General features: G+C 46.5%; 49 protein-coding genes, 2 tRNA genes and 2 pseudogenes. 7 read left to right on the top strand and 46 right to left on the bottom strand.

Annotated features, from left to right (window positions below; translation table 11 throughout):
- From Q0620_RS10440 to rplU, 19 genes are all read right to left on the bottom strand, one after another.
- A partial coding sequence (locus Q0620_RS10440) for a TonB C-terminal domain-containing protein (RefSeq protein ID WP_298785058.1) occupies positions 1-340 on the bottom strand: 340 nt, incomplete at its 3' end.
- Between the two features lie 18 nt (positions 341-358).
- On the bottom strand, positions 359-1,339 hold the full coding sequence (locus tag Q0620_RS10435) for a TonB C-terminal domain-containing protein (RefSeq protein WP_298785056.1): 981 nt from the start codon (positions 1,337-1,339) through the stop codon (positions 359-361).
- Positions 1,332-1,730: a biopolymer transporter ExbD gene (locus Q0620_RS10430; RefSeq protein ID WP_005869629.1), complete on the bottom strand. Its 399-nt coding sequence runs from the start codon at positions 1,728-1,730 to the stop codon at positions 1,332-1,334. Before Q0620_RS10430 ends, Q0620_RS10435 begins: the two co-directional genes overlap by 8 nt.
- Positions 1,730-2,305 (bottom strand): MotA/TolQ/ExbB proton channel family protein, encoded by a 576-nt coding sequence (locus Q0620_RS10425; protein WP_291938301.1) that lies wholly within the window; start codon positions 2,303-2,305, stop codon positions 1,730-1,732. Before Q0620_RS10425 ends, Q0620_RS10430 begins: the two co-directional genes overlap by 1 nt.
- Positions 2,306-2,307: 2 nt before the next feature.
- Positions 2,308-2,712, bottom strand: a complete 405-nt coding sequence (gene atpC, locus Q0620_RS10420) for an ATP synthase F1 subunit epsilon (protein WP_291938303.1) — start codon at positions 2,710-2,712, stop codon at positions 2,308-2,310.
- Between the two features lie 10 nt (positions 2,713-2,722).
- Positions 2,723-4,120, bottom strand: coding sequence for a F0F1 ATP synthase subunit beta (gene atpD / locus Q0620_RS10415; RefSeq protein WP_297894469.1), 1,398 nt, complete (start codon positions 4,118-4,120; stop codon positions 2,723-2,725).
- Positions 4,121-4,131: 11 nt separating this feature from the next.
- Complete coding sequence (gene atpG, locus Q0620_RS10410) at positions 4,132-5,040, bottom strand: ATP synthase F1 subunit gamma (protein WP_298785054.1); 909 nt, start codon at positions 5,038-5,040, stop codon at positions 4,132-4,134.
- 12 nt (positions 5,041-5,052) lie between these two features.
- Positions 5,053-6,567, bottom strand: a complete 1,515-nt coding sequence (gene atpA / locus Q0620_RS10405; RefSeq protein WP_298785052.1) for a F0F1 ATP synthase subunit alpha — start codon at positions 6,565-6,567, stop codon at positions 5,053-5,055.
- Positions 6,568-6,578: 11 nt separating this feature from the next.
- Positions 6,579-7,109 (bottom strand): F0F1 ATP synthase subunit delta, encoded by a 531-nt coding sequence (locus Q0620_RS10400; protein ID WP_297950556.1) that lies wholly within the window; start codon positions 7,107-7,109, stop codon positions 6,579-6,581.
- Positions 7,109-7,624, bottom strand: coding sequence for a F0F1 ATP synthase subunit B (locus Q0620_RS10395; protein ID WP_298785050.1), 516 nt, complete (start codon positions 7,622-7,624; stop codon positions 7,109-7,111). Before Q0620_RS10395 ends, Q0620_RS10400 begins: the two co-directional genes overlap by 1 nt.
- A 10-nt stretch (positions 7,625-7,634) precedes the next feature.
- Positions 7,635-8,057, bottom strand: a complete 423-nt coding sequence (locus Q0620_RS10390; RefSeq protein WP_297894462.1) for a F0F1 ATP synthase subunit B' — start codon at positions 8,055-8,057, stop codon at positions 7,635-7,637.
- Positions 8,058-8,131: 74 nt separating this feature from the next.
- A complete protein-coding gene (locus Q0620_RS10385) occupies positions 8,132-8,995 on the bottom strand; it encodes a ParB/RepB/Spo0J family partition protein (RefSeq protein ID WP_298785048.1) in 864 nt (287 codons plus the stop codon).
- Complete coding sequence (locus Q0620_RS10380) at positions 8,983-9,774, bottom strand: AAA family ATPase (RefSeq protein ID WP_177389424.1); 792 nt, start codon at positions 9,772-9,774, stop codon at positions 8,983-8,985. The genes Q0620_RS10385 and Q0620_RS10380 overlap by 13 nt, the downstream gene beginning before the upstream one ends.
- Positions 9,771-10,406 carry a biotin--[acetyl-CoA-carboxylase] ligase gene (locus Q0620_RS10375; protein WP_298785046.1) on the bottom strand — a complete coding sequence of 212 codons (636 nt, stop codon included), beginning with the start codon at positions 10,404-10,406 and terminating at the stop codon, positions 9,771-9,773. Before Q0620_RS10375 ends, Q0620_RS10380 begins: the two co-directional genes overlap by 4 nt.
- Positions 10,407-10,938: 532 nt before the next feature.
- The gene (gene fmt / locus Q0620_RS10370; RefSeq protein ID WP_298785044.1) at positions 10,939-11,859 is read right to left on the bottom strand and encodes a methionyl-tRNA formyltransferase; all 921 of its coding nucleotides are present in this window, start codon (positions 11,857-11,859) and stop codon (positions 10,939-10,941) included.
- 187 nt (positions 11,860-12,046) lie between these two features.
- Positions 12,047-12,388: a hypothetical protein gene (locus Q0620_RS10365; RefSeq protein WP_298785042.1), complete on the bottom strand. Its 342-nt coding sequence runs from the start codon at positions 12,386-12,388 to the stop codon at positions 12,047-12,049.
- A gap of 131 nt (positions 12,389-12,519) precedes the next feature.
- Positions 12,520-13,575, bottom strand: a complete 1,056-nt coding sequence (gene obgE, locus Q0620_RS10360) for a GTPase ObgE (RefSeq protein ID WP_298785039.1) — start codon at positions 13,573-13,575, stop codon at positions 12,520-12,522.
- Between the two features lie 109 nt (positions 13,576-13,684).
- Positions 13,685-13,942 carry a 50S ribosomal protein L27 gene (rpmA, locus tag Q0620_RS10355; RefSeq protein ID WP_291938329.1) on the bottom strand — a complete coding sequence of 86 codons (258 nt, stop codon included), beginning with the start codon at positions 13,940-13,942 and terminating at the stop codon, positions 13,685-13,687.
- Positions 13,943-13,952: 10 nt separating this feature from the next.
- Positions 13,953-14,261 carry a 50S ribosomal protein L21 gene (gene rplU, locus Q0620_RS10350; RefSeq protein WP_298785037.1) on the bottom strand — a complete coding sequence of 103 codons (309 nt, stop codon included), beginning with the start codon at positions 14,259-14,261 and terminating at the stop codon, positions 13,953-13,955.
- A 220-nt stretch (positions 14,262-14,481) separates the two neighbouring features.
- On the opposite strand from rplU, the gene Q0620_RS10345 reads away from it, so the two are divergent.
- The gene (locus tag Q0620_RS10345; protein ID WP_040303372.1) at positions 14,482-14,910 is read left to right on the top strand and encodes a hypothetical protein; all 429 of its coding nucleotides are present in this window, start codon (positions 14,482-14,484) and stop codon (positions 14,908-14,910) included.
- Between the two features lie 158 nt (positions 14,911-15,068).
- Complete coding sequence (locus tag Q0620_RS10340) at positions 15,069-15,530, top strand: DUF411 domain-containing protein (protein WP_298785035.1); 462 nt, start codon at positions 15,069-15,071, stop codon at positions 15,528-15,530.
- A gap of 165 nt (positions 15,531-15,695) precedes the next feature.
- On the opposite strand, the gene Q0620_RS10335 is transcribed toward Q0620_RS10340, so the two are convergent.
- From Q0620_RS10335 to Q0620_RS10250, 18 genes are all read right to left on the bottom strand, one after another.
- Positions 15,696-15,769 (bottom strand) — tRNA-Gln (locus tag Q0620_RS10335).
- A gap of 928 nt (positions 15,770-16,697) precedes the next feature.
- Complete coding sequence (locus Q0620_RS10330) at positions 16,698-17,756, bottom strand: HAD family hydrolase (RefSeq protein ID WP_298785033.1); 1,059 nt, start codon at positions 17,754-17,756, stop codon at positions 16,698-16,700.
- A 66-nt stretch (positions 17,757-17,822) separates the two neighbouring features.
- Positions 17,823-18,845 (bottom strand): OmpA family protein, encoded by a 1,023-nt coding sequence (locus tag Q0620_RS10325; protein ID WP_298785032.1) that lies wholly within the window; start codon positions 18,843-18,845, stop codon positions 17,823-17,825.
- Positions 18,846-18,944: 99 nt separating this feature from the next.
- Positions 18,945-19,334, bottom strand: a complete 390-nt coding sequence (gene rpsI / locus Q0620_RS10320) for a 30S ribosomal protein S9 (protein WP_005869670.1) — start codon at positions 19,332-19,334, stop codon at positions 18,945-18,947.
- Positions 19,335-19,336: 2 nt separating this feature from the next.
- Entirely contained in the window at positions 19,337-19,762 is a 426-nt protein-coding gene (rplM, locus tag Q0620_RS10315) for a 50S ribosomal protein L13 (RefSeq protein WP_005869672.1), read from the bottom strand.
- A 115-nt stretch (positions 19,763-19,877) separates the two neighbouring features.
- Positions 19,878-22,796 (bottom strand): RecB-like helicase, encoded by a 2,919-nt coding sequence (locus Q0620_RS10310; protein WP_298785031.1) that lies wholly within the window; start codon positions 22,794-22,796, stop codon positions 19,878-19,880.
- On the bottom strand, positions 22,783-25,695 hold the full coding sequence (locus Q0620_RS10305; RefSeq protein ID WP_298785030.1) for a PD-(D/E)XK nuclease family protein: 2,913 nt from the start codon (positions 25,693-25,695) through the stop codon (positions 22,783-22,785). Before Q0620_RS10305 ends, Q0620_RS10310 begins: the two co-directional genes overlap by 14 nt.
- A 276-nt stretch (positions 25,696-25,971) precedes the next feature.
- A complete protein-coding gene (locus Q0620_RS10300) occupies positions 25,972-26,697 on the bottom strand; it encodes a response regulator transcription factor (protein ID WP_298785029.1) in 726 nt (241 codons plus the stop codon).
- 808 nt (positions 26,698-27,505) lie between these two features.
- Complete coding sequence (gene carA / locus Q0620_RS10295; RefSeq protein ID WP_298785028.1) at positions 27,506-28,624, bottom strand: glutamine-hydrolyzing carbamoyl-phosphate synthase small subunit; 1,119 nt, start codon at positions 28,622-28,624, stop codon at positions 27,506-27,508.
- Positions 28,624-29,175 (bottom strand): DUF507 family protein, encoded by a 552-nt coding sequence (locus Q0620_RS10290; protein ID WP_297905539.1) that lies wholly within the window; start codon positions 29,173-29,175, stop codon positions 28,624-28,626. Before Q0620_RS10290 ends, carA begins: the two co-directional genes overlap by 1 nt.
- A 73-nt stretch (positions 29,176-29,248) precedes the next feature.
- The gene (locus Q0620_RS10285; protein WP_298785027.1) at positions 29,249-30,499 is read right to left on the bottom strand and encodes an adenylosuccinate synthase; all 1,251 of its coding nucleotides are present in this window, start codon (positions 30,497-30,499) and stop codon (positions 29,249-29,251) included.
- A complete protein-coding gene (locus Q0620_RS10280; RefSeq protein ID WP_298785026.1) occupies positions 30,496-31,359 on the bottom strand; it encodes an ATP phosphoribosyltransferase regulatory subunit in 864 nt (287 codons plus the stop codon). Before Q0620_RS10280 ends, Q0620_RS10285 begins: the two co-directional genes overlap by 4 nt.
- A complete protein-coding gene (locus Q0620_RS10275) occupies positions 31,356-35,423 on the bottom strand; it encodes a diguanylate cyclase (RefSeq protein WP_298785024.1) in 4,068 nt (1,355 codons plus the stop codon). The genes Q0620_RS10280 and Q0620_RS10275 overlap by 4 nt, the downstream gene beginning before the upstream one ends.
- Before the next feature lie 51 nt (positions 35,424-35,474).
- Positions 35,475-36,164 carry a molybdate ABC transporter permease subunit gene (gene modB, locus Q0620_RS10270; RefSeq protein ID WP_297962615.1) on the bottom strand — a complete coding sequence of 230 codons (690 nt, stop codon included), beginning with the start codon at positions 36,162-36,164 and terminating at the stop codon, positions 35,475-35,477.
- Positions 36,165-37,154: 990 nt separating this feature from the next.
- Positions 37,155-38,003, bottom strand: a complete 849-nt coding sequence (locus tag Q0620_RS10265) for an ATP-binding cassette domain-containing protein (RefSeq protein ID WP_298785021.1) — start codon at positions 38,001-38,003, stop codon at positions 37,155-37,157.
- A complete protein-coding gene (locus tag Q0620_RS10260) occupies positions 37,990-38,382 on the bottom strand; it encodes a hypothetical protein (RefSeq protein ID WP_298785019.1) in 393 nt (130 codons plus the stop codon). The genes Q0620_RS10265 and Q0620_RS10260 overlap by 14 nt, the downstream gene beginning before the upstream one ends.
- Positions 38,382-39,149 (bottom strand): molybdate ABC transporter substrate-binding protein, encoded by a 768-nt coding sequence (modA, locus tag Q0620_RS10255; RefSeq protein WP_298785018.1) that lies wholly within the window; start codon positions 39,147-39,149, stop codon positions 38,382-38,384. The genes Q0620_RS10260 and modA overlap by 1 nt, the downstream gene beginning before the upstream one ends.
- A gap of 101 nt (positions 39,150-39,250) precedes the next feature.
- Positions 39,251-40,039, bottom strand: a complete 789-nt coding sequence (locus Q0620_RS10250; protein WP_298785016.1) for a TOBE domain-containing protein — start codon at positions 40,037-40,039, stop codon at positions 39,251-39,253.
- Positions 40,040-40,223: 184 nt separating this feature from the next.
- Between Q0620_RS10250 and Q0620_RS10245 the strand changes: the two genes are divergently transcribed.
- The 5 genes from Q0620_RS10245 to Q0620_RS10225 all read left to right on the top strand — a co-directional run bounded on the left by Q0620_RS10245 (position 40,224) and on the right by Q0620_RS10225 (position 45,413).
- Positions 40,224-40,943, top strand: a complete 720-nt coding sequence (locus Q0620_RS10245) for a VacJ family lipoprotein (RefSeq protein WP_298785014.1) — start codon at positions 40,224-40,226, stop codon at positions 40,941-40,943.
- 2 nt (positions 40,944-40,945) lie between these two features.
- Positions 40,946-41,530: an ABC transporter substrate-binding protein gene (locus Q0620_RS10240; RefSeq protein WP_298785012.1), complete on the top strand. Its 585-nt coding sequence runs from the start codon at positions 40,946-40,948 to the stop codon at positions 41,528-41,530.
- A 25-nt stretch (positions 41,531-41,555) separates the two neighbouring features.
- Positions 41,556-44,366 carry an MMPL family transporter gene (locus Q0620_RS10235; protein ID WP_298785010.1) on the top strand — a complete coding sequence of 937 codons (2,811 nt, stop codon included), beginning with the start codon at positions 41,556-41,558 and terminating at the stop codon, positions 44,364-44,366.
- 28 nt (positions 44,367-44,394) lie between these two features.
- A tRNA-Sec gene (locus Q0620_RS10230) sits at positions 44,395-44,492 on the top strand.
- Positions 44,493-44,633: 141 nt separating this feature from the next.
- Complete coding sequence (locus Q0620_RS10225; RefSeq protein WP_298785008.1) at positions 44,634-45,413, top strand: hypothetical protein; 780 nt, start codon at positions 44,634-44,636, stop codon at positions 45,411-45,413.
- A gap of 220 nt (positions 45,414-45,633) precedes the next feature.
- Here Q0620_RS10225 and trxB read toward each other — a convergent pair whose 3' ends face one another.
- The 9 genes and pseudogenes from trxB to Q0620_RS10180 all read right to left on the bottom strand — a co-directional run.
- Positions 45,634-46,578, bottom strand: a complete 945-nt coding sequence (gene trxB / locus Q0620_RS10220) for a thioredoxin-disulfide reductase (RefSeq protein WP_298785006.1) — start codon at positions 46,576-46,578, stop codon at positions 45,634-45,636.
- A 110-nt stretch (positions 46,579-46,688) separates the two neighbouring features.
- Positions 46,689-47,003: a thioredoxin gene (trxA, locus tag Q0620_RS10215; protein WP_297881795.1), complete on the bottom strand. Its 315-nt coding sequence runs from the start codon at positions 47,001-47,003 to the stop codon at positions 46,689-46,691.
- Between the two features lie 59 nt (positions 47,004-47,062).
- Positions 47,063-47,406 (bottom strand): annotated as a pseudogene (locus Q0620_RS10210) (YraN family protein).
- Position 47,407: 1 nt separating this feature from the next.
- Positions 47,408-48,676 (bottom strand): homoserine dehydrogenase, encoded by a 1,269-nt coding sequence (locus Q0620_RS10205; RefSeq protein ID WP_298785004.1) that lies wholly within the window; start codon positions 48,674-48,676, stop codon positions 47,408-47,410.
- Positions 48,676-49,881: an LL-diaminopimelate aminotransferase gene (locus Q0620_RS10200; protein ID WP_298785002.1), complete on the bottom strand. Its 1,206-nt coding sequence runs from the start codon at positions 49,879-49,881 to the stop codon at positions 48,676-48,678. Before Q0620_RS10200 ends, Q0620_RS10205 begins: the two co-directional genes overlap by 1 nt.
- A 239-nt stretch (positions 49,882-50,120) precedes the next feature.
- Positions 50,121-50,258 carry a hypothetical protein gene (locus Q0620_RS10195; RefSeq protein WP_298785000.1) on the bottom strand — a complete coding sequence of 46 codons (138 nt, stop codon included), beginning with the start codon at positions 50,256-50,258 and terminating at the stop codon, positions 50,121-50,123.
- Between the two features lie 117 nt (positions 50,259-50,375).
- A complete protein-coding gene (locus tag Q0620_RS10190) occupies positions 50,376-51,395 on the bottom strand; it encodes a hypothetical protein (RefSeq protein ID WP_298784998.1) in 1,020 nt (339 codons plus the stop codon).
- Entirely contained in the window at positions 51,367-52,068 is a 702-nt protein-coding gene (gene rlmB / locus Q0620_RS10185) for a 23S rRNA (guanosine(2251)-2'-O)-methyltransferase RlmB (protein WP_298784996.1), read from the bottom strand. The genes Q0620_RS10190 and rlmB overlap by 29 nt, the downstream gene beginning before the upstream one ends.
- Positions 52,069-52,103: 35 nt before the next feature.
- Positions 52,104-52,805: pseudogene (locus Q0620_RS10180) on the bottom strand (SAM-dependent methyltransferase); the annotation flags it as partial.
- Positions 52,806-52,844: the final 39 nt, after the last annotated feature.

The raw sequence follows: 52,844 nt of genomic DNA, 5'->3' as shown, positions 1-52,844 counted from the left end.
TATCCGGGGATTTTGAAAAATTTTGCTCCGAAAGCCCCTTTAAAAATCTGTCAAGCTTTTGGTTAAATTTTATATCGCGACCTAACTCGATAATTTTATAACCCACCACTCGTCCGTCCGCGCCGAAAGTAACCTCGACCGCTGCGTCATCGTTAGTGGTAGCATCTTGTTTTAGCCACAGATATTCTAGCTTCTTTACAATATCTCCATAATAAGCCCTAAATTCTTTAGAATTTTGAATTTCGGTGTTTAAATTTGAAGAGGTAGAATTTTTAGCAGAATCCACATCTTCTGCAAAAAGCATACAGCAAAAGGCAAAAATACAAAAAAGTCTCTTCACTTTTTTTCCTTACAAATTCTAATTTGTCTTCATTACGTCGGACATCCTAGTATCAATCTCGTGCGACGCTCCGTCGGGAGACTTCGGGAAAGTCTGAGTCGATAGATTATCCAAAAAATCTCGCAACTTCTGGTTAAATTCAGTCTCTCGCCCCAACTCTATAATAGTATAATCCGCCACTCGCCCATCTGCGCTAAAGACTATTTTAATCCTTGCGTCGTCCTTCGCGGTCGCAACATATCTGCTCCATAGAACTTGAAGCTTTTTCTCGATAGCGCCGTAATAAGCGTTATACTCGCCCGTCCTTTGCGTCCTGCCACCAAGCTTATCGGATTTGACGACAGCATTTTTAGATGCCGCTTTATCCTTAGCACTAGAGGTGGCGGTTTCTTTATCGGACTTTTTGTTACTCTGAACGGCGTCGCTAGCTTTAGCGCTCTCCTCAAGCTTCTTATTGTCCTTAGTCGTATCCGAAAAAAGATCGCTCAAGCTCGGTTTTTCCTCTTTTTTCGGCTCCGGCTTAGCTTCCTCTTTTTTCTCTACTACTTTTTCGGAAGGTTTATCTTCCAACTTAGGCTCAGGCTTGGGCTCCTCTTTTTTGGGCTCAGCTTTAGGCTCGTCCTTTTTAGGTTCCGGCTTCGGCTCTTCCTTCGGCTTTTCGGGCTCTTTCGGCTTTGCCTGCACCGGAGGAGGCGGGACTACTTGCGCCGTAGTCTTAATTTTATCCTCCGGCACATCCTTCACATTCTTATTGTCAAACTCGCCTTGCTTTGTTTCTTTAGCGATTTCAGGCGCGGACGGAAGTTTATCATCTATTTCGAAATCAAAAGTAACATCCATATAATCGTTGGGATTGTCGGTATATTTTTTAAATTTTTCCTGCGGCTTTGAAATTTGATATAAAAGAACAAAAATCACCAGCAGATAGGCAAAAAGGGCGATTAAAAACGATTTAAAATTATCGTATTTAACCCCCGTAAAATTTGAATAATTAGCCATTTGTTTGAAGCGCGACTTTAGTAAAACCCGCTTGCTTTAAACTCTTTAAGACAAACATTACATCGTCATAAACGAGTCTCTTATCGGCTTGGATATAGACAGGTTTTTCCAAGCTATACTTGCCGGTGCCTTTAAGCAGCACGAGATTATCCGGGAATTCAGCTAGGCTCATCGAGCTTTTGTCGATATAAACCTTGCGATCTTCACCGATACGCACAAGCAAGAATTCTGCGGTATTTTCCGAAACCTGTGCTTTTGAGCCACTAGGCAGTTCGATCTTCTCATCGTAGATAATCGCCGTTTGCGCGACCATTAAAATCGCTAGCAAAACAAGCATAATATCGACGAGCGGAGTGATATTTAACTCTGGATTTTCGTCGAAATTATACATTAAATAGCTTTTCCAGTGTTTGCTTTAAATAGCAAAATATCTGCCGTACGATTTATGATGCTCATAACTTCGTATGCTTTGCGTTTTATAAGTAAGCTGAAGGTGTATGCGGGGATCGCTACAAAAATTCCACATCCTGTAGCAACCAGCGCCTCACTGATCGCAGGAGCGATAGTATCGATGCCGGAATTCCCGCCGCCAAGCTTGGAAAATGTGTGAAGTATGCTAACGACTGTACCAAATAGCCCGATAAACGGCGAAGTAGAGGCGACGATAGATAGCCAGGTAAGTCCGCTAGTGGAGTCGCGTTCAGCTTTGCCTTTATAAATTTCCAAGGCTTCTTTTGAAATTTTATCGGTATTTACTTTTTGAAAAATAGAGCCCGAAAGCGAAATCCTACCACCCATTAGTAAGGATTCGAGTGCCTTTGCTTCGCGGTGTTGCCACGCACTAAGCCCTACAAATCTGGAGATCAAAATCGTAAAAGTGACGATAAAATAGACGGATAACCAAGAAAGCACGAATATCGTAATAAACGTGCTTCTCGTAAAATAACTTAAAATTAGATCTAGCATATTTAACTTTGCCTTGCGAATTCGTCGACTCTAGCCATAATCGCTGCGGAATTTGCCGCATCGGAGCTAATGGACGCAAGCATATCTTTAGCGCGCTGCAAAGACTTCGCTACGGCGCTTTCGCTATCACCTCCGATAGCTACGGCTTGAGTGGCTAGAATAGTAGTTTTTTCTTCGGTAACTTCCAAAAATCCGTCGTTTACCAAAACAAGCTGCTTTTTGCCATCTTTATCTACGATCTCAACGACTCCGCCTTCGCTTTTATCTTTAAGCCCCGTTAGCAAGCTCGCATGCCCTGGCAAAATACCCATTTCGCCAGTAATGCCGGGGAGTTGGACGGATTTGACTTCGCCCGAAAAGACCATCCCTTCGGGTGTAACGATATCTAAAAGCAAAAATTCTTTCATCTTAAAATTCCTATGCTTTCATCTTTTCGGCTTTTGCTACTACCTCGTCGATATTTCCTACCATATAAAAGGCATTCTCCGGCAGATCGTCGTATTTGCCCTCTAAAATTCCCTTAAAGCCGGCGATAGTCTCCTCTAACGAGATATATTTGCCCGGACTTCCGGTAAATACCTCGGCTACGAAAAACGGCTGAGATAGATAGCGCTCGATCTTTCTAGCGCGCTCGACTACGAGTTTATCCTCTTCGCTAAGCTCGTCCATACCTAAAATCGCGATAATGTCTTGCAAATCTTTATATTTTTGAAGTACCGCTTGAACGCCGCGAGCGACCTTGTAATGCTCCTCACCGATGATTTGCGGATCAAGCATTCTTGAGGTCGAATCAAGTGGGTCAACGGCAGGATAAATTCCTTTTTCGGCAATCGCTCTGTTTAAAACGGTCGTCGCATCAAGGTGCGCAAAAACGGTCGCAGGCGCAGGGTCGGTAAGGTCGTCCGCGGGCACGTAAACGGCCTGAACGGAGGTGATGGAGCCCTTTTTAGTAGAAGTAATTCGCTCTTGCAGTTTACCCATTTCGCTAGCAAGTGTAGGCTGATAGCCGACCGCAGATGGAATTCGTCCTAAAAGCGCGGACATCTCCGAACCCGACTGCGAGAAGCGGAAGATATTGTCAATAAACATCAAAACGTCAAGCCCAAGCTCGTCGCGGAAATACTCGGCCATCGTAAGACCGGTTAGCGCGATACGATTTCTCGCCCCCGGTGGCTCGTTCATCTGACCGTAGGTTAAGGCGACTTTATCCAAAACGCCCGATTCTTTCATCTCGTTATAAAGGTCGTTTCCCTCTCTCGTTCGTTCGCCGACGCCCGCAAATACGGAGTAACCGCTGTGTTTGAAAGCGACGTTGTGGATTAGCTCCATGATGATGACGGTCTTGCCGACACCAGCACCGCCGAATAATCCTACCTTACCGCCCTTTGCGTAAGGGGCTAGCAGATCGACTACCTTAATGCCGGTTTCAAAAATTTCACTCTTCGTGCTTTGATTTTCAAAGCTAGGCGGATCTCTGTGGATCGACCAGCGGGTTTCAAATTTTTCATCCTCGCCTTCGTCGATCAGATCGCCCGTGACGTTAAAAATTCTACCCAAGACCTTCTCGCCCACTGGCACCGTAATAGGCGCGCCAAGAGCCATAGCCTCAAGTCCTCGCCTAAGTCCATCACTCATATCCATAGCAATCGTGCGGACGCGGTTGTCTCCAAGGTGCGCGGCTACCTCTAGGATCAGCCTACGATGAGCGCCCTCGACGTCAAATTTAACCTCGATAGCTTCATTAATCTTCGGCAAGTAGTCCTTGAAATCGACATCGACCACAGGACCCATTACCTGAGAAATTATTCCTTTCATCCGTTTTCCTTTCATTTCATTGATTCGACGCCGCTTATGATCTCGATAAGCTCAGTCGTGATAGAGCCTTGTCTGGCTTTGTTGTATGCTAAATTTAACTGCGATACGCGTTCTTTGGCGTTATTTGTCGCATTCTCCATCGCATTCATTCTCGAGCAGTGCTCCGCCGCCAAAGAGTCGATCAGCGCGTAATACATGCTGTAGCTAAGATAGCTCTGGATTAAATTTAACATCAATGTTTCTTCATCCTCAGGGCTTTCAACTTCTACTTCCAATGTAGATGTTTTTAAAGTGTCCTCGTTAATCGCAGGTTCACCGATCGGCACCAGCGTATTTACGCGCATCTCTTGGGTAATCATATTTAAATAGCCGTTGTGGATAAGTATGACTTCGTCAGTTTTACCTTCGTTAAAATCCTTAACTGCGGCTTGCACGATTTCGTTAGCTTTCTCGGACGATGGAGATGAGCTCACGCCGATATATCGCTCCAAAAGCTCAATGCCTTGAAAATCAAAATACTCTATCCCCTTTTTGCCGACGGCGCGAAGGCGAACCTTGATCTTTTTAGCCTTAAGCTCCTCGATCAAAGCTTTGATCTTTTTGATGGTGTTGATATTAAAACCGCCGCAAAGCCCTTTATCTGCGGTGATAAACAGCAAATCAACCACCTTTACTTCTCGCGTGGTATCGAAAATTTTAAGCTTTTCGTCGTTGCCCGAATTATTGCCTACGTAATTTTTAACGCGCGCAGAAATTTCACCCAAGACCTCGTTAATCTTCACCGCATAAGCTCGCGAGCGCATCGCCGCCTCTTTGGTGTTTTTGAGCTTGACGTTGGAGACCAGCTTCATAGCCTTGGTGGTCTTCTCCGTATTTTTAACGCTCTTGATCTGTAGCTTTATATCTTTTAAATTTGCCATAATTTAGCCTTTTTAAGCGGCAAAGGTCGCTTTAAAGTCATTTAATGCTTTGATCAAATTATCTTCCAAATTCTTCTCGATGGTCTTTTTGCTTCTGATCTCTTCAAAAATTTCAGGATATTTTGCCTCGATATACGGATAGAGCTCAGCTTCGAATTTGCCAATTGAGCTCGTAGGTACGTCGTCTAAAAATCCGCGACTTCCCGCAAAGATGATGACCACTTGATTTTCGACCGGAAGCGGCGAATAAGGAGGTTGCTTTAAAATTTCGACCATTCTTTGTCCGCGATCCAGCTGCTTGCGGCTACTCTCGTCCAGATCGCTCGCAAACTGCGCAAACGCCTGAAGTTCGCGGTATTGAGCAAGATCTAGGCGCAAGGTTCCCGAGACCTTTTTGATCGCTTTAATCTGCGCGGAACCGCCGACGCGGCTAACCGAAAGACCCACGTTGATCGCAGGACGAATTCCAGAGTTAAATAGACCAGACTCTAGGAAAATTTGACCGTCAGTGATAGAGATAACGTTTGTAGGGATATACGCCGAAACGTCGCCTGCCTGCGTCTCGATGATAGGAAGCGCCGTTAGGCTACCTGCACCGAGTGCATCGCTTAGTTTGCTAGCGCGCTCAAGCAAACGGGAATGTAGATAAAATACGTCGCCAGGATACGCCTCGCGTCCTGGCGGACGGCGCAAGATAAGTGACATTTCGCGATACGCAACCGCATGCTTGCTCAAATCATCGTAGATGATAAGCGCGTGGCGGGAGTTATCTCTGAAATACTCACCCATGGTGCAGCCCGAATACGGTGCCAAATACTGAAGCGCGGCTGCCTCGCTAGCACCGGCTGCAACTACGATCGTATAGTCCATCGCACCGTATTCTTCAAGCTTTTTAACGACTTGTGCGACGGTGGATTGCTTCTGGCCGATTGCTACATATATGCAGATGACATCCTGACCCTTTTGATTGATGATGGTATCAACAGCAACGGTAGTTTTTCCCGTTTGGCGGTCGCCGATGATGAGCTCGCGCTGTCCGCGACCAATCGGCACTAGCGCGTCGATCGCCTTAAGGCCAGTTTGAAGTGGCTCATGGACGGATTTACGAGCCATGATGCCTTTAGCCTTTTCTTCGACAAATCTAGTATCGCTGGTCTCTATCGCGCCTTTGCCGTCGATTGGCTCGCCTAGAGCGTTTACCACGCGACCGATTAATGCATCACCTACCGGAACGCGCAAAAGCTTACCCAGTCTTTTAACGCTACTACTTTCGTTAATACCGCTAGTATCGCCTAAAATAACGATGCCGACACTGCTCTCCTCTAAATTTAACGCGATACCACGAGCTCCGTTTTCGAATTCGACCATCTCGTTAGCCATTACGTTTTTTAAGCCGTAAACATTAGCAACACCGTCTGCGACCGAAACGACCTTGCCGGTTTCTTCGATATCAACGCTAAGATCGAAATTTTCAATTCGCTCTTTGATTATGCTGCTGATTTCGTCTGCCTTAATTTTCGCACCCACGCTTTACTCCTTTAAATTGCTTTTAAAATATATTCGCTCATTTTTTGTTTCAATCTATCAACTGAAAAACTAATCTCAAATCCAAGATCCTCTACTTCGATCTTAATGCCCTCAAGCTCACTTTTAACGGGTTGTAGGGTAATATCTGCATTAAATTTCTTTGAAATTTTAGCCTCTAGCTCTTTTATTTTCGCGACGTCTATTTCGGTAGCGGAATAAATTTTACCTAAGTATTTATTATCCAGCGCCGCAATATTCTTGCGCAGCTCCTCGACTATCTGTGGAATTAGCGCAATACGCCTATTCTTAGCTAAAAGTTTAATAAAATTTACGATTTTTTCGCTTGGATTTTTTATAAACGACGCAATAAGTTCCACTTTGGATTCCTCTTTTAGCGTCGGAGATTTTACAATATCTTGGAATTTTGGAATTCTAAATGCGCTTGCGACGCTCTCGAGCGTCTGCAAAACAGAGCCTAGTTCATCTTTTTTATAGCTCAGTATTAGGGCGTTTACATATCTTTTTGAGGTGTTATTTATCATCATCCGACCTTTTTCTCTACGATTTTAACCAGTTTGTCTTGACCAAATTTGATGTCATCCGATGCAAAAACGTCATCCAGTATCTCGCTTACGACCTCTTTTTTGATCTTGCGCGCCTCAAAGCTCTTCTGCTCATCGAAAGATTTTTGCAAATTCGCAATCTCTTGTTCGGTCGCATTTTTTATCTTTTCGGTAGCGAACACGATCTCTTTTTTAGCAGTTTCAATTAAAGCTGCGCCTTGAACCTTGGCATCTTGCAGATCTTTTTTAGCTTGCTCCTTGCGAGCTGCGGACTCTTTTAAAATTTTCTGATTAGCCTCAAGTCTAGATGCGATGCCGTTGATTCTACCTTGATATGCTGCTTTTGCAGGACCTTTTAAAAGATAAAACAAAATTCCGAAAAACAAAATGAAATTTATGCTTCGCCACAGCACGTCGTAGTCCTTGACTCCATCGTGCCCATCGCTTGCTAAAACAAACGCGGGAATTATAAATAAAAATAGATATTTTTTCATACTAAAATCCTCATACTTTAGCCACAGCGCTGCTTAGAGCATTTTTAAATTCCGGAATTTTAGCTTGCAAATCATTTTTTAGGTTGCGCTTTTGCTCATCCAAACCGCCTAAGAATTGATCGAAATCTTCCTCCATAGCGGCTTTTTTCTCGGCTATTTCTCTAGCGGCAGCCTGCTTCGCGCTATCCATCGCCTCTTGCTTTATTTTAACAGCTTGCAACTTCGCAGCATCCATGATCCTTACGATCTCTGCTTTATCGGCATCTGCATCTTGTGCGTTTTTCATCGCATTTGCCTCATCTTCTTTAATAATAGCTTCTCGCTTTTCCATATGCAAAAGTAGCGGTCTATAAAGCTTGATATTTAAGAAGTAAATCAAAGCTAAAAATACGACGATGGTCGTTATCATGGCGGTCAAACTTACGTCTAGCATCGCACCTCCTCCAGATTAGTTTTAAACAAAATGCGTATTTTACAATATGAAAAATTAAAATACACTATAAAAAATCATCCGATTTTCTTTAAAAACTCGGAAATTTGTAAAATTTCGCTAAATTCGATCGAAATTTTACGCTCTTTGATGCTTATTTTACCAAATTGATCAAGCTTGGCCTTTAGCTTTAAAAGCTCAGGCTTGAAGCTTTGAAATTCCGCACCAGGCTTTTTCTCTTTCGGAACGGTTTTATCTTTGAGCTTTTTTACTAAATTTTCGGTATCTCTTACGCTTAGACGCTGTCCTAAAATGGTATTTAGCGCTAAAATTTGATCCTCTTTTTCAAGTCCAACCATTATCTTGGCGTGCCCTTGCGAAATTTTATCTGCGCTTATGGCGTCTTGCACTTCGGAGCATAAATTTAAAAGCCTTAACGTGTTGGTAATCTGCGTGCGGGACTTTTTGATGATGTCGGCTAACTCCTCTTGCGTGATCCTGTATTCGCCGATGAGCTCCTTATAGGACTTAGCAAGCTCGATAGGATTTAGATCCTCGCGCTGGATATTTTCTATGAGGGCAAGCTCTCTTAAATTTTGAGATTTTATGTCCGCGACTACGGCTTTGATTTTACTCTCGCCCAAAAGCTTCGTCGCTCTTAGACGTCGCTCGCCGGCGATAAGGACGTAAGAATCATCTTTTTGAATAACAATGATAGGTTGAATGAGCCCGTGGCGAGCGATGCTTTCGCTTAGCTGCCTAAGTGCCTCTTCATCGAAGCTTTGACGCGGTTGATATGGATTTGGCTCGATTTTATCGACATCGATTTCGATAACTAAATTATCTGCATTTCCACTTTCTAGCTCCCTGTTATAGGAGCTTTCTACGTCGTCTAAAATCGCACCGAGCCCGCGACCGAGTGCTCTTTTTACCTTGCCCATTTTTGCTCCATTATGGATTTAGCGAGGTCTTGATAGGCAATGGAGCCAGCAGATTTTATATCGTATAAAACCACCGGCTTGCCAAAGCTTGGGCTTTCGGCTAGCTTAATATTGCGCGGGATGATGACTAGATCATCACTCTTGCCGATACGAAAGAGCTTATCATCAAAATACTCGCGTAAATTCGCGACCGTTTCTTTGGCTAGATTGTTTTGCAAGCTGTACATCGTAGGCAAAAATCCGCGAATTTTTAAATTTTTATTGAGTGTTTGCTTGACGACTTTTACGGTATTTAGGATCAGCGCGACGCCTTCAAGCGCATAGAATTCGCACTGAATCGGGATAATTACGCTATCACTTGCGACCAAGGCATTTACCGTAATGCTACCGAGCGTCGGCGGCGAATCGATGATGATGAAATCGTATCTGTCCTTAACCTCGGAAATTTTATTTTTTAGCATTAGTTTGAAGTCTTTCTCTTCGCTTACTTCGCGCTCGATACCTACAAGTCCAATGTTTGACGGTACTAAATCCATAAACTCAAGTTCGGTCTTTTGGATCACTTCGGACATGCTCTTACGCCCCGTTAGGACGTGATAAATGTTAAATTCAAAGTCGCTGCGGTTAAAGCCAAGTCCGGTCGTAGCGTTCGCCTGAGGGTCTACGTCAATCAGTAGGACCCGCTTTTTCTTTATCGCTAGCGACGCAGCGAGATTGACCGCTGTGGTCGTCTTTCCGACGCCGCCTTTTTGATTGGCAATCGTAATTACTTCACTCATCTTAAAGCATAAACCCTTTCTTCATTTATTATGATCGATCCGTCTTCGCAAAGTTTAGCCTGCGCAAGCGAAATTTTTTCGTCGCCTAGATGAACGCTAAATTTTTGCGATTTTTGGAATTGTAACGAAAAATTTCTAAAAATTTGCTTCCACGAGATTTTATTTTCATATAGCGTAAAAAAGCCCTCTATAGCGTCTTTTGCGCTGATTTTTATATCTAAAATTCCCGCATATTCGGGCGCGCCGAGTAGGTTTATGCCGATGCCGCAGATGAGGGTATTTTTGATCTTATTCGTCATCGTCCCACCGATTTTGCGCTCATCCACATAAAAATCGTTGGGCCATTTAAGCCAAAGCTGCGAGCCGAGCGATGCTAGAAGCTCCTGCATAATCATCGCAAAATATATGCTCGCCGACTGAGGCGGCACGTCCGCGGGCATATCGCTCTGCGCGACACAGAACGAAAATGCGAGATTGCCGCTCGCGCCCTCCCAATCATTGCCGCGCGAGCCGATACCGGCGCTTTGGCGATTTGCGGCGATCGCAAAAGGCGGCGTTATCCTGCCTTCGCGCACGGCGTTCACCAAAAACTCCTGCGTGGAGGGCATTTGCTCTACAAATTCTACTTGCAAAACCCGCTCCTTGCGTAAGGTGAAGGGCTCGCCTTGAAATATTGCAAGCGTTTAAATTCCGCGTAGTGATAGAATTTTGAGACAAGATAAAATTTAGCATGATTAAATTTTACGACATAGTGAAATTTTGTGCGATGGAATTTTACGCTCTTGCTAAATTCTTCGGCAATGCGGATTTTCCCAGCGGTATTTCGATAAAATTTTAAAGCTTTATCTCGCAAAAATTCTGTGGCACGATCATAGAATTTTAAGCGGTGTGTGTTCGGTGCGACGCCGCAAGGTTCGCAACTGCCAAAGCGAAATTTAAAGCTCCTGCGAGCGTAAAATTTTAAAGTATAGAAGCGAGGTTTTAGAATTTTATAAAGCCTTGATTTTGGAGCTTCGCTTCGAAATTCCGCACAGTAAAATTTTACTTCACGATCGCGGCGATACCCAAGGCAGAATTTCGCCGCGACGCCAAAAGCGCGGCGCAAATAAAATCCCAGCATAGCATCAAAAGCGTGGCACAAAACGCGAGAATTTAAAATCCCGCTTAGCATAGCAGGTCGCCGATCTTTAGCCGCTTGCCGTTTAGATACGCGCTAGCGTCCACCGGCTTTTTGCCGGGCTCTTGCACCTTTATGATCTTAACCGCGCCCTCGCTGCAAGAAACGCAAAAACTGGGCTTATCAACGTGTAGAATTTCGCTCGCGCGCTGAAATTTACGCCCGCAAGATTCGCGCAAAAGCTCTAGTTCTAAAATTTTTAACCCGCTAGCTAGATAAATCCCCGGCCAGGGCGTTAGCGCGCGAAATTTATTATAAATCTGCCGTGCGCTTTCCTCAAAGCTAAAAAGCCCGTCAGATTTGCTTATCTTTTTGCAGTGCGTAGCCTGCGCGCCCTCTTGCTTTAGCGGCGTCAAATTTGTAAAATTTCGTAACACTCGCACGATCAGCTCGCCCGCTAGATCGCCTAGCTCGTCAAACAGCTGCTCCGCCGTTTTATCCTCGCAAGGCGTGTAGGCAAAATCAAGAATATCGCCCGTGTCAAGCCCCGCATCCATCAGCATCGCCGTCACGCCCGTCTGCTTCTCGCCCGCCAAGATCGCGCTTTGGATCGGGCTTGCGCCGCGGTATTTAGGCAGGATCGAAGCGTGCAGGTTTATGCAAGGAGCGATATCAAGCACGCTTTGCGGCAAAATTTTACCGTATGCGGCAACCACGATAAAATCGGGTTTTAGCTCTTTTATCTGCGCCGCAACCGCCTCGTCTTTGAGTGTCGCAGGCTGAAAGATCGGCACGGCGGGCAGATACTGCTGCGCGTAAACTTTAACCTCGCTCGGAGTTAAAATTTGTTTCCTACCGGCGGGCTTATCAGGCTGCGTAAAGACGGCCGCGATATTAAATTTCGCCCCCGCAAGCGCGCGTAAAATTTTAGCCGCATACTCGGGCGTACCCATAAAAACTATACTCATTCTTTTCCTTTAAATTTAGCCACATCACGGTGCGAGCGATCATGCAGACGCTAGTTGTGCTCGAAATAAATTTTACGCAGACCGCGAAGCAAAACTGGTTCATACTCGCTTGAGCGAAGCAAAATTTATACGCATCGCACAAACTAAACCCCGCGCAAGAGGCCGCATCATTGCCGTTTTATGCGCCTTATTTGACGGCGGATTGATTTTTGTCCTCGGATCCGTCCGGCCAAGGCCAAAAAGCGCACGGATCTTCGGACCAATAAATCTTTGCAGACGGTTTCGCTCCCAGCTCATCAAGGCTAACCTTGCCGTCACGATTAGCATCGAGCCTCTTAAATTCAGAGCCTGAGCGCAGACTTAGCTTTACTCTCAGCCCAGACGGCACCTCGCTCGCCGTCCACTCCTGCAAGCTCAGTGCGCCGTCGTTATCTTTGTCATTAAACTCCATAAAATTCGGCACCGGATCGGCGGGATCGCAACCGTATGCGCCGAGACATAACAGCACAAGTATAAAAATTTTATTCATTTCGCCTTCTTAAATTTTTATCTTTTTGCGACGTTTGCGAGCGGTAAACATAAAAATTTACTCGCATATACGTGCGCGCTTAAAAGCCCACATTCGTCAAAAATTCTTTAAGGCGCGACTTTTACCGCAGCCTACAGCTCCTTTTTAAGCAGCTCAAGCAGGGCAAATTTTAGCTCGTTTATATTTTGTCCCGTCGCCGAGGAGATCGGCGTTATAAAAAACGGCTTGGCGGCGTCAAATTCATAAATATCTTGCTTAAATTTCATCTCGCCCGCCGTGCCCGAAAGCCCCAAATGCGCCAAAAACGCGTCAAATTTTTCCTGCAAATTTTCGGCCGCGTCCGCGCGAGTTAGAGCGATCGCGTAGTCTCTTTTTGCAAGCCCCTCTGAAAATTTCGCCGTCTCAGCCCTCAGCGCGTCAAACTGCTCCTCGAGGCTGCGGTAGTTCGCAAGATCAAGCATAAAAAGCAAAATTTTCGTGCGCTCGACGTGTTTTAAAAACTGCACGCCAAGCCCGCGCCCTTCGCTTGCGCCCTCGATAATGCCCGGGATATCGGCCATGACAAAGCCGCTGTATTCATCGACCTCGACTAGACCGAGCTTTGGCGTAAGGGTGGTAAACTCATAGTTTGCGATCTGAGGTTTGGCGTTTGAAACGGTCGAGATTAGCGTGCTTTTGCCCACGTTTGGAAAGCCTACGAGCCCCACGTCGGCGATGAGTTTTAGCTCCAATCTCACCTCTCGCGTCTGCCCTTCGAGACCTTTTTGCGCATATTCGGGGGCTTGGTTGATCGAGCTTTTAAAGTGCACGTTGCCAAGCCCGCCCTTGCCGCCTTTTAAAAACAGCCTCGTTTCGCCGTCGTTTAGCATATCGAGCACCAGCTCGCCGCTATCCTCGTCGTAAACGCTGGTGCCGGGAGGGACGATGAGATAGAGATCCTCGCCGCTTTTGCCGGTCTTTTTGCGACCCTCGCCGGGCGCGCCGTTTTGCGCTTTAAACTCACGCTTGCCCTTGTAGGATGAGAGGGTGTGGGAGTTTTTATCGACCCTAAAATACACGTCGCCGCCGTCGCCGCCGTCGCCGCCGTCGGGACCGCCTGAGATGACGAATTTTTCGCGGCGGAAGCTGACGCAGCCCGCGCCGCCGTCGCCTGATTTGACGCTAAGCTTTACGCTGTCTATGAACATAGCTATCCTTAAATTTAAAACGGCAATTATAGCCAAATGAGTTGAAGATAATTTTTAAACGGATGAAATTTAAAAGAGGGGCTTGCGCCCCCGAAGATTTTAGCGATGTTTACGCAGCCGGATAAACCGATACTTTTTTGCGATTTTTGTCTTTTCGCTCAAATTTTACGACGCCGTCGATCAGCGCGAAAATCGTGTGATCACTACCCATGCCTACGTTGCAGCCCGGGTGCGTCGCGGTGCCGCGCTGGCGGATGATGATGTTGCCTGCGCGAACGAACTCGCCGCCGAATTTTTTGACGCCCAAGCGGCGTCCGATACTATCTCTATTATTTTGGGTTGAGCCCTGACCTTTTTTGTGTGCCATTTCCTATCCTTTATGCTTTAATCGAAACGACTTTGACGCGGGTGTATTGGCGTCTGAAGCCGCGTTTTACTTTTGAATCTTTGCGTCTGCGTTTTTTAAAGATAACGACTTTTTTATCCTTGCCTTCGCAAACGACCTCCAAAACCACCTTGGCACCCTTTACAAACGGTGCTCCTACCTTTAACTCGCCGTCGTTTAGCGCTAAAACTTCGCTAAGCTCGAGCTTTGCTTTCGGCTCAGCATTAAAATGGTCTAAATTTAGGTAGTTGCCCTCTTCGACCTTATACTGCTTGCCGCCGTGTTTGATGATAGCATACATCAAAAATCCTTTAAAATTTGGTAGCCAAAAAGGCATTTGCCGTGCAAAATTTAAAAGCCCGTTTGGTATGAAAGGTTGCAATATTATCTCAAATTTTATAAATTCCTACTGAAACGCCTCGCAAAATTCCTGCGAAATTTCAAATTTCAAGGGCTCGGATTTATTTTAAACTAAAGATAAATGTGCTACTATCGCAACGAAATTTTTGAAGGAGAATTTTATGAGAAATTTAATAGCTGCGCTCGTAGCAGCGGTATTTTTTATCGGTTGTTCCAACTGGAATATATCCAACGAACCAAGCGGAGTACGCAATCAAACAAAATCCCAAAGCAGCAAAACAAATATCGGCGGCGTAAATGATAAAGTCCAAGAGGTTTCCACCGCAGGCACTACCGATATGGTCGAAACGACCTTGCCCGACAGCACAGGTATGACTAATGCGCCGAAAGACCGCAGCGATGCATTTCATATCAATCAAGTAATTTCTGCATGGAATAAACAGCCAGACTCCATCAAAACAACCGAAGACAATGGCAATATCTACACCTGGAAAAACTATAAGCCAGGCTGCGACGTATCACTTACCAGCGACTCGGAAGGCTACGTATCAAAATCCGCTATCAAATCAGCACTGTCTCAGTGCCTATAACTAACTTATCCGCGACGCCGAAATTTTAAAATTTCGTAAAATTTCGGCTTACGAGCGGGTCTGCTTCGTCAAATTTAATCTTAGAGTTATATGGTTCGCTCTTAAAAATTTACTATTCGTATTGTATAATCGAGGACTTTTAATCACTGGAGCAAAATATGAAGAAAATTTTATTTGTAGGTGCGCTTTTAGCGGCATTAGGTAGCTATGCGGCGGCGGGCGAACACATCAAGGTCTATCACGGCGAGAGCTGCGGCTGTTGCCACAACTGGGCAAAATATATGGAGCAAAATGGCTTTGAAGTCGAGATGATTTCGCTGGCTGACGAGCCGCTTATCCAGAAGAAGAATGAGCTTGGGCTTCCGCTGGAGCTCGCTAGCTGCCACACCGCGATCATAGATGGGTATGTAGTCGAAGGGCATATGCCAGCAGGTGAGATCCGCACGCTACTAAAAAATAAGCCTAAAGACGTCATCGGCATAGCAGTGCCTGGCATGCCGCTAGAAGCGCCAGGTATGGAGCAAGGCTCACAGCCCGAGGTCTATGATGTGGTAGCGTTTAAAAAAGACGGCTCGTATCAAAGCATCGCCACTTACAAAGGCAAAGAAAAAATCAAATAATCCGCCGCTTTAAAGCGGCAAACTTACTTATTAGCTCGCTAAAATTTTGCGTATTTATGGCTTGGCGCAATTTGCCTTAGCCGGCGAATGCTGCCACGATCTGCAAAAATGACGCGCAAATTAATTTCAAACGCTAGCTATGATAAAGGGGATTAAAAATTTAAGTGGATGGGCTAATAGGGGTCGAACCTATATTCACAAATCCAGAGTTTGTTGTCCTGCCATTAGACGATAGCCCATTGCGGAAGCGGTATTTTATAGAATTTTGCTTTAAAAAAGCATAAGAGCGGGCGGAATTTTAAAATTTTGCAAAATTTTAGATTAAATTTAAAGCCCTGCTGCGCCGAAACGATAAAATTCAAACGCAAAAGCTAACGCTGCTTTCATAGGCTTCGATAAAAGAATATGGCTATCATCGCGGAGCTAAATTTTAAAATTTGGCTAGTTTATCCTATATTTACGCCTTTGCGAGCTATTTGTCGCAGGATGAAATTTTAGCATATAATAAGCCTGTCTTCAAAACATATATGTTTAGTGCTCGCTGGGCGCGGGCGCGACCTTAAATGCTATAAATCAAACCGAAAATCCGCAGCAAACATAATTGCGACAAAACCCGAATACGGTGCCCAAAATAAGCGTCAAATAGACTTGCGATAGGATCGCACAAAAGTCCTACCAAATACTCACCTCAAGCGGAACATAGAATTTATCACGATAAGGTGGAGCATAAACTAAAATCAAAGCCAAAATTTGAGCGCGAAACTTGCATAAAATTTCTTGTAAAAACCCTTTGCAGGCTCAAAAGACATTGTAAAATTGCATAAAATTTGACTGCGACGGAATTTTTCCCATATACTGTGTTAATACCAAACATTCGACGAATCAAATCAAGCACGACGAACAAAGTGAAATCTCTCATATATCGTTAATATGGCACAGGTTATTTTGCTAGACCAGAGCAGAAATATGCGAAATTTAACTTCGCGTATCACATTTGAACACCTAGAAAGCGCCTTGCTTTCCAGCTAAATAGCACGAGCAAATTCATATCGCGTGCTATTTAAAACTCAAAAATTAATTAGAAATTTTAAATTTCGGGCGCGGGTTCACTTCTAAGTATTTGCAAAAATAGCGCATTGAAGCTAGAAAAAATTCGCTTTATTGCACCTAAAATTTTGATGAAATTTCGCGTATCAGCTCAACCGCCTCTTTTGCGTCCGCGCATACGAACTCGAAATGCGCCCGTAGCTCCGAGGCACTGCCGTAACCGCAGCTTACGCCCACGCTTCGCACCGCTGCCGACTTTGCCGCGATGGCGTCAAGCGACGTATCGCCGATCATAAAGATATTTTGGCTTACAGAAGGCAGAATTTCGTCACTGCAAATTTTGTCATAACAAGGAGTGGAATTTAGCTCATGTGCATCATAAATTTTACCGCCGCGCGCTCCGCTTTTATAGCTCTCGCCCTCGATGCCGATACCGTTCTTTTGGCTCTTATCACCAGCCTCATGTCTATCGCTCTTTACTTCGCTTAAATCTTTAAACGAAATTCTATCAGAATTTTGACTCGCGATGCTGCTTAAATTTTGCTCGCAAACTTTGCTAGGATCAGGATCAAGCGCAGAAAGGCTCTTTAAATCAGGCACTGAAATTTCACTCAAAATCGCGCTCCTGCTAGCAGCGCTTGTATTTTCATCATCAGTCGCGTCGTAAGTTTTACCGCAAGCAGCATGCGGGCTTTGGCTAGCGGTCGCGCCGCAAATTCCTAAATTTTCGAGCGCTTTTAAGATCGGTCCGGCGCTTGGTTTGGGATATTTTACGTCCTCTCGCCCGACGATGGTGCCGAAAAATTCCGCGATACCCAGATGCTGCAATAAAATTTTAGAAAATTTCGACGTCTTGGTCGTCACGACGCCTAAATTTGCAAACTCGCTCGCCGCACGAACCGCCTCGAACGCACCACTTAGCAGAACGGTCTGATCCAAAAATATCTGCGCGTATCGCTGTTTGTAGGCGAGCACGAAATTCTGCACATCACGCGTCACACCTAGACGTTCAAACATCACTTCTAACGGATGCCCGATAAGCCTTTTAATCGCTTCGTCGCTAGGCTCTGTAGCGCCCAAATGCGCAAACGCGTAGCGAAAGCCGTCCAGTATCGCGGGCGTGGAGTCTATGAGCGTGCCGTCCAGATCGAAAAGCAGTGTAATTTGGAATTTTGGCATTTTAAAATTTAATTTGGATATAAAAAAAGCGGAGCCGAAGCTCCGCTTATGTGAATCTAGAAAAGATTATTTTCTAAATTTAGCATCAACGCGTCTATTTTGAGCGCGACCTGCTTTAGTAGCGTTTGTAGCGATAGGCTTAGTCTCGCCATATCCTACAGTGGTGATTCTGCTAGCATCTACGCCGAAGCTCTTAAGCGCACCTCCAACTGCAGCAGCTCTGCGCTCGGAAAGCTTTTGATTATATGCATTCGAACCGGTGCTATCGGTGTGACCCTCTAGAATTACTTTGTAATCAGGATGAGCTACTAGCACGTCGCTTACGTTTTTGATCTGGTTCATAAACTCAGGGGAAATTTTTGAGCTATCTGTAGCGAAATTTACGCCCAAATTCAATCTAATAACCTTCTCGCAGCCGTATTCATCAACAACTACACCAGCAGGTGTGCCTGGGCACCTATCGACATTATCGCATACGCCGTCGTTATCTGCATCTTTGCAGCCTGTAGGAGCCGGAGCGGCAGCTGGAGCTGCATCAGCATATCTCTTGCCAAAATCAACTGCGAAGCCTAGAGTATAGAACAATACGTGGTTGCCGTCGTCAAATCTGATAGCATCGCGTGCTTCAAGTTTTGTAGCAAAGTTGTCGGTAATGTAGTATTTTAGACCCAAGCCGTATTGACCGAAGCCGCTATCTTGATCACCATCGTTGTAAACGTCTTTAGTGTAATCCATATAGCCAAGACCTAGTAAGCCGTATAATTTGAAATTATCGGTGAAATTTACCAAGTCTTTTACAGCATTGATGTGGTAGTATCTAGCGCTAGGCTTAGCATTACCAGCTCTGTAAGCTAGATCCTCTACGCCGATATGACGAGAGTAATCGAAACCTGCCTCTAATTGATCGATGAATGAATTCTGTAGGTTTTTAGCAAGGCGTAGACCGAACATAAAATTCGAATCCAAATCCATATTGCCCTCATGAGTCATTCCACCGATAGTAGGGGTGATCTCCCAGTGATAATCAGCATCGCTAGCGAACAATGCGCCGGATGCACACAAGCTTAATGCAAGTAGAACTTTCTTCATTAAACATCCTTTCAAATAAAGTTGTAGTTCGATATTACCATAAAATTTTTAAAGAATTTACAAATTTGCGACAATTTCGCCACAAATTTGTAAAAAACATTATCTCTTAGAGAACTGCGGACTTCTACGCGCTTTGCGGCGACCGAATTTCTTTCGCTCGACCACGCGACTATCGCGAGTTAGCAGACCTTTTGGCTTAAGAGCCGCCCTAAAATCTTTATCCATAGCCGCAAGTGCTTTTGAAATTCCGTGCTTTAGCGCATCCGCTTGAGCCGAATATCCGCCGCCTAAAGTCTGTGCGGTGATATCCATTGAGGTCTCTTGTTTAGTAGCCAAAAGCGGCTGAACGACCCTTAGCTTGATCGCTTCGTGACCGCCTAGCCAGGTGTTTAGATCCATGCCGTTTACTACGATCTTGCCGCTTCCGGGTTTTACCCAAACCTTAGCTACGGCAGTTTTTCTCTTTCCGGTTGCATAAATTGTCGCCATGATTATTTTCCTTTTTTAGTTGTTTGCGCAGTATGAGGGTGCTCGCCGCCTTCATATACGAATAGCTTTTTGATCATCGCCTTACCGAGCTTCGTCTTAGGAAGCATACCGCGAACCGCAAGTCTGTAGAGCTTTGCGGGATTGTTTTTAAGCAGGTCTTGGAATTTCACGCTCTTTACGCTTCCGAAATAGCCCGAGTAGCTGTGATAAAGTTTATCGTCGCCTTTGTTATTGCCGGTAAATACGGCTTTTGAAGCGTTGATGATAACGACGTAGTCTCCGCAATCCACGTTTGGAGTGTAGCTTGGTTTGTGTTTGCCGCGTAGCAATACCGCAACTTCGGTAAGCATCCTACCGAATCTTTTGTCGGTCGCGTCGATAACGACCCAGTCGCGCTTAACTTCGCTAGGCTTTGTAATTTCTGTCATGGTTTCCGCCTTATTAAAATTTGAGCTGTGATTATATAGAAATATCCTTACGTATAGCTTAATTTAAGCTATATTTAATCTATCTGCGCTCAAATTTCATCTAAGCTTTAAAATTTTATCCCTCCTCATTTACTTCGATCAGCCTAGCGCCCGCAGCTTCGAGAGCCAGCACGAAGGCGCGCACCCGCACATTCGGATAAAACTCGCGGATTACGCTTTTATATCGCGCCACTTGAGCTTTGTTTTGCGCGAGGTATTTTTCGGAGCTTTTGTAATCAAAAAGCAAAATTTCATCCTGCCTAAAGCACGCCAGATCCACGCGCAAAAGATCACCTTCCGCGCTTTTGATCGGCATCTCTTTATAAGCTTGAGCGCCTCTTATCAGAGCTAAAAATTCCTCGTTTTTGCTTAGACCAAGTGCCCGCGCCGCGATATTTTCAAAATCCGCGTCATTTAAAAATTTAGCGTAGCGACCTCTTGCCAGGCTTACTCCTCGCAAAATTTCATCCGCCGCAAATCCTTCGCTCATCTCCATAGCATAGTGCAGCGCCTCGCCGAAATATATTGCGCTTAGCGCCTCCGCTTCGCCCCCGCTAGCCTTTTCTTGCGCGCCTTGAGGCTCGCCCGCTACGAGCGCGATCTTTTTGCGCGGCGGTTTCTCTTCTGATTTTACGGAGCTTGGGATTAAGTAGCCGTATTGAAAATCCGGGATATCCAGCCACTTCACGACGCCCGCACCCTTGGTCTTTTTAGCGTAAGGCGAAAAAAAGCTATAATTGTATTGATCTATTTTTGCCTCGGAGCGTTTTACGATGATGAGCGAGCGTTCGGCGCGGGTAAATGCCACATAGAGCTTATTTATATCCTCTTCATGCGCAGAGCGATCGTTTTCATCCATTAATGCCGCAAATTCCGTATCCAGGCTCTTTCTGCTCGCAAATTTATAAAAAATTCTCCACTTATGCGTGGCGAAATCATAGTCCGTCGCGAGCTTTGAGCTCTCGCCCCGGTCTTTTCCTCCGATGCGGTCGCAAACGATTACGTGCGGGAACTGAAGCCCCTTGGACTTATGCACGGTCATAATTTTAATACCACTTTGTTCCTTGGCAAATACCTCCGTTTCGTCGTTTGCAAACAGATACTCGCTAAAACTATTAAATTTTGCCAGCGTCTCAAAAAACAGCAGTAGATCTGGATCGACAAAATTTAATTTCAGCGAGCTAGCTATAAATTCTGCCGTTTTTTGCGCATTTTTATGCAGATCGACCACTATCTTTTTAAGCCGCCTACCCAAAATCGCTTCGGCGTTTCGCAGATAAATTTCATCGCCACCTACGCAAAATTTCGCGTATTGAATTACGGCATTTACCTGCTCACTGCAACGCAAAGCCTTATTTGAGCCGCTGTAAACCTCGCAGAATTCCGATAGCATCTCTTTTAACGCGCTTACATGCTCGTTTTTCCAACACAAAATCGCGATATCATCAGCTCTCACGCCGCACTCCTCAACAAGCCTGCGCGCTTGCTCCGCAGCTCCCTTTAGCACGTCGTCGTATGAAAACGCCGCTACGTAGCCGTAGTCGTCGCTTTGCACCTCAAATAGCGGCATTTGCGGATGGGAAAGCGGATAGTCCTTGATTTTTTGCAGCACCGAAGCGGGCAGATCGCTATCTAGCTTATTTGCTGCGATTTGATCTTCATAAGACGCAAATTTATCGCGCAAGATCTCATTTACAAATTTTACGATAAGTTTTAAACTGCGATAATTGCGCGGCAGGCTCTGCGTTTTGATTTGACTAAACTGCTCGCGCAAAATATCAAAAATTTTTCTCTCTGCACCGCGAAATTTATAGATGCTCTGTTTTTTATCGCCTACGTAAAAAAAGCTACCGCAGCGCTCTTCCGCCCCTTTGCCAGCAAGCGCCTCAGAGATTAGCGGCAGCATGATTTCATACTGGCAAATGTCGGTATCTTGGAATTCGTCGATTAAAATATGCGTGATTTTAGAATCAAGCCTGAAATACAAAAGCTCGCGGTTGCCCTGCAACGCCTCTGCGCTCGGATTTAGCAGCGAGTGCACGGCTGCGGTGACATCGCCGAATGTAAGCTTGCCGCTTTTACGCTGCACCGATTTAAGTGCTTCGGCATAAATTTTAATTAGTCCTGCCAGCTTAGCCGCATATGTTGCATCCATCCACGCTATTTCGCGAGCTATAGCGTCTTTTAGCTTTGCTAACTCGCCGTCAAGATGCGAAATTTTTTTAAGCTGTGAGCGCGGATAATCGAAACTGCCGTTGGCAAGAGCCGAAAGAATGAAACCAGAGGATAATTTTGAAAGATCACTAACAGGGCTTAGCCCATTTACGGCTCCAGCGCTTACGCCCGAATCTCTCGCCGCTTTTTGCAAGCAGGATAAAATTTCATTTATCTCTGCCAGTGCGGAGTTTGCGGGAAGCATGGGCGGATTTATGCTTATATCGCCTCTCCAAATGCTTTGTAAGCTATTTAAGAACTCGCTCTTTGTCATTCCTGAGTCGCTTACGTAGTCCACGACCTCTCTTAATAGCGCTTCGTTTTTACAAATAGCGCCTAAAAACGCCGCCTGCTGCACGCCTAGTATGCTTTCGTCGTTTTCAAAGCTTGGATCAATGCCGCTGTTTAACGCAAACGAGCGCAGAGCCTTTGCAAAAAACGCATCAAAGGTAAAAATATTTAAGCTTTCGCTTAAAAATTTTGGGCTCAGCCGCTCTTGAGCTGCCATAACCTCATCCACGCTTAGCCCCAAATCAGCGCAAATTTGCTCCAGCTCGGCGCTAGGCTTTAGCGAGCCATCCTGCAAAAGCAGCAAATTTTGAAATTTCTCCACGATGCGCGTTTTCATCTCGGCAGCCGCTTTTTTAGTAAAGGTAAGCGCTAAAATTTCATTGATCGGCTCACCTTTTAGCACTAGCTCGATGAACCTCACTGCGAGATTAAAGGTCTTGCCGCTGCCTGCGCTTGCTTCAAGCGCCAGATAATTTTCAAATTTTGCCATCGATCTGCCCCTTGCAAATGATTTTATAATCGCAATATTCGCAACTTTGCACCGCCTCCGTACGCGTAAAAGCGACCTCGCTTGCAAATTCCTTGCCGATAGAGCTTAGCGTCTCGCGTAGATTTTCTAAGCTAGGCGTTTTATCGCCAGGAGCCGCAAACGTGCAATCTTTTAGCGACAGATAGGCGCATTCGCATTCCTGGGCTAAAAGCGCGCGATAAAACGTAAGCTGAAATTTTTCCATATGCTTTTTAGCTGAACCGCGTTTATAATCGATGATGAACTTCCGCCCTGCCTTATCTTCGTCGATGCGGTCGATCCGCCCGCTCAGCCGCACTCCGTCAAGCTCGCCTTTTAGCGATACTTCACTACCGCTAAAGCTCCAAATTTGCTCATGCCCTTCTAAAAGCCTAGCTAGCTTTTCTACCGATTTTAGCTCAAGCTCCGCATCAAAGCGCGCAATCCCTGCTTCTCGCGCAAGCTGCGAATAAATAGGGCGAAATTTTTCCATGCTAAATTTCATCCCCGCTCGCTCGTATAAACGCTGAAAACTCGTATGTAAAATTTTGCCTAAAAGCGCATTGTCCTCGCCAAATTTTAGCCCCTCCCTCAGTCCGAAAACGTAGCGGTAATAATACTTCCTCTTGCATTCTAAAAACGTATCCAGCCGCGAAAACGATAGCTCCTCGGCAAAAAAATCATGGCGAGCCACGGGATCTTCTTGTCCGCATAAGGCGGACTTAAATTCCTCCCTCCCAAAAAGCCGCAAATAATCCTCCTGCGAAAATTCCGCGTCTTGTTGCACTTCAAAGCTTTTCAAAAACCGCGAAGGCAACTTCTCGATGCTTTGCAGATAGCAAATCGCGCTTTTTTTAGCGCCTCTTAGCAAGCCGTCGTAGTAAAATCTTTGTAAATTTTCGCGGTCTGCATGGCTGATGAGCCCTGCTCTAGCGCGCAAAGCGGAGTTTAAAAACATCTCTCCGCTACTGCGCTTTGGCACCAGATCATCGTTAAAATCGGGGATTATCACGCCGTCAAATTGCAGTCCGCGGCTCTCTAAAAGTCCCATTACCGTGACCTTTCCGCCACGAACATCATCGAGCTTAATGCGCGAAATTTCTAACAAAAAAAGATCGATTAGATTGCCCAAGCTTAGGTTTTCGTCCTTAAATTTTCGAAGCAAAATTTTAATTAGATATAGCGGCTCTTTTAGCTTTTCTTGCAGCAGCGCGTCGCTAATTTTGGGTAAACAGGCGAGCTTGGTAATTAGTGCCTCGAAATGCTCAAAGCTTACTTGCTTTGCAAAATCGCGCGCGAACTCACCAAAAAGTGCCTCATCCACGCCCACACTCGCAAAAAACAGATCAAGCTCCTGTGGGTTTGGGCGCTGCGGATACTCATCTGCGCCCTCGCGCATTTTAGAGTGCCTAAAACGATCGCGCTGCTCAGGGCTTTTTGAATACCCATCTTCTTCCTCAAGCTCTATATGCTCCAGTTGCATAGAGTCTCGTAGGCTCTCTTGCTGCTTCCTTGAAGGCTCCTGCCGTTTTGCACGAGCCGAATAATCGCGCTGCTGCACATGCTCCAAGGGCTCTTGCAACTCTGCAAACTCTGCCGAAAAGCTTTGCTCTTCCGCGCTATTCGCGCGTTCCGCCGAAATTTCGTGCAGAATTTCAAAATTTTCCGTATTTTCAAACTCTCGCGCAGACATAAAATTTAAATCCGCTTTAGAATTTGAAAAAATTTCGAAATCAAACGCGGAATTTTGCTGTGCGAAATTTTGCGAAATAGAATTCTCCGAAGCGAAATTCCCTAGCGCTAAATTTTGCTGTACCGCGGAATCCTCCGCATTCAAAAATCCTCCATCCGGACTTTTGAATGCGTGGTAATCTACGCCAAATTTCGGCGTGCGCGCTTCTTTTAAGCACTGCGAAATTTTCTCTAGCGTTACGTAAAATAGGCTATCTTTAAGCTTCTCTCCCATCGCAAAATTTAGCATGCGGTGCGAGCCGCGAGCCCTTGCGATGCGCTCGTCGTAAAGCCGCAGTGTGCCGGCAAAGCTCTCGTCGGGCAAAATTACCGCGATGCGCTCCGGCGCGATGCCCGCGCGCACGAAGGATGAAATTTTTTCAAAAACGTAGCTAGCCTGCAAGCTTCGCAACTCAAAGCCTCTACACACAACCGCCCCGCCCACGCTTAGCGGCTCTCGGCTTAGAATTTCACCCGTACTAAGATTTAGGCGGTAGGCAAAACCTAGCTCTAGACTTATGCCGCAAAGCTCCTCCACCGCGCGCACGGGCTTGGAATTTAAAGTCGTGGCTCTAAAGCTCAACACAACCTCGCTCAGCTCCGCAGCGCGCTTAAAAACCTCGAACTCAAATGCACTAGGATTGCCATCGATGTTGATTTCTATCCGCTCAAATCCGCGCAGATAGGATTCGTTTAGCTCATAAAGCGCGGGCAGCGTGATCTCGTCGTAAAATCCATGCTCGCGCAAAATCCTTGCATACGCCCCCGCTAGCTCTCGCAGAATTTCAAAATGCTCGGCATACCACGCATAGGTGTCGCTAAGATCGAGCGCATCGATACTTACGCGCTCCGTCGCAAGCTCCTTGAAAAAGCCGAAAAGATACTCGCGGTTGCGCATAAACTCGTAAAGCTCGTTAGGGAATTTAAGCCTCTCGCCTGCGCGCTTGCTCTCGTTTACCGCTTGTTTCATAAAAAGCGCGCGGTCTATCTCGCCGCAAGCGACAAGATCCGGCACAAAAAGCGCCTTTTCGTAGAATTCCGCCAACGTAATCCTAGGCGCCAGCACGCCGCCGCTCTCGCTTTGCAGCGCCGCGCGTAGCGCACGCGAGCTGGTGTAGACAAAGAGATTTTTAGAGGGCAAATTTTTCAAAACAAATCCTTTATGGGCGATCTGCAGAACGCGGAATTTTGCGATATTTTAGCAAGAAATTTTTAGTTTGGGCTTTTAAGCAAAGAAGTTTTTGAAAAGCTTGAGAGGCTAAATTTTATCAAGTCAAATTTAGTAAGTTGGACGAGCGTAAAATTTTAATCTGTGGCGCTTTGAGCGCGGAATTCTGCCTCGCTCCGCATTAATCGCGGCATATTTCGACGCAAAATTTTACAAGTGAATTCCGTAAATTACAAAGCGGCAAAAACGCGATCAAATTTAAGCTGGCTCAGGCTCGATCTTGTATCCCAGGCTTGGGACATTTTTTATGATTTCGCCACCCACTTTATCGCGGATACGCTTGACGAAGGTGCGAAGCGCCGTATCACTCACGGCTCCTTCGGTCCAGACGTAACGCTTGATCTCCTCGTAAAGCACCAGCTCGCCCACGCGACTGGCTAGCAGCGAGACAAAAGAAAGCTCCTTTTTAGTAAGCACGATCTGCTCGCCATCCTTCAGCAAAATACGACGGAGCCCGTCAAATACGTAGCCTGCGCCCATATTTACGACTCGCACAGAGTCCAGCTTAGACTTCATCAGCGCGCTTATCTCTAGCACAAATGCGGCGATATCTACCGGCTTAAAGTAATACCGCTCGACGCCAATCTCCATAACGCCTTTTAGCTGCTCCTCCCTACTGAAGCCGCTAAGCACCACGATAGGGGCATGCGGAAAGATCTGCTTGATCTGGCGTATCATCGCTAGCCCATCCTCGATCGGCATTAGAATGTCGGTAATGACGAGATTAGGACTAAATTTTTTGAATTTTTTCACACCTTCAAGCCCGTTTTGGGCATTGTAAATGTTGTTAAAAATACCCTCAAACGCCTTATGCAGCGAGGCTAGTAATTTAGTATCGTCCTCGACTAGCAAGACGTCCAGCTCTTTTAAAGCGCAGCTCATAGCAGACCCCTCAAGGCGAAATTTCAAACGAAATTCTTTCAAATTTTCTCTTTTATTGAGCTTAAAATAATGTTAAGTTAAAAATTTAATTTCATAAAGTAACACAACTCTTATTTTAGGTGTAAATATGGGCGGGATTAAAAAAGAAGCATGAGTAAAAACCGCAGCCTAGGAGTGGAGCAAAATTTAAAATGACGTAAGCTAAATCTTATCGGTGCGAAAGAGATTTAAGAGCGGCTGAAAGTAAAATTTCAAAGCAAACGCAGGTAAAATTTCACTACGCGGCGGAGTGGAATTTTATTTTAGGCAAATGGCTTTTAGAGGGAAATGAAACAGCGCTGATAAGCTTTAACGAGCGGGCAACATTAGATAAAATTTTACAGGCGGCGAAGCGTTTATTGGCATAACTTTGACGGCAACAAGACGACTCGTCAAATTTAAGAGCTTGAAGCCATGCTAAATGTACCGCAAGATCTGTTTTGAAAGAGCTAAGCGTAGCAAGCCCAATTTTTAAATTTAAAACGCATGAAATTTAGCCGCGCGTGCGCTTAAAAGCTACGTGGAAGCAAAATCGCGCAAATGAAAAGTATGCGGCGCGCAGCCGGTTTAAATTTAAAATCGCGACTGGCACAGATCCGTTTCATCCAAAAAGCTGCTTAATCCAAAATCACCGCGGCAATCCTCAGTCTGCAAAAGTGCGCTTTACACGCTACTCTAGCCTGCAATTATCCAGGCTGTGACGGGCTTTAAATTTACAATGCAAAGACCGCGTTAGAATTTAAAGCCTTCCGCAAATTTAAAATTTTACCGCAGGGCCGCGGTAAAATTTAATGCAGGCAAAATTTCAAAATCATAAAATTTCAAGAAATTCTTTGAAGATATATTTGCTCTCGGTAGGCCCCGCGCTGGCTTCGGGGTGATGCTGCACCGAAAATACGGGATAGTCTTTGTAGTGCACGCCCTCGATCGTGCCGTCGAAAAGATTTCGGTGCGTGATCTCACAGATCTGCGCGATCGTTTCTGGGACGTTGTAGTTGTGGTTTTGCGCGGTGATCTCGATCGATTTGGTGCGCAGGTTTTGCACGGGGTGATTTGCGCCGTGCTGGCCAAATTTCAGCTTGTAGGTCTCATATCCCATCGCGTTGCTTAGCAGCTGATGACCCAGGCAAATTCCAAAAATCGGCACGCGCGCTTCGACCATCTTTTTGATCTGCGCGATCTCCTCTTTAAGCATGCGCGGCTCGCCCGGGCCGTTTGATAAAAACACGCCGTCGATCTGCCCCTCTTTAAGCTTAGCAATCAGGCTCTCCGCTTTAACGTCGTGCGGGAAAACCTCGACGCCGAGACCTAGATCGCAAAGCTCATTTAGGATGTTTCGCTTGACGCCGTAATCGATCACGGCTATCTTTTTGCCGCAACTTGCGGGCTGGGAGTAGCTTCCGCGCTCGGCATCCCAGCGACCCGATGTGTGCTTATACGGCGCCTTCGTGCTTACGATGCTTACATAGTTGATCTCCTCTATGCGCGCAGACTCGCTAAGCGCCTTTTTAAGAGCCGCCTTATCGCTGATCTGCGTCGAAACGAAGGCGCGCAGGCTGCCCTCGTCGCGCAGCATTTTGGTTAAAAATCTAGTGTCGATGTCGTAAACGCCGAATTTTCCGTTTTGCAGAAAATAATCCTCCAAGCTCATCTGCGAGCGGAAATTTGAAGGCTCGTTGTTAAAATTTCTTACGAAAATTCCGCTTGCGTGGATTTTGGAGCTTTCCTTATCGTTTTCGTTGATGCCTACGATGCCGATTTCAGGCATAGTGAAAATAATAAACTGCCCCGCATAGCTCGGATCGGAGATGATCTCCTCGTAGCCGGTGGCGGAGGTGTTAAACACGAGCTCGCCGAATGCGCTACCGCCCTTGCCGAACGCCTTGGCTTGCAGGTAGATGCCGTTTTCTATATAGATATACGCGTTCATTACAGCATGCCCCGTTTTCTTAGCTCCTCTTCGTAGAGCTTTTCGAACACAAGCTCGTATTCTTCGGTACCCGGGATCAATTTTTGCTTGTAGCCATCGATCTTTTCATAGACCGCATCCTCAATCTTTTGATAATTTTTAAGATATTCGTCGATCGCGTTATAAATTATCGTCTTTAGCCTGTTTTCGGAGACTTTGTAATCGATCAAATTTTTCTTCCAAACGGTTTCTAAAATTTTATGCGATATGGTGCCGTAGCGATCCTCAAAATTTAGCTCGAAATTCTCGTCGTTTGCGATGTGGCGTTTGATGAGCCAAAACATATCTTTTTTATTCACGCTCATCTCGTCAAGCTCGCTTATGCGCTCATCTATCAGCTCGTTTGCGCGCTCGTCTATCGCTCTTTCTTTTTGTAGATCGGCCCTTATGATCTCGTCCGCTTCCTTGGCGACGGGCTCTATGCCCGCACCGAGCGTAACGCAGCCAGAGTTTAGCAGATCCAGCGCTATTTTATGCGCGATATATGGCACGTGTGGTAGTCGTATTCGCATGATCGTTCCTTTAAATTCAGTTCTATGAGCGGTCGCGCCGCCCGCAACGGGTAAAATTAAAATTTTGCCCGATTTATAAAATTATCGTGTCGCTTCTTTCGGGACTGGTGGAGATGAAGCCCACCTTCGCGCCGCTTAGCTCCTCTATTTTGCGGATATAATTTTGCGCGTTTTGCGGCAGATCCTCAAATTTTGAAATTCCTTTGACACTACCCCAGCCAGGCATCTGCTCATAAACCGGCTCGGCAGCTTCCAAATCGATCGGGAAATAATCGATCTCCTCCCCCTTGTATCGATATGCGCGGCAAATTTTAATGCTCTCAAAGCCGTCTAAGACGTCAAGCTTCATAAGCGCGAGCTTGTCGATGCCGCTAAGGCGCACGGCGTATTTCGTAGCCACTCCGTCGAACCAGCCGCAGCGGCGCGCCCTGCCCGTCGTGGTGCCGTACTCTTTGCCGATTTCGCGCATCGCCTCGCCTTGCGGACCCTTATCCTCGGTAGGAAACGCGCCGTTGCCCACGCGGGTGGTGTAGGCTTTTAAAATTCCCATCACCATGCCGATATCTTTCGGCGCGAGCCCGAGCCCGCTGCAAGCCCCACCCGCGATAGTAGTCGAGCTCGTGACGTAAGGATAGGTGCCGTGATCGATATCAAGCAGGCTTCCTTGCGCACCCTCTACGAGCACGCGCTTGTCGTAATCAAGCGCCTTCCACAGCATGTGCGTGGTATCAGCGATGTATGGCTCGAGCGCGCTTTTATAGCGCTTTAGCTCCTCGTAAATTTCAATCTTGCTAGGAATTTTAACCCCCGCTTTTTCAAAAACGCTCTCATGCGAAGCAAAATCGCGCGATAGCGCCTCGGCGAGCCTTTCGGGCTCCAAAAGCTCCGCTACGCGGTGTCCCGTGCGCGCGATCTTATCGGCATACGCAGGCCCTATGCCCTTGCCGGTAGTGCCGATCGCGAGCTCGCCCTTACTCTTTTCGCGCGCCTGATCGATCAGCGAGTGATGCTGTAAATTTAAAAACGCCTTCTCGCTTATGAAAAATCTGCCCTTTAAATTTTCAAACTGCGCCATCTCCGTAATCAGCACGTCGGGGTTGATAACGACGCCGTTTCCGATGATGTTGATGATATTTTTATGAAGCACGCCGCTAGGCACCAGATGCAGCGCAAATTTCTCGCCGTTTATGACGATGGTGTGGCCCGCGTTGTGCCCGCCGCTGCTGCGGCATACGAAATCGTAATTCGCGCTTATCATATCTACGATCTTGCCCTTGCCCTCATCGCCCCATTGGGCGCCGATGACTACGTCAACTTTGCTCATTTCTCATCCTTTTGCATAATTTTTTCTATCAAAGCATCCACTAGCAGCGCAAAGCCGCTGGATTTTAGCCCGTCTATCTCGTAATTTCCGCCGTTGCAATACACCGCGCCCGCATCTAAAAATCTAAAAAATAGCGCGTCGTAATAACGCATTTTGGAGTAATACAGCAGCGAAACGCGGATACGCTCGTAATCTACGCCTAAATTTAAAATTTCATCCAAACACGGCTTTAGCTCTTCAGGCACCTGCGCGCGCAGAGCCTGCACGTCCTTTAGCGACGTAGCGCGAGCCGTAGCATCCAGCCAAGGCAAATTTTGCTCAAGCAGCGTCTCAATCTTGCCCTTTTCAAAAATTTCAAGCGGCAGGTTTAAAATTTCGCAGATTTTTTTCGGAATTTCGATATTGCTTAGCTGAAGCGCGGGCACAAGATCAAATTCTTTAAAAAATTCCTGCGCGATTTTAATCGCAAGGGGCAAATTTTTCTCCCCGATCAGCTCCGCGCCGATCTGATAAAACTCGTCGCTTGGGTATTTGAAAGTAGGCTGCACATAAAATAGCCTCCTTAGCTTATCGTCTTTCAGCCGTTTGCGCACGATGCGCACGACGTCCACGGTGCTGTCTGCGCGAAGCGCAAGCTCGTGGTTCGTGGGATCGGAGAGCTTTAGAAGCTTTTGCGGCGCGACGCTTAGGTGCTGATGATATGAAAAATATGGCGTTAAAATTTCGCTAAAGCCGTTTTTAACGAGGATTTCGCTCGCTTTATTTTCCAGCTCGCGCTTGAGCTGCGCGCTCTTTCCGAAATACAGCCTCGAGCCGTTTGGTATCTCGTGATCGAAATCGGCGCTAACGCTATCTATCATGCTGCCTCCAAATCGCTTATGAACTGATCCAGTCGCGTTTTAAAGCTCTGAATGAAGCTTGCCAAAACGCGGTAATCAAGCGAAAGAATATCTAAAATTTGCTTACGTATTTCTGTATTTAGCGCAAATTTTTCGCTCCCTGCGCTTTGAGTTTTGTTTAAAATTTCGCCGAATTTTGCTCTAAAGCCTTCAAACTCTCCCGGACTAAGCTCGCCTGTTTGACCGCGCGCGATGAAGTTTAGCGCCAAATCCTTATAATCAAGCGCGTTTAAGAAGCTGATAAACTCATCTTTGTCGATGGCTGCGAGCTTGGGCGTATCTTTAAATCGCGCGATGAAAGCGTCTATCTCTTTGCGATCCAGCGCTTTTGCGATAAAATTTCCCTGCAGATAGTTAAATTTCAAATTGTTTAAGAGCCGCAGCGACAGCGCGTTTTCGACCCCTTGAGCACCCAGAGCAAATCCAAACTCCCGCTTTAGCTTGCCTGTGATCTCCACCATCGTTCGGATAGCATTTTTTTTCTTGCCTATGTCAAGGCAGAGCTCGCGGTCGATTTTAACGACATCGAAAGGCTGGGCATTCAGGAATGGGATATTGCTTTTATTTGCACTATTAAGAGCAAATTTAACCCCAAGATCTGCATAACGCCCACGCGCAGGGGCGAATTCCTTAAAATTTCGCTCGCTAAAATCGGTTATCTCAAACATCAACTCGCCTTTTGCATTAGCTCTGTCTCGCAAGCTGTGAGCTACGAAATCGTAAAATTCGTCGTTTGTAAGCACGGCTAGACTTACGTTTATCGAGCAGTTTGCGCCCGTTTGAGCGTTAAATTCCATCATCTTTGAAAACGCAAATTTTGAGATCGGCAACTCAAATCGCGGCTCGCTTAATATCTGCGCGAAATCCTGCGGGGCAAGAATTCCGTGCTTTCCGCGATCCCAGCGTAAAAGCAGCTCATATCCGTAAATCTGCGCTCCGCTAATGATCGGCTGATAGAGCACGAAAAACTCCCCCTCTTCGATCGCCGCAGCAATCCCTTCCTCGCTAGATTCATCTGCTTCGGCGCGCTCAAAGATGCAGTAGCGGTTTTTGCCGCTCGTTTTAGCGCGATACATCGCTCTATCCGCGCGCGATAAAAGTCCTGGAAAATCGATCTTTTCGCTGCCGTCGTAAAACGCTGCGCCAACGCTGATGCTTGCGCTAATTTCGTTGCCTTTGAGGTTAAATTTCATCTTTGAAATTCCAAGCAGACGATCTAATAGCACATGCGCGGAATCCTTGCTTTGCAGATCGCCGATGATGGCGCCGAACTCATCGCCGCCTAAGCGCGCCAAGATATCGCCTTTACGCAGTAGCCCACTCATCGCCTTTGAGATAGCCTGCAAAAACATATCGCCGACCTCGTGCCCGTAGGTGTCGTTGATCGCCTTAAAGCCGTCAAAATCGATGAAAAGCACCGCCATAAGCTTGGAATTTTCGCCCGAGCTTGCCGTAAATCTCTGCGCAGCCTTCATAAAATACACTCTGTTCGGAAGCCCCGTAAGCGCATCGTGATGGGCGATCTTGGCTAGTTCGCTCTCTTTTTGCTTTATCTGCGAAATTTCGGTAAACATCAAGATGAAATTTGAGGTAAGCGAAAAATCATCCTTTATCGCAATTGCCGTAAATAGCGCAGGAAAGGTGCCGCCGCCCCTTTTTAGTCCGTAAATTTCATCTTTGTAAGAGGTTTGTTTGCCGACGAGATTTTTTCTAATCCTCTCCATCACGTCTGCCCCGCCCTCCGTAGGAGCGAAGAAATTTGGAATTTTGCCGATAGTTTGGCTTTCGCTATAGCCGGTGATTTCATAAAAGGCGTTATTAGCGCGCAGCACGCGACCGCTCTCATCTGTGATTAAGATCGCCTCTAGCGAGCGCGAAAAGACGTTGGCGTTTAAATTTAGCTCTAGCTCCGTTTGTTTTCGCGAGCTGATATCTTCGAGTGTAGTTTTTACAAGGCGAGAGCGAGAGCCGTGCTTTTCGGTGACGTAGCCTTGCATACTGATCCAAGTATAGGCATTAGCGGCGTTTCGCAGACGAAATTCGCAGCTAAAATCGCTCCTAAGCCCGGCGGTGCATTCGCGGATCATTTTATTGAAATTCTCTAAATCCGCGAAGTAAATTTCATAACTAAACTCCCCAAAGCTCATCGCAGTGTTTAGCCTTTTGCCGCGATATTTTAAAATTTTAAAGTAATTTTTATCAAACGACAGCGTCTGCGCGTCAAGATCGATTAAGCAGGTGCAAAAATTCCTAGTCTCGATTACGGTGCGGTAAAAGTCCAAATCCTCCTGCAAGCCGCGGATCGCCTTAACATCGTCATCAATATTTTGAAAATAAAACGCAGCCCTGGCGGCGGACTTTTTGACATAGATGCTCACTTCGTAGCTATAGCGGATATTGTCATTGTGGCGAATTTTATAGCTTTGAGAAAAGCTTAGCTCTTCTGAAGGCATATCGGCTAAGCGGTTTAAAATTTCGTTTTTAGCCTCATTCGCGTCCTTTTCATCCAGCAAATCCCATAGCCTTATCTCGCCGCTTAAAAACTGCGCCGCTTCGTAACCCCAAAGCTCTTTTATATTTTTGCTAGCATCTACGATCTTGCCCGAAGTGTAGTCAAACACGAGTGTAACAATAGGCGCGTGATTTAAATACTCGTATTTTTGCTTAGTTTCATCGTAAAATCTGCGATATTTTGACGCATCGAGCACCACAAAAAGGGTTGAAATTTTACTTCCGTCACGGATATAAGATTTTTTAACATAAAGATCTTTGACGCCATTTTTGGTCTCTTGGCGGGTTACGACATAGTTTTCTTTGACATAGTTTGCGCGCTGGGTTTGATAGGCGTGATCGTAAAACGAGCCTGCTTGCAGCGCGAATATATTCCGTCCTACGACATCATCGCCGTAAAGCTCGCGTGCGCCGTTGCTAGCGCTTTCGATCGTGCCTGCGACGTTATCGATGCTAAGCACCGAAAGAGAGCTGTATTTTAGCGCATCTTTAAAGCTGAGGCTAAAATCTCCGTGGCGCAGATTAGACTTCAAGACCTCGTCTATGGATTTAGAAATTTCTAAGACAGAGTTCAGCGGATTTAGCGCTTCTATATCGCGGATTTTGGAGTGATAATCCCCTTGGCGCAGCGCGTTTTGAACTGCTGTAAGCGGAATAAAAACGCGCTTTTTTAAAAACGTAAAATTTGAAATTAGAAGGATTAAATAAGCTAAAATCGCTGCTGCTAGCGCTACGACGATAAAATCGTCCGCGCCCAAAAAATAGCCGGCTCGTTCGCGAGCCATTACGAAATTATCCCCAAATTTCGCAAGATATGCAAAGCTTAGCCCAGATTCGTCTTCAAAGCTTACCACTTCGCCTAGGCGCGAAAAATCAAAATCCTGCCCTAATATATCGGTTACGCTGCCAGGAGCGTTAAAGAATTTGCCTTCGGCGTTAAAGACCAAAATATCTCCCAGCGAAGAGAGCCTGGCAATCGGCCTAGCGGTGTTGGCAAAACCTAGCAGATATGAATCAGCGTTTACGCGCTTGATTAAAAAATACCGCCACGCTCCATCCATCATCATATAGCGCGATACCCATTCATCTTTTTTTAGCTCGCTTGCAATATCCGAAAGCCGTATCTCGCCAAGATCCGAAATGCGCGCATCCGATGAAAAATGTGCTAAGCTATCCTGCTCCGCGCCGCGGGCGCGCAGATAAAAAATAGCGTCAAATCTATGAGAAGATTTTACGATGTTGCGGATCAAATCCGCATAAAGCTCGCTTTGTGCAGCTTCGTGCCTTGCGTCTAAAGAAATGATATTTTCTTTTAGAATTTCAAGCTCGCTAAAAAGCGACTCGTCGGTATTTTTAAGTAAAGTAATCGCCGTGCGCGTCCGCAAATCAAGCTGCGTAGCGATCCTAGTGCGCAAAAAGCTAATCTCGCAAACTACTACAAGCGTAAGCAGCGCAGCGCCTAGAATCAAGGCGGCGTTAAATCTTTCGGTAACGAAGTCTTTTTTGTTTTTCATGCCAAATTCCAAATTTTGCGGGATTTTAGCAAATTTCGTTTTAAAGCCGATTTAAGCTTGTATTTTTGCGCCTTTTGCGCCCAAAAAATGCATAATCAAAAGCACCGCGAAGCTAAAGAGTAGCATCAGCGCCGAATACGCGTGAGCCTGCGCAAAATCGAGCGTCTCGGTCGCTTCATAGATCGCGATGGAAGCGACCTTGGTCTGTTCGCTCACGCTGCCGCCGATCATCAGCACGACGCCGAACTCGCCCATCGTGTGCGCAAAGCAGATCACCAAGGCGCTAAGCAGGGAGTGGCGTATCGCGGGTAACGCGACGCGAAAAAGCTTGGAAAAATAGCCCTTGCCGAGCGAATCGCACGCCCAAAAAAGCGAGCGCGGAAGCGAACGAAAACCCGAAACCAGCGGCGAAAACATAAACGGTAGCGAGTAGATACAGCTCGCGATCACGAGCCCGCTGAAATTAAATACGAGCCGAAGTCCGAAGTGTTTGTCAAAAAACTCCCCTAGCACCGAATACGGCGATAAAAAAACGAGTAGGTAAAAGCCTAGCACCGAGGGCGGCAGCACCAGCGGAAGCGAGATGATCGATTCGATCACGCTTTTGCCGCGGAAATTTTTTCTCGCCATAAAAAACGCGAGCGGCACGCAGATGATAAACAACGCGAGCGTCGTCAAGCTGGCAAGCTTTAATGAAACGAGAAACGGCGTGTAATCGAGCCCCTTTAGAATTTCAAACATTTATCCTCCGAGCCGAGCCGCTGGGCCCAAACTATAAAATCTTAAAAGCCTAGCCCTACTTTAAAATTTAGAGGCAAAGCTAGATAGAATTTGCGCAAACCTCATAGTCATAAGGCCTTGCAAAATGAAATTTTAAAAATTTCGCGCAAGCTAAAGCGAGCGGAATTTATAAAAGTGCTTGGCTAATAAATTCCTTCAAGCGTGCAAATTCCGTCAGGCATTTAAACTCTACTAAGCTGGCAAATTTTTAAGGTCACGAATTTTGCTGAGCTAAATTTCAAAAAGCTTAGCTTAGCTTTAACACTTGAACGGGCGGGATTTATCTGAGCGCAAATTTCACGCAAGATATAGCCAAACGGCATTCTCTGAACAACTTAGTGGAATTACATTGAGCCTGACAAGACGAAATTAAAATTTCGCATAAACCCAAAAGACCCGGTTAATGAAATTTTGCCACAGCTCTTATTAAGCGAGTTTAGCACGCAAGCTTCAAGCTGTTAGAGCTTTTAAAATTTCAAAGCCACAAAATCCAGGTAAAATTCTAAATCTGAAAATTTTAAATTTGCGCGAAGCTTTACATTAAATTTTTACCAAGATCGCATGATAGAATTCGCGCAACTCCTGCCAAAAAAGTAAGCTAAAAGCCGCCAAATTTAAAAATAAACCCACCACGCCAATTAATAAATTCAAAGAAGGAATTTAACGGCGCCTGTCTGCGCAAAATCTAAAATTTAAGCTTAATTTCCCCACGCTATCTAGTCTTGCATTGCGGTTTTACTCTAGCCTGCGTTTAAATTTTTGCATTTCTGAACAATCTAAGCGCGATGCGAATGAAATTTTAAAATCTCACCGTATTTTGCGGGCAAATTTAGATAAAATTTCGCAAAATTCCTCGTCTAAATTCCACGTAAAATTCCATAAGAGTCTACATTTAAATCTCTAATCTAGTTGAAATTTCTCACCCAGGCGCGCCAAAGCCTGCCTGCAAGTTTAAATTTTATGCAGAGTGATATTAAAGGCTTTGGCGCCAGCTTTGACCTCATCGCCTACTTGCAAGCCATCGGCTTCTGCATTGCTTAGCACCACTTCGCACAGCTGGCTGCCGATCGCTACGACAGCCACTTTGACCCCGTCGCGTGCTTGCAAATCGACAATCTTGCCCGCGAAAGAAAACTTCTGCGAGCCGCTAGTTTTAAGGAAAATTTCCTCCGGCGTACCGGTGCGGACGATCCTGCCGTCCTTCATCTCATAAACCCGCTTGCAAAGCCTATAAATCTCACTCACATCGTGGCTTACCAAAATCACGGTCTGATGAAACTGCTCGTGGATCTTTAGCAAATACTCTTGGATTTTTTCGCGCATCGTAAAATCAAGCGCCGAAAGCGGCTCGTCAAGTAGCAAAATTTCAGGCTCTTGCATCAGTGCGCGAGCAAGTGCTACGCGCTGCTTCTGTCCGCCGCTAAGACCCTCTACGCCGGATTTCACAAACTCACTAAGCTCTAAAATTTCAAGCAGCATTGCGGCTTTTTGCGGATCGTTTCTGGCAAAAAGCAGATTGCCTGTCACGCTCATATTCTCAAAAAGTGCGTAGTCTTGAAACAAAAAGCCGATCCTGCGCTTGCCCGCACTTAAGAATTCATTGCCTTCTTGTAGCACGCGATCGCCGTCTTTTATGCTACCGCTATCTGCGCGCAAAAATCCCGCTAAAATGCGCAGCAGTGTAGTCTTACCGCTACCGCTGCGCCCATATAGGCACACAAACGAGCCTTTGTTAATCTCTAAGCGAGCATCAATCGAGAAATCATCACTGATTTTTTTCTTACAATCAATCGTTATCATATTTTTCTATATATATCGCAGTGGCGCTAATGTATGCGAAAACCTCGTCGCCCTCGCGTAAAGCAAGCTCCTGCGCAGAATGCGCGCTAATGAGCACATCAAAGCTTATCTTGCCTTCAAACCTGAGCGTACATAAAATTTCACCCAAGCTTAGGCTCGTAATCTTGCCGTGAATTTCATTTTCGCTAGATACACCACTTAGGGCTTCGCGAGATAAAAGCACATCGGTGCTTTTAAAGCCCACGTAAACTTCATTGCCCACCTTAAGCTCGCTACTTAGCTGCAGAAATACGCCACGCAGCTTGATGCCGCCCGCGATAAATCCTACAGAATGGATGTCGTCTTTTTGTAAAATTTCGTTGATTCTCGCTCTAATCATTAAAACTCGTATCCGTATTTAGCAAAGATCGCCCTGCCCTTATCGCTTAGGATAAAATCATAAAATGCCTTGGCTTCGGCATTGTCTTTGGCGCGGTTTAGCACGACCATGCCTTGAGCTATCGGCTCGTAGAGCTTGGTATCGACCAAAACGAAATTTTCGCCCTGCTTGCAAGGCTTGTCGTTGCAGCCGTCCTTCACCATCTTAGGCGCATACATCGCGCTGGCCGCGATAAAGCCGACGTCGGAAGCTTTAAGCGCTTGCGAAAGAGCCTCGCCGATCGATTTTGCTTCTACGATTTTACCTTTGATCTCATCGTAAACTCCCGCTTTTTGGAAGGCCTGTACGCTTGCGGTGCCGTAAGGAGCGGTCTTTGGATTTGCTATCGAAATCGTTTTAACGCTAGGGTCTTTTAAAATTTCAAGCCCCTTGCTAAGATCTACGCCGCGCACGCTAAACATCGCCACCTTACCCTTTGCGTAGGTTTTGGCAGGCGCCATCGCAAAGCCCTCTTTATGCAGATCGTCTGCAAATTTCATATCCGCCGCCATAAAAATATCAAACGGCGCGCCGTTTTTGATCTGCGTGCTAAGCGCACCGCTGGCGCCCAAGCTCACGTTTAGCGTAGTTTGCGGATGCAGCTTGGCAAATTCCGCCTTGATCTCGTCAAACGCATACGTCGTGTTCGCAGCGGCTGCTACGCTGACCTCTCCCGCGCTAAGCGCGCCTGCGGTTAAAATTCCTAAAAGCACTGCTTTCAACTTCATTTTATGCCTTTCGTTTCGGCTCTCGCCGAGAATTGAATTGTATCTAAAATTTTAAATTTACGCCTTAAATTTTAAAATTTTGTGCACCCAATTTCACCCTATTACGCGCCAATAATGATCTCGCTAGGCTCGATGATCGCCGTTACTTCATCTCCTACTCCTAGAGCCATCGCGGTGGCAGATTCTCGCGTGATGATCGCGGTGATGTTTTGATGCGAGCTCGTGCCTAGACAGATCTCTGCGTTTACTGCGCCGATTTTGACCTCGCTAATCGTGCCTTTGATTTGATTCGTCGTGCTAAGTTTTAGCTTCTCCGAGCTTCCTTTAGCGATGATGACGCTTGGAGCTTTGAATAAAAACAGCACGTCCTTGCCAGCCTTCAGCCCTAAATTCTTTTCGCTCTCTACGGTTACCGTCGCGCATAAAATTTCGCCACCTGCGAGTTTAGCCGTGATTTGAGAATTTACAGCGCCTGTTTGAACATCCGTAATCTCAACACTTAGCTGATTGCGCGCAGAAAGCTTCATACCGATCTTCTCTAAGCTTAGAAGGCTCTCTTCGGTGATCTCGTCAAGCTTTAAAATTTCACTCAAAAACGTCTCGCCCGCGTGGCTGATAGCATCATAAGCGCGAATCAGCTTGTGAGCGTAAGGGGTAAGCTCGGAGCCGCTATTTTTCTTGGTGCCTTGAGTGCGAACGATGAGAGGTTTTTTGCTCGCGTTGTTGATTAAATTTAGCGCGTCCCAGCCGTTTTTATACGACACTCCTACGATCTCTGCGGCCTTTGTAATACTTTTAGTCTCATCTACGGCCTTAAGCAGCTTAATGTGCTTGGCTAGAAGCGATGCTTCGTTGCCAAGCAGAAATTCCAAAGCAAATTTTGCGTCCATTTTCATCCTTTCTTATTTACTTTCACGTGATTTTATAATATATCCTCTGATATATTTCTTAAAGAGCTGCAGGCTTTATTCTGCGATATAAAGAGGGAAATTCTATATGAAATTTTACCCTTATTGACAAAATTTCTTTAAACTTGTAAAATCGCCACTTTGATTTATAAAGAAGGGTCACAATTTGAAATTTATAAAAATTATATTCTTAGCCGCGGCATTGGCACTTTGCGGTTGCTCGCAAAAGCAAGACGTAGCGCCTAGCGATACGGATGGTTTTGACGAGGAGTTTGCCAAGCGCGAGGTTTTCGATCCGCTTAGCGGCTATAACCGCGTTATGACGAGCTTCAACGACGTATTTTACTCATACATATTAACCCCTGTAGCCAGCGGCTACGATTACGTAATGCCCGATCCGATCCAGGGCGCGTTTTCAAATTTTTTCTATAATATTTTATATCCGATGAGGCTCGTAAACAACCTATTGCAGGGTAAATTTGAAAATTCTTGGGACGAGACGAAGCGATTTTTGATCAATTCGACCGTCGGCTTCGGCGGGCTTAATGATATGGCAGGCAAATACTACGGAATTCCGCGCCACGACGAGGATTTCGGGCAAACGCTCGGATATTGGGGCGTGCCGGCAGGTTCTCACATCGTCTGGCCGATTTTGGGGCAAAGCAATCTGCGCGATACAGCGGGGCTTGTCGGAGATTATTTTTCAAATCCGATAAACTATATTAAAGATGGCACCGTTCGAAACTCCGTCAATGGATTTAGAATATTTAACGATTACTCGCGCGATCCGAAATTTTATGAAAAAATGACCAAAGATGCAGTGGATCTATATCCATTTTTACGCGATGCTTACGAGCAAAATCGCGAGAAACTAATAAAGGAATGAAAATGAAAATTTTAAAAGTTCTAGCGCTTTGCGGAGCGCTTTTGATTTCGGCGCACGCTATTAGCGATGCGGATATCGAGCCGGTGATGAGCCAAAAGGTCGCCGAGGCCGTAAATATTATGCGAAGCAGCGCGCCCAAAGACGCAAAGCCCGCGAAAATCTTTGCGCTTTTTGACGGCTACTTCGATTACAAGATGATGGCAAAGCTCTCCCTTGCCAAGCATTACGCTAGCCTTAGCCCCGCGCAGATCGAGGAATTTAACAAAGCTTTCGAAGCGCATCTTAAGCGCTCCTTTATCGAAAAACTTTCGCTTTATACCGATCAGGATATGAAGGTGCTAAGCAAACAAAGCCCGAGCGATAAGCGCCGCGTGCTAAAAACGCAGGTCATCGGCGAGCAGAAAAATTACGACATAGATTTTAAATTTTATCCTAACGGCTCTGATTGGCGTATCTACGACGTCGATATCGTGGGCGTCAGCCTAATTCAAACCTACCGCTCGCAGCTAGGCGACGTAACGCAAAGCTTGGGCTTTGACGAGCTCATAAAGCGGCTAAATTCCACCGTCATCAATAGCGGCGAATAGCACAGCGCGCCTAAAAGAGCGGTATTTGAAAAAAATTTTTCGCCTAATCGTCGCGTTTCCGAAAATCACGCTCGCGCTGTTTACCGCGCTGGCGCTCTTTTTCGGATATTACTCCACAAAGCTCGAGATCGACGCTTCGAGCCAGACGCTTCTACTAGATAATGACAAAGACCTTCAAATTTGGCGCGAAGTATCCAAACGCTACGAAACGCCGAATTTCTTGGTGCTTGCATACACTCCCGCGGGCGATCTTTTAGCGCCCGAGACGATCCGCAAAATAGCGCAGATGGACGCAGCTTTTTCCAAGCTGGATTTCGTCGCTAGCGTCACGGACATCACGAATGTGCCGCTTTTGCTAAACAAAGGTGGCGGTATGAGCGAGCTGCTTAAGCACATACCCACTCTTACCGACGCGGACGTAAATTTAACCGCGGCTAGGCGCGAGTTTGCCACAAGCCCCTTTTACGCGTCAAATTTAGTAAGCGCCGATTTTCGCACTACCGCAATTTTAATAAATTTAAAGCCGCAGATCCGCTACGAGGAGCTTTTACACCTAAGAGACGGGGCTAAAAGCGCTCTAGAGCAAGCAGAGCACGAGGGCAACCGCTCGGGGGCCCAAATTTCACAGCTTAAAGACGCGCTTAAAGTTGCGGAGCAAAATTTCAAATCCTACCGCGACGAGCTGCGCGAAAAGGATCACCGCGACATTGTGGCTTTGCGCGCGCTGATCGCGGGCTTTGAGAAGGAATTTGCGGGCGATCGGCTATTTTTGGGCGGATTAAATATGATCGCAGACGATATGGTAGGCTACGTCCGCTCGGATCTGGCGACCTACGGACTCGGCGCCTTGGTGCTTCTGCTAGCTTGCTTTTGGCTCTTTTTTAGACAGGCAAAATTTATCCTGCTGCCACTCATCATCTGCGCGTATTCGGTCGTGCTCGCAGCGGGATTATTCGGATTTTTGAGCTTTGAGGTCACGGTCATTAGCTCAAATTTCATAGCGCTTCAACTCATCATAACGGTTTCGGTCTGTATCCACCTAATCGTCGCCTACCGCGAGTTTAGCGCGCGCTTTCACGCATTTTCGCAGCGCCAGCTCGTTTACGCAGTGCTGCGCGAGCGCGCAATGCCCTGCTTTTTCGCAATCTTTACTACCGTTATCGGTTTTATGTCGCTAATTTTTTGCGATATAAAACCCGTAATTTCTCTGGGAATTATGATGAGCGTAGGCATCAGTATCTCGCTAGTTACGGCATTTGGAGTATTCGGCGCGGTTATGTCGCTTCTAAGGCGCACGCACAATAATCGTAGCTTCGAGCAGCACTTTAAATTTACGCTTTGGTGCGCGGAAACGGCACTGCGTAGCAGAGGCGCGGTCTATGGCGTATGCGCTGCAGCGGTGATCTTTGGGCTGTACGGCATCTCGCAGTTGCGCGTCGAAAATAGCTTCATCGGCTACTTCAAAAAAAGCACCGACATCCGCGCAGGTATGGAAGTCATAGACACAAATCTCGGAGGAACAATCCCGCTTGATATCGTCGTTAAATTTAAAAGTGTGAGCAGCGCAGATCCCGCCGCTAGCGAGAGTAAAAATTCCGCGAGCGGCAGCGCGAATTCTAAGAGCGGCGAAAATTCCAATCCCGTAGGGCAAAATTTTATCGTGCGGAATTCCGTCGCTCAGAATTCTACCGCCACAACGCAAAATTCTATTGCAGAAAATTCCACGACGCAAAGTTCCGTTGCCGCGGCGCAAAATTTAAATGATCAAAATTTTATCGTGCAAAGCTCCGTCGCGGCAGCACAATCAAATGAAGCCGCAAATTCGGATCAAACCCACGCCGCAAATTTAGAGCAGAATTCCACCGCGAGCGACGATTTTGGCGATTTCGAAGCCGAATACGCCGCCAACGAAAACAAGCCGCAGTATTGGTTCACCTCCGAAAAGATGCGTATCATCGGCAAGATAGACGATTTTTTGAAGGACAAAAACGTCACGGGGCATGAGTTTATCGGCAACGTAAGCTCACTTGCATCGCTTTTAAAGCTCGGCAAGCAGATTAATCAGGGGCGCGATCTGGACGATCTAAGCCTTGCTCTAATCTACTCTGAAATGCCGGCAAACTACCGCGAGATGGTGCTTTCGCCCTTTGTGAATATCGAAGCGAACGAGGCGCACTTTAGCGTCCGCACGATAGACAGCGATCCGCGCTTACGCAGAGCAAAATTCCTAAAAGATCTGCAAAGCGGGCTAAATTCTTTGCTCGAGGGCGAGCAGGCAAGCGCGCAGATCAGCGGCATAATGGTGCTTTATAACAATATGCTTCAAAGCCTGATGAGCTCACAGATAGACACCCTGGGTATCACCGTGCTCGTGCTTTTCGTGCTTTTCGTGATCATCTTTCGCTCGTTTTCATACGCGCTTATCGCGATCGTCGTAAATTTAATCCCTCTTTGCGCCTGCTTCGGCATCATGGGGGTTGCAGGCATTCCGCTGGATATCATGAGTATTACGATAGCGGCGATTAGCATCGGTATCGGCGTGGACGATGTCATCCACTATATCTATCGCTACAAGCGCGAGTTTGCGCGCCTGGGCGACGAGGCCGCGGCAATCCGCGCGAGCCACGCAAGTATCGGATACGCGATGTATTATACGTCGTTTGCGATCATTTTGGGATTCAGCGTGATGATGATGAGCAATTTCTGGCCTACGATCTACTTCGGGATGTTAATATGTCTGGTAATGAGCCTGCTGCTTTTGGGCGCGCTCATAATCCTGCCATCGCTAATAATGAGCCGAAAGGGCTTAAAATTTAGCCTCTTTAAAGCTAAATAAATTTTATCTCGCTATAATTGTGCCGTTTGGAGAGGATGGCGACCTGGTGGCGTCTGCGGACTTCAAATCCGATAGGAGGGCGGTTGACCGTTTTCCGGGGGGTTCGATTCCCTCCCTCTCTCGCCAAATTCTTTCATTAAATTTCACTTTTGCATTCTCGATCTCTAACGCTCCCTAAATTTATCTCAAATTTCAGCTCTAAATTTATACATGTTTAAGCGGGGAGGGGGTAGCACTATTTTTAAAATTTATCTCAAAGGAGCGAAGATGAAATATACGTTAGGTGCTGCGCTTGCGGCATTTATTTTTGCAGGATGCGGCGATGACGATGTGGGGCTTGTGAAAAACTACACCCTGCCGGATTTCAAATCGATGAATATCGGTACGGCGATCGAGGGTTCGAAAATCTGCAAAAATATCACGTGGAGCAAAGAGGAAAACGGCGGATTAAAGACGGTTAAGATGGTCTGCGACGTGGATATGGAGAAAGTAAAGGTCGATGTAGATGCCTTTAACAAAAAATATAAAGAGGCTATGCTAAACACGTCTTTAAGAGGTGCCGTGCTTTTCTATAAAGATAAATCTGATGATAAACAACAGCGTTTACTTAAATTGGCAAATGAACATTGCAAAATAAATGAGACGAAATTTCAAGAGGAGCTCAAAGACAGAGGCAAAATAGATTACTCATTTCAAAAAAAGCCAGTTGATTGCGACGATAAATTAAAAGATGAAATACTAAAGGATGGTGAACCAAAAACTTCTGCGATTTATATGAGTAATATTATTGATTCATTAGAAGACGTCGCTTATTATTCGCAGCTAACGCCTAGCCAAATAAGGCTACAGCTTGGAAGGGCAGCAGAGCTGCCGCCACAGGCTGCGATCGAATTAAATTTTATCGTGAATGCCGATAAGAGCGTAAGTTTATCGGATAAATTTATAGTGACTAAAGATATAATTGATGATGTTATTAAGATAAGATCGGCATTTAATAATAGAAAAACGGCGGAAGACGCCCTTGCAACTTTCTACGAAAGACAATAAAATTTTATCTGAATTTTTAAAAGACGTTTCGGCTCGGAAGCGTTTCCGCAAAAGACGATAGCATTATTTTGCGGCTCAATTTGACGAAATTTTAAATTTGAGCCGCCTTGCGTCAAAATTTCATTATTTCATTCAAATTTGACGCGGGCTTTTAAATTTAAAAAGCGCGGCGGAAGCAATTTCGCATGCCGCGCCGTGAAATTTTGCTCCGAAGATAGGTTTATTTATCGTATCCTTGTAGATACGCGATCGCGCTAAGTGCAGCAACCGCGCCGTCACCTGCCGCGCAAACGACCTGCTTAGGCGCATCCTGCCTCATATCGCCCGCTGCAAATAGCCCGTGTACGCTTGTTTGCATCTTTAAATTTACCGCGACCTGCCCGCCGGGCGTGACATCGCAGATGAACTTACCGCTTTCGTCTTTTAGCACCTCGTTTCGCACGTCAAGCCCCACGAATACGAAGATCCCAGGCAGCTGCAGTTCGCGCGCGGCGCCGCTTGTTTTGTCTTTGACTACGACGCCCGTTACGCCGCTTGCATCGCCCTTGATCTGTTCTACGAGCGCGTTTGTGATGAGCTCGATATTCTCACTTTCGCGCACCTTTTGCACGGTCGAAGGCGCAGCGCGAAATTCATCCCTGCGGTGGATCAGATAGACTTTGGAGCAGATTTTGGCTAGATACAGCGCTTCTTCTAGCGCAGTATCGCCGCCGCCGAGGACGGCAACCTCTTTGCCCTTGTAAAAAAACCCGTCGCAGGTCGCGCAGGTACTGACGCCGCGACCGAAAAACTCATCCTCGCCCTCGATCCCCGCGCGGCGCGGAGTAGAGCCCGTAGCGACGATAACGGCACGCGCGCGTCGTGTTTGATCGCCCTCGAGATAGATCGTAAAATTTCCGTCGCCGTCTTTTGCGACGCGCAGCACGCGCACCATCTCATGCTTTAAGCCAAAGCGGAAGCACTGCTCCTGCCAAGGCGCCATAAAGCTCATCCCGTCGGTTACTGCGGCGACGCCGGGGTAGTTTTCCATCTCGGAGCTTGAAGTGATCTGCCCGCCGGGCATCCCCATCTCAAACATCACGACGTCCTTTAAACCGCCTCTTGTAGCATAAAGCCCCGCCGCTAGCCCCGCAGGACCGCCGCCGATAATTGCTAAATCTAACATTTTTTCTCCTTAATTATTTTATTAAGTAAAGTCGCGAGCGTTAAATTTACGAATTTAGTTAATAAAACGATGAGTGGAAGAAGAAAGGGCGAAAGCCGCCCTTTTGAAATTTACAGAAGCGAGTTTAGTTTGTCGGCTATGATCTGCTTAGATTGCGCGCCGATGAGCTGAGCTTTTAGCTCGCCGTCTTTGAAAAATAGAATCGTAGGGATCGAGCGGACGCCGAATTGCACCGCAAGATCCTGCGCTTCGTCGGTATTTACTTTGCAAATTTTAGCCTTGCCCTCGTAATCGTTCGCAAGCTCCTCGATGATCGGGGCGATCATACGGCACGGCCCGCACCAAGGTGCCCAAAAATCGACTAGCGCGACACCCTCTTTAATAACGTCGAAATTCTCCGAAGTAAGCTCTATATACTTTCCCATAATGTTCTCCTTGTGTTAAAATTCCGCGGATTATAGTTCATTATCTTAAAAATTCTAATTTAAAAAGATATGTTGGCGATAAATTTTATCTGCTTTGGATAAACTTCCACGACGTCGATCTGCCACGGCTCGTCCGTATCGCAGCTCATCAGATAAAATTCCGCCGCCTTTAAAATTTTAGCCATCTTAGCGCCCGTCACGCGCTCTGCGGCGTCATAATCGCCGCTCGTGGCCTTTACTTTACTTCTACGAAGTGCAAAATCCCGTCTTTGCGCGCGACGATGTCGATCTCGCCGAAGCGGCAGCGGAAATTTCGCTTTAAAATTTCAAACCCTTCGCCGCGTAAAAATTCCGCCGCACGGTCCTCGCAGGCAAAGCCGAAAAGATATTCTTTTAAGCTCAAGCTAACTTTCTATCCTGATCATAAAAGGCTTTTGCGTGATGAAATTTTCGCCGCTAATCACGCTTATAGCGCGCTTTATGTCCTTCTCGCAGCATGTATGCGTCGTGAAAAACAGCGTCACTTCCTCGTCCGTTTTGAGCTTCGGCTTTTGCAAAAAGCTGTCGATCGAAAGATCGTTTAAACTCATAATGTTCGTAAGCTTCGCAAGCACGCCCTTCTCATCGCGCACGCGTAGCCTGAAATAATACTTCGTGCGGATCTGCTCGCTTGGCAGAATTTGCATAAAATTTTCACTAGGCAAAATTTTATAGCCGAGCATCGGGTTTTTGTTATCGCGCGCGATGTCGATGAGATCGCTTATAACCGCGCTTGCCGTAGCGCTTCCGCCCGCGCCAGGGCCGTAATACATACTCTCGCCGACGCAGTCTCCGTAGATGCTCACGCCGTTCATTACGCCATCGACTTTTGAGAGCATTTGATCCTTTGAAATGAGCGCAGGATGGACGCGCAGCTCGACTTTGTTGTCGCACGCGCGCTTAGCCACCGCAAGCAGCTTGATTATGAAATCAAATTCGCGCGCGAAATATATATCCTCCTGCGTGATCTCCTCGATCCCCTCGATTAGGATATCTTCCGGATCTCCGTGCACGCCGTATGCGATGCTAGCTAAAATCAAAAGCTTGTGCGCCGCGTCGAATCCGCCGATGTCGAAGCTAGGATCGGCTTCGGCGTATCCGAGCTCTTGAGCTCGCTTTAGCGCGTCCTCAAATTTCTCATTTTTTTGCATCATATTCGTAAGGATGAAGTTGCTCGTGCCGTTTACGATGCCGATTATTTTTTCGATACGATTGGCGCTTAGTCCCTCGCGCAGGGTTTTGATGATCGGAATTCCGCCCGCTACGCTCGCCTCAAAGCCAAAAGGCGTATCGCCCGCCAAAGCCTGGAGCTTGTAGCGATGATAAGCCAAAAGCGCCTTATTTGCGGTGACGACCGCCTTTTTGCGCTTTAAAATTTCACTTACGATCTCATAGGGTTTTTCTACCCCGCCCATAAGCTCTACAAAAACGTCGATGTCATCGCGCTCGATGATACTTTGCACGTCGCTGCTAAGCGGAATTTGCACGCCTCTTTTTTTGCTCGTATCGCGCACGAGCCCGATTACGGGCTCTATGCTAACGCCCGCGCGCGCAAGGATGATGTCTTTGTTTTTGATCAAAATGTTTGCAACTTCGCTACCTACGGTGCCGACGCCTAAAATCGCTACCTTCATCAAATCTCTTTCAAATATTTTTTTATATTTCTAGCGGCCTGGCGGATCCTGTTTTCGTTTTCGATAAAAGCGATCCGTACATAATCGTCTCCCGCCGCGCCAAAGCCCACGCCGGGACTTACGGCGACGCGCGCCTTGGTAAGAAGCTGCTTGGAAAACTCCATGCTTCTTAGATGAGCCGCCGCTGGCGGCAATTTCGCCCACGCAAACATCGACGCGCTAGGTTTAGCGATCACCCAGCCCGCGTCCGCAAAAGCATCGATCAAAAAATTCCTACGCTTCTCATAGCTCGCGCGGATCTCCTCTACGCACTCTTGCGGCCCGTCCAGCGCGATCGTGGCGGCTACTTGTATCGGCGTAAACATACCGTAATCAAACCAAGATTTGATCTTTTTAAGCGCGGCGACGAGCTTTTTGTTACCGCTAACAAAACCCACGCGCCAGCCCGCCATATTGTAGCTTTTAGAGAGCGTGTACGCCTCGACTGCGACATCCTTCGCACCCTGAACCTCAAAAATGGACGGCGTTTTGTAATCATCAAAAGCGATCTCTGCGTAAGCGATATCGCTGATAATATAAAACCGCTCCTGCCGCGCCATTGCCACGAGCCGCTCGTAAAAGCTCTTTTGCACGACGACGGTGGTGGGGTTGTGCGGGAAATTTACGACGACGTATTTTGGGCGCGGAATGCTCTCGTCGAAGGTTTTTTGCAGATCGATGAAAAATTTATTCTCGTTAAAATTTAAATTCTCATCATAGGCAAGCGGGATTTTAACGACGTTGCCGCCCGCGATGATGAAAGCTTGAGTATGTATCGGATACGCAGGATCGGGCACCACTGCGACATCGCCCGGATTTACGATCGCGCTAGTTAAATGCACGAAGCCCTCTTTAGAGCCCATCACGGCGACGATCTCGCTTTCAGGATCCAAGATCACGCCATATTTACGCTTGTACCAATTCGCGCAGGCAAGTCGCAGCTTGTAGATGCCCTGGCTTACGGAGTAGCCGTGCGTCTTGTCCTTTTGCGCGCTTTCGCAAAGCTTGTCGATTATATGCTGCGGCGTCCTGCCGTCGGGATTGCCCATCGAAAAATCGATTATATCTTCGCCGGCTCTGCGCGCCGCCATTTTTATGGCATTGACCTCGGCAAAAACGTAATTGGGCAAACGCTCGATTTTTGAAAAACGAATTTCGTCAAACATCTCAAACCTCTTATCTTAAAGTAATTTTCAAGCTTTATTTAAAATTTAGCGCCTTAACGCGCGATCTGTGCGTGCGCACGTAGGCAAAATTTCAAGCCTTAGCGTCGATGCGGCGGCGCTTTTTATATTGCTCGGGCAATTTAAACTTTTACCTCGCTAAAATTTTAAAACCGCAGGGGCGCAGAGGCGTTGATCGTTTAAATTTATCGCGTCGCGACACTTTGCGGCGCTGTTTAAATTTACGTCCGATCAAAACGATAACAATCAAAGCTTCCGTTTTGCACGGCGCCGTGGACGACGCCTCTTAAATTTAGCGCTCTACCGCAAGTGCCCGCACCGCTTAAAATTTTATATACACCACTTGAAATTTTATCCAAGGCAGCGCATTTTAAAACTCTTTAAATTTACGCTCCTAGGTTTAATTTAGGTCGCACTCGCCGCAGAAAGCCAAAATTTTACTCTCGGTGGCGGTAAAAGCCCTACGAGCGAGAGCTTTACCACTTCTTGCCCTTGTTTAGGCGCAGAAACTCATCGGCTGAAATTTTAGTGATATTGCCATCTTTAACGTGAAATTTTTGAGTGTTTCTTTCGCTGAAAGTTACGTTGCCATCGGCTTTACCGAGCTCAAACATCCCGTGACCGGTAGAGATTAGCAGCTCCTCATCTCCTTGCGAAGCGACGACGTAAGGGGAATTTATGACCATCTCGCGCTTCTTGCCACTTTTTAGATCGATAATGCCTATCCACATCTTACCGCGCGGGCTAAGCACGATATCTTTGCTCGGCGCGGGTTTGTTTTGCGTGGCGTTTTCGTCGGTGGAATTTTCCTCCGTTTTGGCACTCGCGCGCTCGATCCTGATAGAGCGGTCCAGCGCGTTTAGCGAGCTTAAATTTTCATCCACAGCAGCGGCTGCATTGGCATCTGACTTTAGTGCGAATTTTTCATCTGTAGCGTTGTGTGAAACGACGTCGATACCGATGTTTTCAAGCTTTTTTTGAGTATTATTTACAATCGGAGCGTCAGAATAGGTGGTTTTGTTTTGTTCCCATAAAAGCGAGCCCAAAAATTCGCCGAAGCTTTTATAAAGTCCGAAATAAAAGATTGCACCTATGATTAATACCATTGCAAGCAGCCATAAAAGCCAACCGCCGCCGCTTTTGTTAGGGCTGACCCTTTGACCATAGACCTGCTCGACTTTAGCCTTTTTAACGGGCGCAAAGCTCTCCTTCGCGACCTCAAACTCGCTAAGCCAGTCCGATAGATCCAGCCCGAACTCACGCTCTAAAATTTTAATGTAGCCCTTCACGTTAAAATTTGCAAGTTTTTCGAAGTCTTTGTTGATGATATATTCTAAATTTTGTGCGTCGATGCGCGTCGTACGCGCTATCTCTATCAGATCCATAGATTTTAATTTATCTAGATCGCTGCTTTTTGGCTGCTGTGTTTGCTCCGGCTTCTCGATTTGTTCCGCCTGCTCGTCCGTATTATTTAACTTCTCTTCTATTTCTTCCATTTAAAATTCCATCGCATAGTATCGCAAATGCCGCGCTTACGTTAAGCGAGTCCCAGCCTTCGCGCATCTTTATTGATACCGCGCAGTCGCATTTTTTAAGCGCCCTAGCAGGTATCCCCTCTTCTTCGTTCCCCATTACGAGTGCGCTTTTCGCGCCGAGCTTTAACTCCTTAAAGTTCGTCCCGTCCGCACTCGCGGCATAAATTTCAAAGCCGCTTTGTTTAAGCTCATTTAGCACGCTAAGCCCGTCTGCGACCTTAACGATGTTTAGCTCATACGCCGCGCCCGAGCTTGCGCGCACTACGCCCGCCATATTTAGATTATTTGCGACGACGATCACGCTGTCCACGCCCAAAGCATAGGCGCTACGCATTATCGCACCGATGTTTCCGACGTCGGTAAGCCCATAAAGGATCGGTACGAATTTATCGTCTTTGACGCTAGCAAGATCGCCGAAGCTAAACTCCTCCACCTCGGCCAAAAAGCCTTGATGATTGCCGCCGCGAGCGAGGGCTTGAGCTTTTTTCGCATCGGCACGCTCGATCTTTACGCCGGTCGCGGCGATCTTTTTAAAAATTTCTTTCTCGCACTCCTTAGCAAGGATGATGCGGATAAATTTCTGCGGATGCCGGTTTAAAAGGTGCAAAAACAGCTGCTTGCCGTAAATAATCATTTTGGGATTTTAGCGAAAAACGGTTAAAATATGACTTAGCGTATCAAATTTTTATATATTTCTTTGGCGGGTTCGCCGCTGATTTTTGAGAGCAGTTTCGCTTTTATTTTCGGCGCGATCTCAAGCGAGAGAATATCTTCTTGTGTGATTTTTTCAAAGCTTTTCTCGCCCGCGCCGTCAATCACGACGCACCATTCGCCGTTTAAATTTGCGCCGTTTAAGCTCAGCAAAACTTCTGCGGCGCTACCTAAAAATTTTGTTTCAAACTTTTTCGTAGCTTCCTTAATCGCAAAAATTTTGCGCCGCGCGTCGATGCCCACGATCTGCTCTATTAGCTTTATCACGCGCTTTGGGGATTCATAAAGTACGCATGGATAGGGGCTTTGCATTAAATTTAGGATCTGAGCTTTGCGCTGCGTGCCGTCATTATTTAAAAAGCCTAAAAAGCTAAATTCTTTCTCCACTAGTCCGCTTGCGGCGGCTGCGAGCAGCAGAGCGTTTGCGCCGCTAAGCACCTCGTAAGGCACGCCACTTCGTTGCGCAAATTTTACGAGCGCAATTCCCGGATCGCTGATGCAGGGCATGCCGGCGTCGCTTACGTATGCGCAAGCTTTTTCGCGCAGAAGCGACGAATCAAAGCCCGCGAAAAACTCCGCTTCGTTGTGCGTGTGCAGCGAGTAAAACTGTGAAATTTTAAATGAGATTTTAAATTTATCGGATAATAGGTTTAGAAGTTTTTTTGAAACCCTCGTATCCTAGCAGATTAGGATTTCGCA

This window comes from uncultured Campylobacter sp. (genome assembly GCF_938017615.1).
Classification (GTDB): Bacteria; Campylobacterota; Campylobacteria; order Campylobacterales; family Campylobacteraceae; genus Campylobacter_B.
The sequence above is the reverse complement of the archived record's forward strand: the minus strand, read 5'-3'. Positions and strand labels throughout refer to the sequence as shown.

Excerpts from the sequence above, each read along its gene's own strand:
- Q0620_RS10285 (WP_298785027.1), bottom strand. The coding sequence starts at position 30,499 with ATGAGCAAAGTTGACGTAGTCATCGGCGCCCAATGGGGCGATGAGGGC.
- Q0620_RS10340 (WP_298785035.1), top strand. The coding sequence starts at position 15,069 with ATGAAGAAAATTTTATTTGTAGGTGCGCTTTTAGCGGCATTAGGTAGC.
- rpmA (WP_291938329.1), bottom strand. The coding sequence starts at position 13,942 with ATGGCACACAAAAAAGGTCAGGGCTCAACCCAAAATAATAGAGATAGT.
- modB (WP_297962615.1), bottom strand. The coding sequence starts at position 36,164 with ATGTTTGAAATTCTAAAGGGGCTCGATTACACGCCGTTTCTCGTTTCA.
- Q0620_RS10310 (WP_298785031.1), bottom strand. The coding sequence starts at position 22,796 with ATGGCAAAATTTGAAAATTATCTGGCGCTTGAAGCAAGCGCAGGCAGC.
- atpG (WP_298785054.1), bottom strand. The coding sequence starts at position 5,040 with ATGGCAAATTTAAAAGATATAAAGCTACAGATCAAGAGCGTTAAAAAT.
- Q0620_RS10290 (WP_297905539.1), bottom strand. The coding sequence starts at position 29,175 with ATGCGAATACGACTACCACACGTGCCATATATCGCGCATAAAATAGCG.
- Q0620_RS10240 (WP_298785012.1), top strand. The coding sequence starts at position 40,946 with ATGAAAATTTTAAAAGTTCTAGCGCTTTGCGGAGCGCTTTTGATTTCG.
- rplM (WP_005869672.1), bottom strand. The coding sequence starts at position 19,762 with ATGACAGAAATTACAAAGCCTAGCGAAGTTAAGCGCGACTGGGTCGTT.
- Q0620_RS10265 (WP_298785021.1), bottom strand. The coding sequence starts at position 38,003 with ATGATAACGATTGATTGTAAGAAAAAAATCAGTGATGATTTCTCGATT.
- rplU (WP_298785037.1), bottom strand. The coding sequence starts at position 14,261 with ATGTATGCTATCATCAAACACGGCGGCAAGCAGTATAAGGTCGAAGAG.
- rlmB (WP_298784996.1), bottom strand. The coding sequence starts at position 52,068 with ATGATTATTTACGGCAAGCAGCTGTTTTTGCACCTTTTAAACCGGCAT.
- Q0620_RS10275 (WP_298785024.1), bottom strand. The coding sequence starts at position 35,423 with ATGAAAAACAAAAAAGACTTCGTTACCGAAAGATTTAACGCCGCCTTG.
- Q0620_RS10430 (WP_005869629.1), bottom strand. The coding sequence starts at position 1,730 with ATGTATAATTTCGACGAAAATCCAGAGTTAAATATCACTCCGCTCGTC.
- carA (WP_298785028.1), bottom strand. The coding sequence starts at position 28,624 with ATGAACGCGTATATCTATATAGAAAACGGCATCTACCTGCAAGCCAAG.
- Q0620_RS10390 (WP_297894462.1), bottom strand. The coding sequence starts at position 8,057 with ATGCTAGACGTAAGTTTGACCGCCATGATAACGACCATCGTCGTATTT.
- Q0620_RS10425 (WP_291938301.1), bottom strand. The coding sequence starts at position 2,305 with ATGCTAGATCTAATTTTAAGTTATTTTACGAGAAGCACGTTTATTACG.
- Q0620_RS10345 (WP_040303372.1), top strand. The coding sequence starts at position 14,482 with ATGAGAAATTTAATAGCTGCGCTCGTAGCAGCGGTATTTTTTATCGGT.
- Q0620_RS10330 (WP_298785033.1), bottom strand. The coding sequence starts at position 17,756 with ATGCCAAAATTCCAAATTACACTGCTTTTCGATCTGGACGGCACGCTC.
- Q0620_RS10280 (WP_298785026.1), bottom strand. The coding sequence starts at position 31,359 with ATGATAGATAGCGTTAGCGCCGATTTCGATCACGAGATACCAAACGGC.
- Q0620_RS10200 (WP_298785002.1), bottom strand. The coding sequence starts at position 49,881 with ATGTTTGACGAAATTCGTTTTTCAAAAATCGAGCGTTTGCCCAATTAC.
- trxA (WP_297881795.1), bottom strand. The coding sequence starts at position 47,003 with ATGGGAAAGTATATAGAGCTTACTTCGGAGAATTTCGACGTTATTAAA.
- Q0620_RS10385 (WP_298785048.1), bottom strand. The coding sequence starts at position 8,995 with ATGGGCAAGGTAAAAAGAGCACTCGGTCGCGGGCTCGGTGCGATTTTA.
- Q0620_RS10400 (WP_297950556.1), bottom strand. The coding sequence starts at position 7,109 with ATGATAAATAACACCTCAAAAAGATATGTAAACGCCCTAATACTGAGC.
- obgE (WP_298785039.1), bottom strand. The coding sequence starts at position 13,575 with ATGTTCATAGACAGCGTAAAGCTTAGCGTCAAATCAGGCGACGGCGGC.
- Q0620_RS10395 (WP_298785050.1), bottom strand. The coding sequence starts at position 7,624 with ATGAAAAAATATCTATTTTTATTTATAATTCCCGCGTTTGTTTTAGCA.
- Q0620_RS10380 (WP_177389424.1), bottom strand. The coding sequence starts at position 9,774 with ATGAGTGAAGTAATTACGATTGCCAATCAAAAAGGCGGCGTCGGAAAG.
- trxB (WP_298785006.1), bottom strand. The coding sequence starts at position 46,578 with ATGTTAGATTTAGCAATTATCGGCGGCGGTCCTGCGGGGCTAGCGGCG.
- atpD (WP_297894469.1), bottom strand. The coding sequence starts at position 4,120 with ATGAAAGGAATAATTTCTCAGGTAATGGGTCCTGTGGTCGATGTCGAT.
- atpC (WP_291938303.1), bottom strand. The coding sequence starts at position 2,712 with ATGAAAGAATTTTTGCTTTTAGATATCGTTACACCCGAAGGGATGGTC.
- fmt (WP_298785044.1), bottom strand. The coding sequence starts at position 11,859 with ATGAGTATAGTTTTTATGGGTACGCCCGAGTATGCGGCTAAAATTTTA.
- Q0620_RS10325 (WP_298785032.1), bottom strand. The coding sequence starts at position 18,845 with ATGAAGAAAGTTCTACTTGCATTAAGCTTGTGTGCATCCGGCGCATTG.
- Q0620_RS10250 (WP_298785016.1), bottom strand. The coding sequence starts at position 40,039 with ATGGACGCAAAATTTGCTTTGGAATTTCTGCTTGGCAACGAAGCATCG.
- Q0620_RS10205 (WP_298785004.1), bottom strand. The coding sequence starts at position 48,676 with ATGAAGGTAGCGATTTTAGGCGTCGGCACCGTAGGTAGCGAAGTTGCA.
- Q0620_RS10225 (WP_298785008.1), top strand. The coding sequence starts at position 44,634 with ATGAAATATACGTTAGGTGCTGCGCTTGCGGCATTTATTTTTGCAGGA.
- Q0620_RS10260 (WP_298785019.1), bottom strand. The coding sequence starts at position 38,382 with ATGATTAGAGCGAGAATCAACGAAATTTTACAAAAAGACGACATCCAT.
- modA (WP_298785018.1), bottom strand. The coding sequence starts at position 39,149 with ATGAAGTTGAAAGCAGTGCTTTTAGGAATTTTAACCGCAGGCGCGCTT.
- Q0620_RS10190 (WP_298784998.1), bottom strand. The coding sequence starts at position 51,395 with ATGGAAGAAATAGAAGAGAAGTTAAATAATACGGACGAGCAGGCGGAA.
- rpsI (WP_005869670.1), bottom strand. The coding sequence starts at position 19,334 with ATGGCGACAATTTATGCAACCGGAAAGAGAAAAACTGCCGTAGCTAAG.
- Q0620_RS10435 (WP_298785056.1), bottom strand. The coding sequence starts at position 1,339 with ATGGCTAATTATTCAAATTTTACGGGGGTTAAATACGATAATTTTAAA.
- Q0620_RS10365 (WP_298785042.1), bottom strand. The coding sequence starts at position 12,388 with ATGAATAAAATTTTTATACTTGTGCTGTTATGTCTCGGCGCATACGGT.